Source organism: Streptomyces sp. NPDC052109 (assembly GCF_040680195.1).
In the GTDB taxonomy this organism is placed as follows: Bacteria; Actinomycetota; Actinomycetes; order Streptomycetales; family Streptomycetaceae; genus Streptomyces.
Window position 1 is genome coordinate 105,391 of sequence record NZ_JBFAWF010000012.1, and the last position, 57,671, is coordinate 163,061.

Consider the following 57,671-nt stretch of genomic DNA (forward strand, 5'->3'; position numbering starts at 1 on the left):
GTACGTGAACCTCGACACCGCGGCCGACGGCAATGACCTCGTGAGCCCGGGCACCACGGCCGACGACAAGGACCTCGTGAGCCCGGGCACCCCGGCCGCCGTCCCGGACCGTCTGAACCCGGGCACCACGGCCGACGACAAGGACCTCGTGAGCCCGGGCACCCCGGCCGCCGTCCCGGACCGTCTGAACCCGGGCACCACGGTCGGCGACGAGCGCCGTGTGAGTTTGAGCGCCCGGGCCGGCGTCAGGAACTGTCCGAGCCCAAGGGGGACCAACCGCGGCACCATGCCGACGATGCTCCCACGCCCGCCCCACTCCGACACCGTCACGACCCGCCGCACCCCGGCATGACACCCGGCCCTCGTCCCCGTGCCCTCACGGCACACGGGCACACCGCCGGCCGACGGTGTACCGACGTCCACGACTCCCCCGGTCCCTCTCGACCCCACCCAGGAGCACCGGCGGGCGCGACTGCTACAGCCCGTCCCCGGCCACCAGGCCCCCGAAAAGACCGCCGTGCCCACCACCGGCTGGCACGCCGACAGCCGACGCCCGGGACCGCCACCACGGCCTCCACGGACACGCCGGGCACCCCGTTTCGGCGCGACTGCCAGGACCGGCCCCGGCAACTGGAGTCCCGCGAACAACCAACCGCCCCCTCGCGTCCCGTAACGGCGCTGCGGGCCCCGTCAGTGCCCGTCCGGGTCCGCTCGGCTGAGCGTCGGCTTCGGACTCGGGCCGGCCGTCATCAGGTAGTCGGCCGCGGACGTGTCCGTGACCAGGCTCGTGACCAGCCCGGACCGCAGCACCGCGTCGATCGCGGCCGCCTTGCGCTGACCGCCGGCGATCGCCACGACCTCCGGGATACGGCGCAGCTGGTCGGCCTTGACCGTGATGCACCGCTCCCCCAGGTCCCGGCCGATCCTGCGCCCATCGGCGTCGAAGAGGTGCGCCGCCATCTCTGCGGCGACACCGAGCGACGCGTAGTGCGCCCGCTCCTCGTCGCTGAGCATGTCGTGCACGGTCGAGATGCCCGGCTCCCAGGAGCCGATGGAGACGCAGGCGACAGTGACCTTGTCGAAGTACTCGAAGGCCCGGGCGATCCCGGTCTGGCTGCGCAGCGCGGCCGCGGTGGCCGCGTCCGGCAACAGCATCGGCGCGTAGATGGGGTGGGCGTCGCCGCCCGACACCTGGGCGGCCCGGCGCACGGCCTCGACCGATCCGCGCTCCGAGGTCCCGGCGTCGTACACCCCCGTCAGCTGCACCACCGTGCAGGGCGGCAGCCGGTCGAGCGCCGCCGCCATGTGGATCGTGGACCGGCCCCAGGCCAGCCCGAGCACGTCCCCCTCGTTGACGAGCTCGCCGAGCAGGTCGGCGGCGACCTCGCCGAGGTTCTCGGGGTCGGGGGTCTCCTCGGCCTCGGCCGGGGACTCGACCACGACGGCGTGCCTCAGGCCGTAGCGGGCGCGGAGCGCGTCGGAACGCTCCGCGTCCAGCTCGGCCGGGACCCGGATCTCGATGCGTACGAGATCCCGTTCGAGAGCCGTTTCCAGGACCCGGGCCACCTTGAAGCGGCTGACGCCGAACTCCTCCGCGATCTGGATCTTGGACTTGCCCTCGAGGTAGAAGCGGCGGGCCATGGCCGCCGCCTGCACCAGCTCAGCGGGTCCCATCCGCATGGCTGACCGGCCCGCCGACATACCCGACACGGCGATCTCCTCACTGCTGTTCACACTCTGGATTCGCCGTTCATCCTTGCAGATTCGGCGCGGCTCATCCGCCCTGAAGGGCGCCCTTCACTTAACCGTTCACGTAGCTGTGGCTCAGTGGTCGCATGCCCACGAGGCCTTGGCGATGGCCGACTCCGCCTGCGTGCGCAGTGCGCGGACCGCCTCCTCCGGGTCCTTCGCCCCGTACACGGCCGAGCCTGCCACGAACACGTCCGCCCCCGCGTCCGCGCACTGCTCGATCGTCGACGCCGAGACGCCGCCGTCCACCTGGAGCCACAGCTGCAGGCCGTGCTTGCTGATCAGCTCCCGGGTGCGGCGGATCTTCGGCAGCATGATGTCGAGGAACGCCTGGCCGCCAAAGCCGGGCTCGACCGTCATGATCAGCAGCATGTCGAGTTCCGGGAGAAGGTCCTCGAACGGCTCGATCGGCGTCGCCGGCTTGAGCGCCATGGAGGCGCGGGCACCCTTGGCGCGGATCTCCCGGGCGAGCCGCACCGGAGCGGCGGCCGCCTCCACGTGGAAGGTGACGGAGGAGGCCCCCGCCTCGACGTACTGGGGCGCCCAGCGGTCGGGGTCCTCGATCATCAGGTGGCAGTCCAGCGGGGTGTCCGTCGCACGGGCCAGGGACTCCACGACCGGCACGCCGAGCGTGAGGTTCGGGACGAAGTGGTTGTCCATGACGTCGACATGGAGCCAGTCGGCGCCTTGGACCGCCTTGGCCTCCTCCGCGAGGCGGGCGAAGTCGGCGGACAGGATGCTGGGGTTGATCTGCACGGCCATGCCTAAAGACTGCCATGTCCGGAGCACTGATGTTCGCGCCGGTCCACAGCCGGGGCCGTTCATCGTACTTACATGGCCGCCTGTGGATAAGTCCGGGCGCGTTCGCGGCCTCAACCGGTACGGCGGACGAGCGCCAGATACATCGCGTCGGTGCCGTGCACATGCGGCCAGAGCTGCACGTCCGGTCCCTCGCCGAGCGCCGGGACGCCCGGCAGCAGCGGACGGGCGTCGATCAGCTCCGCCCCCGGGTGCTGCTTGAGGACGTCGGCGACGACCGCGCGGGTCTCCGCCAGGTGCGGCGAGCAGGTCGCGTAGCAGACGACCCCTCCGACGCGCACCGAGTCGAGCGCGGTGCGCAGCAGGGCGCGCTGGAGGGGCGCGAAGTTGTCCAGGTCCTCCGGCCGCCGCCGCCAGCGGGCCTCGGGGCGCCGGCGCAGCGCGCCGAGCCCGGTGCACGGCACGTCCATCAGCACCCGGTCGAAGGTGCCGGGCCGCCACGGCGGCCGGGTGCCGTCGGCGGCGATCACCTGGTACGGCCCCGGGTTGCCGTGCAGTGCCTTGCCGACCAGACCGGCCCGGTGCGGCTGCTTCTCGGAGGCGAGCAGCATCGCCCCGCGCTCGGCGGCGAGGGCGGCCAGCAGCGCGGCCTTGCCGCCGGGTCCCGCACACCCGTCCAGCCACATCGTGTCGGAGCCGTCGAGGGGCGCGTTCGCGAGCGCGAGGGCGACCAGCTGGCTGCCCTCGTCCTGCACTCCGGCCCGTCCCTCGCGCACGGCCTCCACCGCGCCCGGCTCGCCGCCCTCCGCGAGCCGCACGGCGTACGGCGACCAGCGTCCCGGCACGGCGGCGTCCTCGCGCAGCAGTTCCTCGGCGGTGGCCCGCCCCGGCCGCGCGACCAGCGTCACCTCGGGCCGTTCGTTGTCGGCCTCCAGCAGGTTCTCGATACCGGCGCGCCCGCCGCCGAGGGAGTCCCAGAGCGCGGAGACGACCCAGCGGGGATGCGAGTGCACGACGGCGAGGTGATCCTCCGGGTCCTCGTCGTACGGCGGCGCGACCTTCTCCAGCCACCCGTCGAGATCGTCCTGGGCCACCTTACGCAGCACGGCGTTGACGAACTTGGCGCGCCCGTCGCCGAGCACCACCCGGGCCAGCTCGACGGAGGCGGACACGGCGGCGTGCGTCGGGATCCGGGTGCCGAGCAACTGGTGCACACCGAGGCTCAGCACATCGAGCACCGGCGGGTCGACCTCGCGCAACGGCCGGTCGACACAGGCGGCGATCACCGCGTCGTACGTCCCCTGCCGGCGCAGGGTGCCGTAGACCAGTTCGGTGGCGAGGGCGGCGTCCCGCGCGTCGAAGTCGCCCTTCTCGCGGGCCTTGCGCAGCAGCGGAGGCAGTACGAGATTGGCGTACGCGTCCCGCTCGTCGACCGCGCGCAGCGCCTCGAAGGCCAGGATGCGGACGGGGTCCTTCTGCGGACGACGGTAGGGCTTGGCGGGCCTGCGCGGCCGCCGGGACTGCTCGCTCACGAAAAAGGTGCTCCGGATGTGAAGAAGAAGGTGCGGTGTCCAGCGTACGTCGGCACACCGCCGCCCCCGCCGCCCGGGGCTCAGCCGCCGAGCGTCTCGCCCTCGGCGATGCGCACGCCGCGGGCCCAGTCGGCCGCCCGCATCGGCTTCTTGCCCTGTGCCTGCACCCAGAGCAGCTCGACGGCGTACGAACCGGTGCCCACGTGCACGCTGTTCTTGCCGACGGCCATGTGTCCCGGTGGGAGGTCCGTGCGCGCGGGCGCGGGCGTGACCTGGATGAGCTTGAGCCGCTCGCCGCGGAAGGTGGTCCAGGCGCCGGGCGCAGGGGTACAGCCGCGCACGACCCGGTCGACGCGCAGCGCGGGCGCGGCCCAGTCGACCTGCGCGTCCTCGACGGTGATCTTCGGCGCGACGGTGATGCCCTCGGCCGGCTGCGGTACGGCCTTCAGCGTGCCGTCCTCGATGCCGTCCATGGTCGCGGCGAGCAGTCCGGCGCCGGCGAAGGCGAGCCGGGTGAGCAGGTCGCCGCTGGTGTCGGTGGGCCGGATCTCCTCGGTCACGGTGCCGTAGACGGGCCCCGAGTCCAGGCCCTCCTCGATGAGGAAGGTGGACGCGCCGGTGATCTCGTCGCCCGCCATGAGGGCGTGCTGCACCGGCGCCGCCCCGCGCCAGGCGGGCAGCAGCGAGAAGTGCAGGTTGACCCAGCCGTGGGCCGGAATGTCGAGGGCGACCCGAGGCAGCAGGGCGCCGTACGCGACGACCGGGCAGCAGTCGGGGGCGATCTCCGTCAGCCGCGCCAGGAACTCCGGGTCTCGCGGCTTGAGGGGCTTCAGCACCTCGATCCCGGCCTCCTCCGCCCGCTCGGCCACGGGCGACGCGACCAGCCGGCGCCCGCGGCCGGCCGGCGCGTCGGGCCGCGTGACGACGGCGGCCACCGCGTGCCTCCCGGAGGCGATCAGAGCGTCCAGAGCGGGAACGGCGACCTCGGGGGTACCGGCGAAGACAAGCTTCATGGGCGGGATCGGGCCTCTCGGACGGGGGTTGGACAGGCAGCGCACCAGTCTATGACCACCGAAGGAAGGACGACTCATGACCACGAACGCGCAGACGCCGACGGCGCCCCCGGCTTGGTCCGCTTCCCGGCCGACCGGAAACGGGTGGCGCGCGCATCGGAGGACAAAAGCAGCGCCCCACAGACGGCGCGCGCCCGGACGACCGGCGTAGGCATATGCCCGTACGCCCCCACCCCGTGACCAGCGAAGCGCACACGCGTTGGTCAAGAAAGAGTTGACCACATAGGGCCGCTTTCGCGGCCCAATTCCTTTCAACGCCGGTTCGAGAGGCTTGTTCATGGCCGACCACGCAACCCACGACGCCCAGGCCCGGGCCAGCCTGCACTTGCTGGTGCGGGACATCGAGCGGGTCCGCCGGCAGGTGGACGCGCTGCGCACGCTCACCGCCCAGTTGGGCAACGTCTACCGCCCGCGCCGCTCCGGCCCGTCCACGGGCTTCGTCGTCTACGGACGCGCTCCCGCCCCGACGGTGCGCCTCGCCCAGGAACTTCGGGACAGTGTCGAAACGCTGGTCACGGCCGCCGTGGACTTCGACCGCTCACTCGGCTTCTCGTGGGACGCGGTGGGCTCGGCGCTCGGGGTCACCAAGCAGGCGGTGCACCGCCGTTACGGCGCCCGTCGCGCCGCGGCCCAGGCGGCCGCCGAGGCCGAGCGGACCTCGGAACCGTCCGGAACCCGCACGCTCAACGCCGGCCTGCCGACGGTCCCCGCGGCCCGCTCGATGCCGACGCAGCCGACCGCGGGCAGCCAGTCCCTGCGCGACGACGCCCGCCCGACGGCCTTCCCCAGCCCACGCAACGGCTGAGCCACGGCCGGCACCTTGCCCTCCCGGACGGCCGGGAGGGCGGACACGCGCCTGGACGGACGAACGGCCACGCGGACAGCCGTCGGCGGCGAGCGCCGCCGGACTGTCGCGGCTCACAGCCGACTCGCAAACAGGTGGTGCGCGGGTGGGAGAACGTCACCCGATGTCCGGCGGATCGATCCGCACCCGCACCGCCTCCCCGCTGCCCCGTGCCATGCGAGCGGCCTGGGCGGTCTTCAGGGCCGTGGCCAGCGCGGCCCCACTGCCCGGCGGGACCCGGACCAGCGCCCGGTCCCAGTGCTCGCCCGGCGCGGGCGCGCCGGGCCTGCGCGGCCGGCCCGGCGGTGCGGGCGCCATCGGCACCGGCCCCAACACCTCGGCGTCCGGGGGCAGTTCGACCGAGGCCAGGAACTCGGCGACGACCTCGGGCGCCCCTGACACGGCCGCCATCCGCGACACCGGCGGAAAGCCCAGCTCGGACCGCTCGGCCAGTTCCCGCACCGCGTGCCCGACGGGGTCCCACCGCACCAGCGCCTGCACGGGCCGCAGGGTCGGCTCGGCCACCACGACCACCGTGCCCCCCTCGGGCTGCGGCCGGACCAGCGCTCCGGCAGCGATCCACCGGCGCAGCGCGTCCTCGCCGGCCCGCAGGTCGGGTCGGACGAGCATGGCCCAGCCGTCCAGCAGGAGGGCCGCCGCGTAGCCGCCCTCGGCGACCGGTTCGGCACCTGGTGTGCTGACGACGAGCGCGGGCGTGCCCGGCACGGTGTCCAGCACGTGTTCCCGCCCCGAGGTGCGCACCGGGACGGCGGGAAAGGCACGGCCCAGCTCCTCGGCCGTCCGCCGTGCCCCCACGACCTGGGCCCGCAGCCGGAAACCGCCGCACTCCGGGCAGTGCCACGCGCTCTCCTCACGCCCGCACCAGCCGCACCGCAGCACCCCCGCGTCCTGCCCCTGGAGCGGCCCCGAGCAGTGCCGGCACCGGGCGGGCGCCCGGCACTGCGCGCAGGCCATGCGGGGCGCGTAACCACGCCGGGGCACCTGCACCAGCACGGGTCCGTGCCGCAGGCCCTCACGGGCCGCCTGCCAGGCGAGGGTGGGCAGCCGGGCGGCGCGGGCGGCCTCGTCGCGCGCGAGGTCGTCGTCCCCCACCGTCCGTACCAGGGGGGCGGCCCGCCGTACCTGCTCGCGGCCGGCGACCAGCGGCCGGGCCCAACCGCTCTCCACGAGCTGGGCGGCCTCGACGGTGCAGGCGAATCCGCCGAGCAGGAAGGCGCACTTGTCCAGCGCGGCGCGCAGCAGCAGCACGTCGCGCGCGTGTGGCTGCGGGGCGTGCTGCTCGCTGTGGCTGTCGTCACCGTCGTCCCATATGGCGACCAGCCCGAGGTCCTGCACGGGCGCGAACATGGCCGCGCGTGTCCCGACCACGGCCCGTACGGCTCCGCGCCGCACCGCGAGCCACTGCGTGTACCGCTTCTCCGGCCCGGCGTCCGCGGTGAGCAGTGCGTGCCGCCCCGCACCGAGCAGCTGCGTGAGCGCGGAGTCGACCCGCGCGGCAGCCCGCCCGTCCGGTACGACGACGAGGGCGCCGCGTCCCGAGGCGAGCGTGGCGGCGACGGCGCGGGCCAGTTCCTCGCTCCACCGCGGGCCCGGCAGCGCGTTCCAGACCGCTCTCGGCGATCTGCCGGCGGCCAGCGCCTCGAGGAACGGCCCGCCGTGCTCGTACCGCCCCCAGGAGGCCGGCTCAGGGGCCTTCGGGGGCGGCAGCGGCGCGGGTGACGGCCGCTGCTCGGCGCGGGCGCTGCGCGGCGGCACGGCCAGCTGGAGCACATCGGCGAGGCTTCCGGCGTACCGGTCGGCCACGGCCCGGGCGAGGCCCAGCAGTTCCTCGCTCAGCACCGGCTCCGGCGACACGACCTGGGCCAGCGCGGCCAGCGGCCCGGAGTAGTCGGAATCGGCGCGGCGCTCGACGAGGAACCCGTCGATGAGCCCCCCGCCCTCCCGGCGTCCTTCCCGCACCCGGCCCCGCCCGGCCCCGAACCGCACCCGCACCCGCACCCCGGGCTGTGCCTGCGCGTCCAGTTCCTCGGGCACCGCGTAGTCGAAGTAGCGGTCGAGGTGCAGCACGCCCTTGTCGACCAGCACGCGTGCGACGGGCAGCTCCTTGGCGAGCGCGGCCCCCCGCCAGGTCCGGGGCTTGGCGCGGGGCGTCCTGGCCTTGCGCACGCTCTCCCGGATGAGCGCGAGCTGCTCCGGCGGCGCCCCTTCGGCCCCGCCGTCCCCTTCTTCCCGGGGCACTCCGTTCTCGCTGCTCACGCTTGCATTCTTACCAAACGGCACTGACAACCGACGTCCGCCCGAGATCCGGATCGGCAGCGGTACGGATTCAGCTTCACCGCACGCCTGCGAGGGCGCGCTCCACGAAGTAACCGCGGCCTTCGCACCGGGCGGCGTCGACGGCGCCAGGTTAGGTACCGCACGGCAGGGGCCGCCAGTCAATTCGGTAGCGCCGCGGGACGGCGGCCCCAGGCGCTGACCGAATCGGGCAGGTGAGGTCCGGGACCTGGCGCCGGACGGAGCACCCGTCGGAGATCCACGGGAGGGGGCAGCGGATCACCGGCGAGGGGACGGGAGCCGACGGACAGGCCGGATTCTGCTGTCCGCCAAGGCCTGCGAGGACGAGCCGCTGCGCCGCTTCCTGCCCGGCATCGAGCGCGGAAGCGTGGTCACGGGGACGGTGTCCTCGGCGCGCCCCTTCGGTGTCTTGTCCGGATCGACGGCGAGTCCGCGCACCGGCCTACGGCGGAACCGGCTTCACCCGCGTCCTGGAGCTGTCACACGGTCGCGCGTCGCTGATCCGGTGGAGGTGGTGCGGCCGGGGCAGCGGATCACCGGCGAGGTGCTGATCGCGGACGCCCGGCACGGCCAGGTCTCGCTCTCGCTCAAGGCCCTCCAGCAGGACCCCTGGGACCGTCTCGGCGCAGACCTGGGAGACGTCGTGCCGGGGGTGTGACCAAGCTCGTGCCCTTCGGCACCTGCGTCCGCGGCGCCGGATCCGGCCGGCCCCGGCCGACTGCCCCCGACACGCCGAGGCCCGGCCCCGCGGAAGGGGAACCGGGCCTCGACGAGAAGGGTGACCGGGGCTCAGAGGCCCACGGCGGCGCGCAGCGCGTCCACGCGGTCCGTGCGCTCCCAGGTGAAGTCGGGCAGCTCGCGGCCGAAGTGGCCGTAGGCGGCCGTCTGGGCGTAGATCGGCCGGAGCAGGTCGAGGTCACGGATGATCGCGGCCGGGCGGAGGTCGAAGACCTGGTCGATCGCCTTCTCGATCTTCTCCGTCTCGACCTTGTTGGTGCCGAAGGTCTCCACGAACAGACCGACCGGCTCGGCCTTGCCGATCGCGTAGGCGACCTGGACCTCGCAGCGGGAGGCCAGGCCTGCCGCGACCACGTTCTTGGCGACCCAGCGCATCGCGTACGCGGCCGAGCGGTCGACCTTGGACGGGTCCTTGCCGGAGAAGGCGCCGCCACCGTGGCGGGCCATGCCGCCGTAGGTGTCGATGATGATCTTGCGGCCGGTCAGGCCGGCGTCGCCCATCGGGCCACCGATCTCGAAGCGGCCGGTCGGGTTGACCAGCAGGCGGTAGCCCTCGGTCTCCAGCTTGATGCCCTCGTCCAGGAGCGCCTTCAGCTCCGGCTCCACGACGAACTCGCGGATGTCGGGCGCCAGCAGCGACTCCAGGTCGATGTCGGAGGCGTGCTGCGAGGACACGACCACCGTGTCGAGGCGGACGGCCTTGTCGCCGTCGTACTCGATGGTGACCTGCGTCTTGCCGTCGGGGCGCAGGTAGGGGATGGTGCCGTTCTTGCGGACCTCGGACAGCCGCTTGGACAGGCGGTGCGCCAGGAAGATCGGCAGCGGCATCAGGGTGGGCGTCTCGTCGGACGCGTAGCCGAACATCAGGCCCTGGTCACCGGCGCCCTGCCGGTCCAGCTCGTCTTCGTCGCCCTCGACGCGGGACTCGTACGCGGCGTCCACACCCTGCGCGATGTCCGGGGACTGAGCCCCGATCGACACCGACACGCCGCAGGAGGCGCCGTCGAAGCCCTTCTTGGAGGAGTCGTAACCGATCTCGAGGATCTTGTTGCGGACGAGGGTCGCGATGTCCGCGTAGGTCTTGGTCGTCACCTCGCCTGCCACATGCACCAGGCCGGTGGTGATCAGCGTCTCGACGGCGACCCGGGAGGTCGGGTCCTCGCGCAGAAGCGCGTCGAGAATGGTGTCGCTGATCTGGTCAGCGATCTTGTCGGGGTGACCCTCGGTCACGGACTCCGAGGTGAACAGGCGACGGGACACAACGCTCCCTGTGGTTGCAGCGGCTGCTGGCTGATCATTTGCGGCGACGCGCGGGGCTGCGCCCGGCGTCGACCGTGAACAGTTTATCGGTCGCGCTCGGCCGATGGGCCACCGTCTCGCCTCTCGGGAGCGCTGTGACCTGCGGCACGGGCATTCTGCACAATGCCGGGCGGCGTTGGCCAGAGCCGCCACACCCCATTTGACCGGTCCTCGAGGCCGCTTGATCGGTCCTCGAGGCCACCGTCAACCGCACCAGGGATCCACTCGAGGGCCGGCCCGGCGATCAGTCCAGCCGCCGTGCGACCAGGTCCCACACCGTGTCGGCGAGGGCTTCCTTGGGGCCGTGCGGTACGGGCGTCTCGCTGCCGTCGGCGCCCAGCACCACGGCCTCGTTCTCCTCGGAGCCGAACGTCTTGCGCTCCCCCACCTCATTGACCACGAGCAGGTCGCAACCCTTCCGGGCGAGCTTGGTACGGCCGTGGGCGAGGACGTCGTCGGTCTCGGCGGCGAAGCCGACGATCACCTGTCCCGGGCGGGCGCGCTCGGCCGAGATCTCCGCGAGGATGTCCGGATTGCGCACCAGGACGATCGGGTCGGGGTCCTGGCCGTCCTTCTTCTTGATCTTGCCGGAGGCGTAGACCGCCGGACGGAAGTCGGCGACGGCCGCGGCCATGACGACCGCGTCGGCGTCCGCCGCCGCCTTCAGGACGGCCTCGCGCAGCTGGACGGCCGTGCCGACCGGTACGACGTCCACGCCCGCCGGGTCGGGCAGTCCCGTATTGGCCGCGATCAGCGTGACCCGGGCGCCGCGGGCGGCGGCGGTGCGGGCGAGGGCGTAGCCCTGCTTGCCGGAGGAGCGGTTACCGAGGAAGCGGACCGGGTCGAGGGGCTCGCGGGTGCCGCCGGCGGAGACGACGACGTGCCGCCCCGCCAGGTCGGGCTCGGTGACGCCCCGGGCCAGCACCCGGCGGCAGACCTCGAAGATCTCCACCGGGTCGGGCAGCCGGCCCTTGCCGGTGTCGACGCCGGTGAGTCGGCCGACGGCGGGCTCGATGACGACGGCCCCCCGGCGGCGCAGCGTGGCCACGTTCTCCTGGGTGGCCGGGTGCTCCCACATCTCGGTGTGCATGGCCGGCGCGAAGACCACCGGGCAGCGGGCGGTCAGGAGTGTGTTGGTCAGCAGGTCGTCGGCGAGGCCGTGGGCGGCCTTGGCGAGCATGTCGGCCGTGGTGGGGGCGACGACCACCAGGTCGGCGTGCTGGCCGATGCGGACGTGCGGGACCTCGTGGACCTCGTCCCAGACCTCCGTGGAGACGGGGTTGCCGGACAGGGCGGACCAGGTGGCCGCGCCGACGAAGTGCAGCGCGGAGGCGGTGGGCACCACGCGGACGTCGTGGCCCGACTCCGTGAACCTTCTCAGCAGCTCACAGGCCTTGTAGGCGGCGATGCCGCCGCTGACCCCCAGAACGACCTTCGGCTTGTCCACCGTCTCTCCCCGGACTCGAAAACCTGGCACACCCATGAGACACCACAGGCCCGGCAGTCGGACTGCCGGGCCTGTGGATAAGTCAACCGCGATCTGAAAGTACTACTGCGCCGGGCCCTCGACGGCCTCGGAGGTCAGCAGGCCGGCGTTGATCTCACGCAGGGCGATCGACAGCGGCTTCTCGTGGACGTGGGTGTCGACGAGCGGACCGACGTACTCGAGCAGGCCCTCGCCGAGCTGCGAGTAGTACGCGTTGATCTGACGGGCGCGCTTGGCGGCGTAGATCACGAGGCTGTACTTCGAGTCGGTGGCCTCGAGCAACTCGTCGATCGGCGGGTTGATGATGCCCTCGGGCGCGGTGATGGAAGAGGACACGCTCTACCTTCCGATGGATGGAAAAGAACCAATCATCGTGATCAGAGTCACGATCACACAACGTCCACCAAGGCTAGCAGCTCACGCGCCACGTCCTCGACAGAGGTGTTGACCAAGGTCGTATCGAACTCCGGCTCGGCCGCCAGCTCGGTCCTGGCCGCCTCCAGGCGGCGCTCGATGACCTCGGGCGGCTCGGTCCCCCGGCCGGTGAGCCTGCGCACCAGCTCCTCCCAGGAGGGCGGAGCCAGGAACACCAGCCGGGCGTCGGACATCGACGCCCGGACCTGCCTGGCGCCCTGGAGATCGATCTCCAGCAGCACCGGCTCACCCTTCTCCAGCCGCTCCAGTACGGCCGCACGGGGCGTGCCGTAGCGGTTGCCGGCGAACTCGGCCCACTCCAGCAGTTCGCCGTTGGCGATCAGCTTGTCCATCTCGTCGTCGGTGACGAAGAAGTAGTGGACTCCGTGCTTCTCGCCGGGCCGCGGCTTGCGGGTGGTGGCCGACACCGAGAGCCAGACCTCGGGGTGTTCCTTGCGCATATGGGCGACGACCGTGCTCTTGCCGACCCCCGAGGGGCCGGAGAGCACGGTCAGCCGCGGACGTTCACTCATGCAGCGATTATTCCAGCAATCCCGGGGTGCCCGGGACTCCCGGTCCGGCTCCCCGTGCGCGGGGAGGTGGACTCAGGAACCGGTGCTGCCGAACTCACGCTCCAGGGAAGCGATCTGGTTGGAACCGAGACCGCGCACGCGGCGGCTCTCGGAGATGCCCAGACGCTCCATGATCTGCTTGGCGCGGACCTTGCCCACGCCCGGCAGGGACTCGAGCAGTGCGGAGACCTTCATCTTGCCGATGACGTCGTTCTCCTGACCCTGCTTGATGACCTCGTGCAGGGAGGCGCCGGAGTGCTTGAGTCGATTCTTGACCTCGGCCCGCTCCCGGCGAGCCGCGGCGGCCTTTTCGAGCGCGGCTGCGCGCTGTTCGGGGGTAAGGGGCGGAAGAGCCACGCCTACGTCACCTCGGATGTCGAATCTGTCGGATACGGACCGGTGAGGAACCTAGTCGCCCCACACCTGGGGAGCTACGAGCAACACGCTTCGCCCGTTCACTCTGCTCGGAGACTAGCGGTCAAGTCCGCCAGAGTCAGCGAGAACAGCGGAAAAGTCCTGGTCAGCCTCCGCCAGGTCGGACATTTCAGACATATTGCCCCGGATTTGAGGATGTATTCACACTCAAGTCGCCGCGCCACCGCGCAGCCGGGGCGCGCCCCGGCCGACTCAGGCACCCGCGACGGCGGCCCGGATCTCCCGCGCGAAGCGTTCCGCGGACGCGCGCAGCGCCCCGACGTCGGGACCGTGACGCAGGACACCCCGGCTGACGTTCGGCACCACATTGCGCAGCGCCGCACCGAACACCTTCGGAAGGTCGGCCGGCGTCGCGCCCTGCGCGCCGACCCCGGGCGCGAGGAGCGGGCCGTTGATGGCGAGGTCGTACGACGACAGATCGCCGACCGTGGCTCCGACGACGGCACCGAAGGAGCCCAGCGGCTCCTCCCCCGCGTTCTCGGCGGCCAGGTGGGCCAGCATGGTCGCGCCCACGGTGCGGCCGTCGGCCCGGACGGCGTGCTGGACCTCGGGGCCCTCCGGGTTGGAGGTCAGGGCCAGCACGAACAGGCCGGCGCCGCTCTCCCGGGCCAGCGCGACGGCCGGGCTGAGCGAGCCGTAGCCGAGATACGGCGAGACGGTCAGGGCGTCGGAGAACAGCGGGGCGTCCTTGTGCAGGAAGGCCTCGGCGTACCCGGCCATGGTCGAGCCGATGTCGCCGCGCTTGGCGTCCATCACGACGAGGGTGCCGGCCGCGCGCGCCTCCTGGACGATCGTCTCCAGGACGGCGACGCCGCGCGAGCCGAAGCGCTCGAAGAAGGCGCTCTGCGGCTTCATCACGGCGACCCGGTCGGCGACCGCCTCGACGACCGTCCGGCCGAACCGCTCCAGACCGGCCACGTCGTCGTTCAGGCCCCACTCGGCGAGCAGGGAGGCGTGCGGGTCGATGCCGACGCACAGCGGGCCACGCTCGTCCATCGCGCGGCGCAGGCGGGCGCCGAAGGGCTCGTACGAGGTCATGCGGGCTTCCTCACGTCGGCGCCGACCGCGTCGGCGAGGGTGGCGTACGGGCTGGTGCGCAGGCGGGCGGCGAGGCCCTTGTGGATCGCGCGGCACCAGAAGGGGCCCTCGTAGATGAAGGCGCTGTAGCCCTGGACCAGCGTGGCACCGGCCAGGATGCGCTGCCAGGCGTCCTCGGCGGTCTCGATGCCGCCCACGCCCACGAGCGTGATCCGGTCGCCCACACGCGCGTACAGGCGGCGCAGGACCTCGAGGGAGCGGGCCTTGAGCGGAGCGCCGGACAGGCCGCCGGTCTCCTTCACCAGCGAGGGTTCCGATGCCAAACCGAGGCCCTCGCGCGCGATGGTGGTGTTGGTCGCGATGATGCCGTCCAGGCCCAGCTCCACGGCGAGGTCGGCGACGGCGTCGATGTCCTCGTCGGCGAGGTCGGGCGCGATCTTCACCAGCAGCGGGACCCGCCGGTTCGCGACCGTACGGTCGGTGGCCTCGCGGACGGCGGTCAGCAGCGGGCGCAGCGCCTCGGTGGCCTGCAGATTGCGCAGGCCGGGCGTGTTCGGCGAGGAGACGTTGACGACCAGGTAGTCCGCGTACGGCGCGAGGCGCTCGGCCGACTTCACGTAGTCGCCGACGGCCTCCCCCTCCGGGACGACCTTCGTCTTGCCGATGTTGACGCCCACGACGGTCCTGAAGACCGGCTGACGGGTCGCGAGGCGGGCCGCCACGGCCAGCGAGCCGTCGTTGTTGAAACCCATGCGGTTGATCAGCGCGCGGTCCGCGACCAGGCGGAACAGCCGCTTCTTGGGGTTTCCGGGCTGCGGCTCGCCGGTGACCGTGCCGATCTCGATGTGGTCGAAGCCCAGCATCGACATGCCGTCGACGGCGACGGCGTTCTTGTCGAAGCCGGCGGCGAGCCCGAAGGGGCCGTGCATGCGCAGCCCGAAGGCCTCCGTGCGCAGCTCCTTGCGGCGGGGCGCGAGGGCGGCCGCGACGAAGGTGCGCAGCACGGGAATGCGGACGGCCAGGCGGATCCAGCGGAACGCCAGGTAGTGGGCCTTCTCGGGGTCCATGCGCCGGAAGACCAGATTGAAGAAGATCTTGTACATGGTGTCCTCACCAAGAGGGGGACACCGTTCCCGGTGTCCCCCTCAGGGCTGCTAGTCGCGGGCCGCGGTCAGGTGTTCCGCGTGTTCCTGGAGCGAGCGGACGCCCACGCCACCGTGGTTGAGGGCGTCGATGCCCTGGACCGCCGCGGCGAGCGCCTGGACCGTGGTCAGACACGGCACGGAGCGGGCCACCGCGGCCGTACGGATGTCGTAGCCGTCGAGGCGGCCGCCGGTGCCGTACGGGGTGTTGACGATGAGGTCCACCTCGCCGTCGTGGATCAGCTGGACGATCGTCTTCTCGCCGTTCGGGCCGGTGCCCTCGGACTGCTTGCGCACGACGGTGGCGTTGATGCCGTTGCGCTTGAGGACCTCGGCGGTGCCGGAGGTGGCGAGCAGCTCGAAGCCGTGGGCGACCAGCTCACGCGCGGGGAAGATCATCGACCGCTTGTCGCGGTTGGCGACCGAGATGAACGCGCGGCCCTTGGTGGGCAGCGGGCCGTAGGCACCCGCCTGCGACTTGGCGTACGCCGTGCCGAAGACGGAGTCGATGCCCATGACCTCGCCGGTGGAGCGCATCTCCGGGCCGAGCACGGTGTCGACGCCGCGGCCGTGGATGTCGCGGAAGCGCGACCACGGCATGACGGCCTCCTTGACGGAGATCGGCGCGTCCAGCGGCAGTTCGCCGCCGTCGCCGTTCCTCGGCAGCAGGCCCTCCGCGCGCAGCTCGGCGATGGTCGCGCCCAGCGAGATCCGGGCGGCGGCCTTGGCGAGCGGCACCGCGGTCGCCTTCGAGGTGAAGGGGACCGTGCGGGAGGCGCGCGGGTTGGCCTCCAGGACGTAGAGGATGTCGCCGGCCATCGCGAACTGGATGTTGATCAGGCCGCGGACCCCCACGCCGTCGGCGATGGCCTCGGTCGAGGCGCGCAGCCGCTTGATGTCGAAGCCTCCGAGGGTGATCGGGGGCAGGGCGCACGCCGAGTCGCCGGAGTGGATGCCGGCCTCCTCGATGTGCTCCATCACGCCGCCGAGGTACAGCTCCTCGCCGTCGTAGAGCGCGTCGACGTCGATCTCGATCGCGTCGTCCAGGAAGCGGTCGACGAGAACCGGCCGGGAGGGGCTGATCTCGGTCGACTCGGCGATGTAGGCGGCGAGGCGGGACTCGTCGTAGACGATCTCCATGCCGCGCCCGCCGAGGACGTACGACGGCCGGACCAGGACGGGGTAGCCGATCTCGTCGGCGATGGCCTTGGCCTCGTCGAAGGTGGTGGCCGTGCCGTGCTTCGGGGCCGGCAGGCCCGCCTCGGCGAGGACCCGCCCGAAGGCGCCGCGGTCCTCGGCCGCGTGGATGGCCTCGGGGGACGTGCCGACGATCGGCACGCCGTTGTCCTTCAGGGCCTGCGACAGGCCGAGCGGGGTCTGGCCGCCCAGCTGCACGATCACACCCGCGACCGGGCCGGCCTGCCGCTCGGCGTGGACGATCTCCAGCACGTCCTCCAGCGTCAGCGGCTCGAAGTACAGCCGGTCGGAGGTGTCGTAGTCGGTGGAGACGGTCTCCGGGTTGCAGTTGACCATCACGGTCTCGTAGCCCGCGTCGCTGAGCGCGAAGGAGGCGTGGACACAGGAGTAGTCGAACTCGATGCCCTGGCCGATGCGGTTGGGGCCGGAGCCGAGGATGATGACGGCCGGCTTCTCGCGCCGCGCGACCTCGGACTCCTCGTCGTAGGAGGAGTAGAAGTACGGCGTCTTCGCGGCGAACTCGGCGGCGCAGGTGTCCACCGTCTTGTAGACCGGGCGGATGCCGAGCGCGTGCCTGACCTCGCGGACGACGTCCTCGCGCAGGCCGCGGATCTCACCGATCTGCTGGTCGGAGAAGCCGTGCCGCTTGGCGTCGGCGAGCAGTTCGGCGGTCAGCTCGGGGGCCTCGGCCAGGTCGTCGGCGATCTCCTTGATCAGGAAGAGCTGGTCGACGAACCAGGGGTCGATCTTCGTGTACTCGAAGACCTCCTCGGGCGTGGCGCCCGCGCGGATGGCCTGCATGACGGTGTTGATGCGGCCGTCGGTGGGGCGCACGGCCTCGTGGAGCAGGGCTTCCCTGTCACCCGTCTCGCCGACGAAGGTGAACTGGCTGCCCTTCTTCTCCAGCGAGCGCAGCGCCTTCTGGAAGGCCTCGGGGAAGTTGCGGCCGATCGCCATGGCCTCGCCGACCGACTTCATCGTGGTGGTCAGCGTGGAGTCGGCCTGCGGGAACTTCTCGAAGGCGAAGCGCGGGGCCTTGACGACCACATAGTCGAGCGTGGGCTCGAAGGAGGCCGGGGTCTCCTGGGTGATGTCGTTCGGAATCTCGTCCAGGGTGTAGCCGACGGCCAGCTTGGCGGCGATCTTGGCGATCGGGAAGCCGGTGGCCTTGGAGGCGAGCGCCGAGGACCGTGACACACGCGGATTCATCTCGATGACGATCACGCGACCGTCCTCGGGGTTCACCGCGAACTGGATGTTGCAGCCCCCGGTGTCGACGCCGACCTCACGGATGACGGCGATGCCGATGTCGCGCAGGATCTGGTACTCGCGGTCGGTCAGCGTCATCGCCGGGGCGACGGTGATCGAGTCACCGGTGTGCACGCCCATCGGGTCGAAGTTCTCGATGGAGCAGACGACCACGACGTTGTCGTGCTTGTCGCGCATCAGCTCCAGCTCGTACTCCTTCCAGCCGAGGATGGACTCCTCCAGGAGCACCTCGGTGGTCGGAGACAGGGTGAGCCCCTGGCCGGCGATGCGGCGCAGCTCCTCCTCGTCGTGCGCGAAGCCGGAGCCGGCGCCGCCCATGGTGAAGGACGGGCGGACGACGACCGGGTAGCCGCCGAGCTGCTCGACGCCGTGGAGGACGTCGTCCATGGAGTGGCAGATGACCGAGCGGGCGGACTCGCCGTGGCCGATCTTGCGGCGGACCTCCTCCACGACGTCCTTGAACTGGTCGCGGTCCTCGCCCTTGTGGATCGCCTCGGGCTTGGCACCGATCAGCTCGACGCCGTACTTCTCCAGGACGCCGTTCTCGTGCAGCGAGATGGCGGTGTTGAGCGCCGTCTGGCCGCCCAGCGTGGGCAGCAGCGCGTCGGGGCGCTCCTTGGCGATGATCTTCTCGACGAACTCGGGAGTGATCGGCTCGACATACGTGGCGTCGGCGATCTCCGGGTCGGTCATGATCGTCGCGGGGTTGGAGTTGACGAGGACCACGCGAAGGCCCTCGGCCTTGAGCACACGGCACGCCTGCGTGCCGGAGTAGTCGAACTCGGCGGCCTGGCCGATGACGATCGGGCCGGAGCCGATGACCAGGACGGACTGGATATCGGTGCGCTTAGGCACGCTGGCCCTCCATCAGGGAAACGAAGCGGTCGAACAGGTAGGCGGCGTCGTGCGGGCCGGCTGCCGCTTCGGGGTGGTACTGGACGGAGAAGGCCGGCTGGTCGAGCAGCTGCAGCCCCTCCACGACGTCGTCGTTCAGGCAGACGTGCGAGACCTCGGCGCGGCCGAACTTGGTCTCGCTGACCTTGTCGAGCGGCGCGTCCACGGCGAATCCGTGGTTGTGCGCGGTGACCTCGACCTTGCCGGTCGTACGGTCCTGGACCGGCTGGTTGATGCCGCGGTGGCCGTACTTCAGCTTGTACGTGCCGAAGCCGAGGGCACGGCCCAGGATCTGGTTGCCGAAGCAGATGCCGAACAGCGGCGTCCTGCGCTCCAGGACGGCGGTCATGAGCGCGACCGGGCCGTCGGCGGTCGCCGGGTCGCCGGGGCCGTTGGAGAAGAACACCCCGTCCGGGTTGACGGCGTAGACGTCGTCGGCGGTGGCGGTGGCCGGCAGCACGTGCACCTCGATGCCGCGCTCGGCCATGCGGTGCGGGGTCATGCCCTTGATGCCGAGGTCGATGGCCGCCACGGTGAAGCGCTTGTCGCCGACCGCCGGGACGACGTACGCCTCCTTGGTCGCCACCTCCTCGTACAGGCTCGCGCCCTTCATGTGCGGCTGGGCCTGAACGCGCGTGAGCAGTTCGGACTCGGCGGCGACCGCCTCGCCGGAGAAGATGCCGGCGCGCATCGAGCCGCGCTCGCGCAGATGACGGGTGAGGGCCCGGGTGTCGATGCCGGAGATGCCGACCACGCCCTGGCGTTCCAGCTCGTCGTCCAGCGAGCGCTTGGCGCGCCAGTTGGACGGCACGCGCGCGGGGTCGCGCACCACGTAACCGGAGACCCAGATGCGGCCCGACTCGTCGTCCTCGTCGTTCCAGCCCGTGTTGCCGATCTGCGGGGCCGTCGCGACCACGATCTGGCGGTCGTAGGAGGGGTCGGTCAGGGTCTCCTGGTAGCCGGTCATACCGGTGGAGAACACGGCCTCGCCGAAGGTCTCCCCCACGGCCCCGTAGGCGCGGCCGCGGAAGATGCGGCCGTCCTCCAGGACGAGTACGGCGGGAACCTTGGCAGTTCCCCTGGTGGAGGTCGTCATCGTGCGCCTTCCGTGTCGTTGATCATCTGGTTCAGGGTGTCGACCCACTCGGTGTGCTCGGCCGCGTGGTCGGAGCGGAAGCCGGAGTCGATCAGCTTCTCGCCGAGCGCCCAGGTCACCACCAGCAGTCCGCCCTCGGTGAGGACCTTGCCGGCGATGCCCTTGTCCAGCCGGGCCCCGCGCAGCGCCGCGGTGGGGATGAAGAAGTCGCTCGCTCCCGGACGCTCGACCTCCAGCCCTTGGTCGGTCAGGGTGAGCTCGGCCCGGCTGCGGGTGCCCAGGCCGTGGGCCACGATGCGGTCCAGCCACTGCCCGGCGGTCGTGGAGCCGTGGTAGCGGCCGCTCAGCTCAAGTTTCGCCGGGCCGGTCACCTCCGGCGCGCTGGGCGGGGCGGGCAGGTCGCTCTGGAGGGTGCCGCGCCACTTCCAGCCCTCGCGCATCAGCCAGTAGACGAGCGCGATGAAGAGGACGAGTCCGACGAGCCAGCCGATGCGGGCCGGCCAGTCGGTGACGGCGGCCGACCGCTTGGCCTCGGCCAGCAGGATTACAGGTGTCACGTGAGCTTCCCGTCGACGAGCGTGGCCTTCCCCCGCAGCCACGTGTGCGTCACACGGCCCGGCAGCTCACGCCCCTCGTAGGGGGTGTTGCGGCTGCGCGAGGCGAAGCCCGCGGGGTCCACCTGGCCACGGTATTCCGTGTCGACGAGGGTGAGGTTGGCGGGCTCACCAGCCGAGACGGGACGGCCGTGTCCGGTGGCCTGTCCGATCTGCGCGGGCTTGAAGGACATGCGGTCGGCGACGCCGGCCCAGTCCAGCAGGCCCGTGTCGACCATGGTCTCCTGGACCACTGACAACGCGGTCTCCAGGCCGACCATGCCCATGGCGGCCGCGGCCCACTCGCAGTCCTTGTCCTCGTGCGGGTGCGGCGCGTGGTCGGTCGCGACGATGTCGATCGTGCCGTCCGCCAGGGCCTCGCGCAGGGCGTGCACGTCCCGCTCGGTGCGCAGGGGCGGGTTGACCTTGTAGACGGGGTTGTACGTGCGCACCAGCTCGTCGGTGAGGAGCAGGTGGTGCGGGGTGACCTCGGCGGTGACCTGGATGCCGCGGGACTTGGCCCAGCGGACGATCTCCACGGATCCGGCGGTCGACAGGTGGCAGATGTGGACGCGGGAGCCGACGTGCTCGGCGAGCAGCACGTCCCGCGCGATGATCGACTCCTCGGCGACGGCCGGCCAGCCGCACAGGCCCAGCTCGGCGGAGACGACGCCCTCGTTCATCTGGGCGCCCTCGGTGAGCCGCGGCTCCTGCGCGTGCTGGGCGACGACACCGCCGAAGGCCTTCACGTACTCCAGGGCGCGGCGCATGATCACCGCGTCGTCCACGCACTTGCCGTCGTCGGAGAAGACGGTGACCCCGGCGGCGGACTCGCGCATGGCGCCCAGCTCGGCGAGCTTCCGGCCCTCCAGACCGACGGTGACGGCACCGATGGGCTGCACGTCGCAGTACCCGTGCTCCTGGCCGAGCCGGTAGACCTGCTCGACGACACCGGCGGTGTCGGCGACCGGGAAGGTGTTGGCCATGGCGAAGACGGCGGTGTACCCGCCGGACGCCGCCGCGCGCGTGCCCGTCAGAACCGTCTCGGAGTCCTCGCGGCCCGGCTCGCGCAGGTGGGTGTGCAGGTCGACCAGGCCCGGCAGCAGCACCTTGCCGGCGGCCTCGACCACCTCGGCGCCCTCGGCGCTGAGACCGGTGCCCACCTCGGCGATGGCCGCGCCGTCGATCAGCACGTCCTGCGGCTCGCCGCCGAGCACCTTCGCACCACGGATCAGGATCTTGCTCATGGGTCTTACTTCTCCTCGGTGGTGCGGGCGTGGGTGACGGCGGGTTCGTTGCCGCCCAGCAGCAGGTACAGCACGGCCATCCGGATGGAGACGCCGTTGGCGACCTGCTCGACGGCGGTGCAGCGGTCGGAGTCGGCGACCTCGGCGGTGATCTCCATGCCGCGGACCATCGGGCCGGGGTGCATCACGATCGCGTGCTCGGGAAGCCTGGCCATGCGGTCGCCGTCGAGGCCGTAGCGGCGGGAGTACTCGCGCTCGGTGGGGAAGAAGGCGGCGTTCATCCGCTCACGCTGGACCCGGAGCATCATCACCGCGTCGGACTTGGGCAGCGTGCTGTCCAGGTCGTACGACACCTCACAGGGCCAGGTCTCGACGCCGACCGGCACCAGGGTCGGCGGGGCGACCAGGGTGACCTCGGCGCCGAGGGTGTGCAGCAGGTCGACGTTGGAGCGGGCGACCCGGCTGTGCAGGACGTCGCCGACGATGGTGACGCGCCTGCCGGCCAGGTCCTGGCCGAGACCGGCGTCCCGGCCGATCAGCCGGCGGCGCATGGTGAAGGCGTCCAGCAGGGCCTGGGTGGGGTGTTGGTGGGTGCCGTCGCCGGCGTTGATCACGGCCGCGTCGATCCAGCCGGAGTTCGCGAGCCGGTACGGGGCTCCGGAGGCGCCGTGCCGGATGACGACGGCGTCGACGCCCATGGCCTCCAGGGTCTGGGCGGTGTCCTTCAGGGACTCGCCCTTGGAGACGCTCGAACCCTTGGCGGAGAAGTTGATGACGTCGGCGGAGAGGCGCTTCTCGGCGGCCTCGAAAGAGATACGCGTGCGCGTGGAGTCCTCGAAGAAGAGGTTGACGATCGTGCGGCCGCGCAGGGTCGGCAGCTTCTTGATCGGCCGGTCGGCGACCCGGGCCATCTCCTCGGCGGTGTCGAGGATCAGGACGGCGTCGTCACGGGTGAGGTCGGCGGCCGAGATGAGATGACGCTGCATCTGTCAGGCTCCGTAAGGCAGTTCGGGAGGAGGTGGGCAAATCGGCGCATCTCTGGGCACGCCGAAGCGGCCGTACGCCGGATCTGCTACTGGTCGGTCTGCTTCACACCGAGCAGCACGGTGTCGCGACCGTCCTCCTCGGCGAGCTGGACCTTGACCGTCTCCCGCAGCGACGTGGGGAGGTTCTTGCCGACGTAGTCGGCTCGGATGGGAAGTTCGCGGTGGCCCCGGTCGACCAGGACCGCGAGCTGGACCGCGCGGGGGCGCCCGATGTCGTTCAGGGCGTCGAGGGCGGCGCGGATGGTGCGGCCCGAGAAGAGCACGTCGTCGACGAGGACGACCAGCTTGCCGTCGACGCCGTCACCGGGGATCTCGGTGCGGGCCAGCGCACGCGGCGGGTGCATGCGCAGGTCGTCGCGGTACATGGTGATGTCGAGCGAGCCGACCGGCACCTTGCGGTCGGTGATCTGAGCGAGCTTGACGGCCAGCCGCTGGGCCAGGAAGACACCCCGGGTGGGGATGCCGAGGAGCACCACGTCGTCGGCGCCCTTGGCGCGCTCGACGATCTCGTGGGCGATGCGGGTCAGCACCCGCGCGATGTCGGGGCCTTCGAGAACGGGCCGCGCATCGGTCGCCTGCGCAGTCGCGTGCGAGTCCTGCTTGTCCATACGAAACGGACCTCCTTCTCCGCCTCACGGGACGGACCTTAAAGGACGTCGGAATTGCGCCATCCACGGTAGCAGGTCCCGGGGACACCCCCGATCACCCCCTCGGCCCAGCCCGTCGGCACTACCACGGAAGAGTCGGTGTGGACCATTCGGCTTGACGCACGAGTGTCACGCTGCGTAACCTCACAGTGAGTTACCAGCCGCGCGGCGGGAACCCAGTCCGACCGCGTCGACAGTGTCCGGGGAGCTATATGTCCAGCGAATACGCCAAACAGCTCGGGGCCAAGCTCCGGGCCATCCGCACCCAGCAGGGCCTTTCCCTCCACGGTGTCGAGGAGAAGTCCCAGGGTCGCTGGAAGGCCGTGGTGGTGGGTTCGTACGAGCGTGGCGACCGTGCGGTGACCGTACAGCGGCTCGCCGAGCTGGCCGATTTCTATGGCGTTCCTGTCCAGGAACTGCTGCCGGGCACCACCCCGGGCGGCGCCGCCGAGCCGCCGCCGAAGCTGGTCCTGGACCTGGAGCGGCTGGCCACCGTGCCTGCGGAGAAGGCGGGTCCCCTCCAGCGCTACGCGGCGACCATCCAGTCCCAGCGCGGTGACTACAACGGCAAGGTGCTCTCCATCCGCCAGGACGACCTGCGCACTCTCGCCGTCATCTACGACCAGTCCCCCTCGGTGCTCACCGAGCAGCTGATCAGCTGGGGCGTCCTGGACGCGGACGCCCGGCGCGCGGTGGCCGCGCACGAAGAGGCCTGAGCCGCTCGACACCTGAGCAGAAACGTGCCGCCGGGGTGGCGGGAACCGTATGGTTCCGGCCGCCCCGGCGGCGTTTTCACGCTCATCGGAAGAACGCCGGAGGGCCCGCAGCACGAGCGTGCTGCGGGCCCTCCGGCGACGGCGTGTCGGGCTCCTACGCCTGGTCCCGGCGCAGGGACGGCTTGAGTTCCTTCAAGCGGCCCAGCAGGCCGTTGACGAACGAGGGCGACTCGTCGGTCGAGAACTCCTTCGCCAACTGCACCATCTCGTCCAGGACCACGGCGTCCGGGGTCTCGTCGACCCAGATCAGCTCGTAGGCACCCAGCCGCAGGATGTTGCGGTCCACGACCGGCATCCGGTCCAGCGTCCAGCCGACCGCGTACTGGGCGATCAGCTCGTCGATGCGCGTCGCGTGTCCCGCGTAGCCCTCCACGAGCTGCATCGTGTACTCGCTGACCGGAGGCTGCCGGGTGTCGGACCGGGAGAGCCGGATCCAGTCCGCGAGGACCGTCAGGACGTCGGCGCCTCGCTGGTCGCCCTCGAAGAGGATCTGGAAGGCGCGCTTGCGGGCCGTGTTGCGGGCAGCCACGGTTAGCTGTTCACCCGGCCGAGGTAGTCGCTCGTGCGGGTGTCGACCTTGATCTTCTCACCGGTGGTGATGAAGAGCGGGACCTGGATCTGGTGGCCGGTCTCCAGGGTGGCGGGCTTGGTGCCACCGGTGGAGCGGTCGCCCTGGACGCCCGGCTCGGTCTCGGCGATGACGAGCTCGACGGCGGCGGGCAGCTCGACGAAGAGAACCTCGCCCTCGTGCTGCGCGACGGTGGCGGTGAAGCCCTCGATCAGGAAGTTCGCGGCGTCGCCGACGGCCTTCCGGTCGATGTGCAGCTGGTCGTAGGTCTCCATGTCCATGAAGACGAAGTACTCGCCGTCCATGTACGAGAACTGCATGTCGCGCTTGTCGACAGTGGCGGTCTCGACCTTGACGCCGGCGTTGAAGGTCTTGTCGACCACCTTGCCGGACAGCACGTTCTTCAGCTTGGTGCGCACGAAGGCCGGGCCCTTGCCGGGCTTGACGTGCTGGAACTCGACGACGGACCAGAGCTGGCCGCCTTCGAGCTTGAGCACCATGCCGTTCTTGAGGTCGTTCGTGGAAGCCACGGTTGCGGAATCTCCTGGACTGACGTACGACCCCGGCGCACGCCACTGCCTAGAGGGCGAGCAGCTCCTTGGTCGTGATGGTGAGTAGCTCGGGTCCGCCGTCCGCCTCGGGGCGCACGACGAGCGTGTCATCGATCCGGACACCGCCCCGGCCCGGGAGGTGGACCCCCGGTTCGACGGTGACCGGCACGCAAGCGTCCAGTTTACCCATGGCCGCGGGCGCCAACTGCGGGTCCTCGTCGATTTCCAGTCCGACGCCGTGTCCGGTCAGCGGTGGGAGGGCCTCCGCATAGCCGGCCGAGTCCAGCACCTGGCGTGCTGCGCGGTCCACGTCGCTGTAGCCCGCGCCGGGCGCCAGGGACTCGCGTCCGGCGCGCTGAGCGGCGAAGACGAGATCGTACAGCTCGACCTGCCAGTCGGCGGGCGAGGTGCCGATGACGAAGGTCCGGCCGATCTCGCAGCGGTAGCCGCGGTAGGTGGCACCCAGGCACACCGTGAGGAAGTCGCCCTCCTCCACCCGACGGTCGGTGGGGCGGTGACCGCGGCGGCCGGAGTTCGGCCCGGTGGCGACGGACGTGGGGAAGGCGGGCCCGTCGGCGCCGTGGTCGACCAGTCGGCGCTCCAGCTCCAGCGCGAGGTGCCGTTCGGTGCGGCCCACGAGGATGGACTCCAGCAGCTCGCCGAGGGCCTGGTCGGCGATCTCGGCGCCGATGCGCAGGCAGGAGATCTCCTCCTCGTCCTTGACCACCCGGAGCTGCTCCACGGCCCCGCTGAGGTCGCCGAGCCGGAGACCGGGGGCGACGGAGGCGATCGCTCTGTGCCGGGCGACCGTGAGGTGGTGTTCCTCCACGGCCAGGGAGTCGGCGCCCTGGGCCAGCGCGAGCTCGGCGGCCGTGACCGCCGTCTCGCCGCCGGTGCCGTTCGGCGGGAGGACGTGCAGGCGCAGGTTCTCCTCCGGCCGGCCCTCGTAGGGGCGGTCCTCGGGCGGGCCGTTGCAGACGAGGAGGTCCTCGCGTTTGCCGAGCAGCAGCGCGGAGCCCTGGGGGGCTGCGGCGGCGAGGTAGCGCACGTTGGCTGGGCGGGTGACGAGCGCTGCCGCGGTGCCGGCCGCGGTGAAGTGGTCTCTCAGTCGGGATCGGCGGGTCGCGTACACCTCTGACATGAGACGAGCGTAGGAGTTTTGACCGGGATGTGCCGATTTTTAGAGGCCGAGTGGGGTTTGCAGGGGGTGACGGCCCTTGTTCGACCGGGTGCCCCGTTCACCAGCTCGGTGGGCTCGCTATGGCCCTGGCCAGGACCTCGTCCAGCACGCGGGCCGTGCTCGGGATGTCCAACTGTGAGTTGTCGATGATCGGGAGGCCCGAGCCGTACCAGCCCGCCATGCGGCCGTGGATGCGGGCCACCTCCTCGTCGGTGAGGCGGCGGTTGCCCGTGCGCTCGGCGTTGCGTTCCAGGACGATGTCCAGCCCCGGGAGGATGACGACCGGGAGCAGGCCGGGGCCTACGTGCCGCTTCCAGCCGCCGAGGCCGACGACCGGGCGGTCCGGGAAGACGGCGTCGTCCAGGATGCAGGAGATGCCGTTGGCGAGGAAGTTCCGGGCGGCGAAGCCGCAGGTGCGGCGGGCCAGGCGGTACTGGGCCTCGGAGTTGTCGTTCCAGCCGGACTGGGGGTCGGCGAAGCCCGAGCGTACCCATTCGCGGACGTCGTCCAGGCTGATGTGGGCGGTGGGCACCCGGCGGTGGTCCGCCCAGTACTTGGCGACGCTGGTCTTGCCCGCGCCGGCCGGGCCGATCAGCAGGACGGCCATGGTGGTGGCCGCCGGGTCGGGAACCGCGGCCGGAGCCGGGGGCGCGGTGGGCACGCCGACCGGGCCTCCGGGAGGCAGGGGGACGTGACCGGTGGTATCAGGGGCCGGCGGAGCGGCGGGCTGGGACGCGGGGGGCTGCGGGGACGTCGGCGGGACGGCGCCGGTCGGGGCCGGGAAGCCCGGCGGCGGCACGGGCGCCGGTCCCTGGGGGACTCCGGCGTGCGGGCCCGGCTGGTGTGCGGCCGACGCCCAGCCGGCGTGCGGCACCTGCCCCGGCTGGTGGGGCGGCGGCAGCGGAGACCCCACTGCGTGCTGCATCCGTTGCCACTCCGTCTCGTACAGGCCGTTCGTGCCGGCAGCGGGGGTGAACCCGGTGCCTACCGAACGGTACCGTCCCCCGCCGTCGTTTGGTGAAACGGCCGGGGACGGCCCGAAGTGCCCATTCCACGAAGGAAGTCGAAGCCAGGAATCGGACGGACGGAACAGCGGGGGATCTACTGCCCGACCTCGCCGTACGCGGCGAGCAGGACGGCCGGGTCCGGGCCCTCCAGGACGGTCGGCTTGGCGAGGCCGTCCAGGACGATGAAGCGCAGCAGGTCGCCGCGGGACTTCTTGTCGATCTTCATCGTCTCCAGCAGCTTGGGCCACTGGTCGTAGCGGTAGTGCAGCGGGAGGCCGACCGCTTCCAGGACCGTACGGTGGCGGTCCGCCGTCGCGTCGTCCAACCGGCCCGCGAGACGACCCAGTTCGGCGGCGAAGTGCATGCCGACCGCGACCGCGGCACCGTGCCGCCACTTGTAGCGCTCGTTCTTCTCGATGGCATGGCCGAGGGTGTGGCCGTAGTTGAGGATCTCGCGCAGACCGGACTCCTTCAGGTCCGAGGAGACGACCTCCGCCTTCACCCGGATCGAGCGCTCGATCAGCTCGGCCGTGTGCGGGCCCTCAGGGGTCCGGGCGCCCTCCGGATCGGACTCGATCAGGTCCAGGATCGCCGGGTCGGCGATGAAGCCGGCCTTGATGACCTCCGCGAGCCCGGAGACGTAGTCGTTGACCGGCAGGGAGTCCAGCGCTGCCAGGTCGCACAGCACGCCGGCCGGCGGGTGGAAGGCGCCGACGAGGTTCTTGCCCTCGGCGGTGTTGAGGCCGGTCTTGCCGCCGACCGCCGCGTCCACCATCGCGAGGACCGTGGTGGGGATGGCGATCCAGCGCACCCCGCGCAGCCAGGTCGCGGCCACGAAGCCGGCGAGGTCCGTGGTCGCGCCACCGCCCACGCCGACGACGACGTCGGACCGGGTGAAGTGGGACTGGCCGAGCGCCTTCCAGCAGTAGGCGGCGACCTCGGCGGTCTTGGCCTCCTCGGCGTTGGGCACCTGGATGGCGATCGCCTCGTAGCCCTGCCCGGCCAGGTCGGCGCGGAGGGCGTCACCGGTCTCGGCCAGCGCCTCGGGGTGGATCACCGCGACCCGCTTGGCCTTCGGGCCGATCAACCCGGCCAGCTCGCCGAGCAGTTGCCGGCCGACCAGTACCTCGTAGGGGTCGGTGCCCGCGGTGCCGGCGACCTGGATCCGGGTGACTGCCTCGCTCATGCTTCCTTCAACTCCAGTGCGTCCAGCGCTGCTCGGGTGACCTCTTCGGGGGTACGGCCGTCCGTGGGTACGACGGCCGTGGCGACCTCCTCGTACAGGTGCCTCCGCGCCTCCATCAGCTCGCGCCACTGCTTGCGCGGGTTGACCGCGAGCAGTGGCCGGGCCACGTTCAGGCCGGTGCGCTTGACGGCCTCCTCGACGTCCATCGAGAGGTAGACCACCCGGTGCCCGGCCAGCAGGGCGCGCGTGTCGGCGTCGAGGATGGCACCGCCGCCGAGCGCGAGGACGCCCTCGTGCTCGGCGAGCGCGGTGTGCACGGCCCGCTTCTCGATCGCGCGGAAGGCGGGCTCGCCCTCGTCGACGAAGATCTCGGCGATGGTACGGCCCTCGGTGGCGACGATGTCCTCATCGGTGTCCCGGTAGCCGAGGCCGAGGCGCTCGGCGAGCAGCCGGCCGACGGTGGACTTGCCGACGCCCATCGGGCCGACGAGTACGACCGCGGACACGGCGCTCACCGGATGTGGAGGTTGTCGAGGTACGACCGCACGTTGCGGCGGGTCTCGGCGACGCTGTCGCCGCCGAACTTCTCCGCCACCGCGTCCGCGAGCACCAGCGCCACCATGGCCTCGGCGACGATGCCCGCGGCCGGCACGGCGGAGACGTCGGAGCGCTGATGGTGGGCCTGGGTGGCCTCGCCGGTGGTGACGTCCACCGTCTTCAACGCGCGCGGCACGGTCGCGATCGGCTTCATCGCGGCCCGCACCCGCAGCAGCTCACCGGTGCTCAGGCCGCCCTCGGTGCCGCCGGCGCGGCCGGAGAGGCGCCGGATGCCCTCGGGCGTGCCGACGATCTCGTCGTGTGCCTGGGAGCCTGGCACACGGGCCAGCTCGAAGCCGTCGCCGATCTCGACGCCCTTGATCGCCTGGATGCCCATCAGGGCGCCGGCGAGACGGGCGTCCAGCTTGCGGTCCCAGTGGACGTGCGAGCCGAGGCCGACCGGAACGCCGTAGGCCAGCACCTCGACCACACCGCCGAGCGTGTCGCCGTCCTTGTGGGCCTGGTCGACCTCGGCGACCATCGCCTTCGAGGTGTCCGCGTCCAGGCAGCGCAGCGGGTCGGCGTCCAGCTTCTCGACGTCGGCGGGCGTGGGGTGCACGCCCTGCGGCGCCTTCACGGAGCACAGCTCGACGACGTGCGAGACGATCTCGATGCCCGTGGTCTCCTTCAGGTACGACCGCGCCACCGCGCCCAGCGCGACCCGCGCCGCCGTCTCCCGGGCGGAGGCGCGCTCGAGGACCGGGCGGGCCTCGTCGAAGCCGTACTTCTGCATGCCCGCCAGGTCGGCGTGGCCGGGACGCGGGCGGGTCAGCGGGGCGTTGCGGGCCAGACCGGCGAGGATCTCCGGATCCACCGGGTCGGCCGCCATCACCTGCTCCCACTTGGGCCACTCGGTGTTGCCCACCATGATCGCGACCGGCGAGCCGAGCGTCAGCCCGTGCCGGACACCACCCAGGAAGGTGACCTCGTCCCGCTCGAACTTCATGCGCGCACCGCGGCCATAGCCGAGCCGCCGCCGCGCGAGGTGGTCCGCCACCATCTCCGTGGTGATCGGCACGCCGGCGGGAAGCCCCTCCAGCGTCGCGACAAGTGCGGGACCGTGGGACTCCCCCGCGGTCAGCCAACGCAGCCTGCTCAACGGTGCTCCTCAGTGCTCGCGCCCGGTACTGCCCTGCGTACGCGTGTCCTCGCGTACGGCGACGGTGTGACCGGGTGCGCGACCCCGGTCCGTCACCTCCGATCCTCCCACGTCCGGGGCCGGAACCCGGCCGCAGGTCCAGCAGGCGGACGCGTCGGCGGGTGGTCAGCGGGCGGCGAGCGCCTTCTCACCGGCGTGGCGCATGGCCTCCAGCGGGGCCGGGGCCCGGCCCGTCATGCGCTCGACCTGGAGGACGGCCTGGTGGACGAGCAGGTCGAGGCCGCTGACCACGGCGCCACCGAACATGGACCAGCGGGCCGCCAACTCGGTGGGCCAGGGGTCGTAGAGCACGTCGAAGAGGGTGGCGGGGCGCTCGGGTACGGCGGCGGCCAGCGCGTCGGTCGTACCGGCCGGCGTGGTGGCGATCACCAGCGGGGCGCGCAGCGCCTGCCCGGCGTCCGCCCAGTCCGCCGTACGGACCTGCACGTCCAGCCGTTCGCCCCACTGGCGCATCTCGGCGGCGCGGGCCTCGCTGCGGACGTAGGCGACGACCTCGCCGGTGCAGACGCGGGCCAGGGCGGCGAGCGCGGAGGAGGCGGTGGCGCCGGCGCCGAGGATCGCGGCGGAGTCGACCTGTTCGATGCCGTGCTCGGCCAGGGCGGCCACGATGCCCGGGATGTCGGTGTTGTCGCCGAGTCGGCGGCCGTCCTCCGTGAAGACGACGGTGTTGACGGCGTCGACGGAGGCGGCCGTGTCGCTGATCTCGTCCAGCAGCGGGATGACCGCCCGCTTCAGCGGCATGGTCAGCGACAGCCCCGCCCACTCGGGCCCGAGCTTGTCGAGGAAGCCGGGCAGAGCGGCCTCGTCCACCTCGAAGCGGTCGTACGCCCACTCGGTGAGCCCGAGTTCTTCGTACGCGGCCCGGTGCAGCACCGGGGAGAGCGAGTGGGCGATGGGCTTACCGAGCACGGCGGCCCGGCGGGCTTCAGTTGCCCGAGCTGGCATTGAACTTTTCCTTGAGCTGCTTGAATTCTGCGTAGGTCCTGGCGAATTCGGTGTTGTTCTGCCCGTCGGTCGCCACGAAATAGATCCACCCGTCGTGAGTCGGATCCAGCGCCGCCTTCAGCGCGTCCTCGCCGGGGTTGCCGATCGGCCCGGGAGGAAGTCCCTTGTGGGTGTACGTGTTGTACGGATTCTGATTGCTGTTGATCTCCTTCTCGGAGATGTGGATGTTACTGGTGCCCTTGAGGTAGTTGTAGGTCGAGTCGAACTGCAGGAATTGGTTCGTCTCGGTGTTGGTGGGCTTCAGGCGGTTGTAGACCACCTCCGCCATCTTGCGGAAGTCGTCGTGCGTCTTGCCCTCGGCCTGGACCAGGCTCGCGACGGTGACGAGCTCGAAGGCACTCTTCATGCCCAGGGCCTGGGCCTTGGCCGTGAGGCCGTAGGCGTCGTACTTGGACTTCGCCTGGGCGACCATCTGCTTCAGGATGTTGTCCGGCTTCATTCCCTTGGCGGCCGGATAAGTACCCGGGAAGAGGAAGCCCTCCAGCGGGTCCCTGATGGAGCCGGCGTACTGCGTGTTCAGCGCCCAGGTCGGCAGGCCGAGGGTCTTGTATTCCTTCTCGGCGACCTTCTTGGCCGTACCGTCGGAGAGGTCGAGTTTCTTGTCGATCGCGTCGTACACACCCGTGTTGCGTTCGCCCGGTGTCACGACGACATAGCTCTGGCTCTTCGGGTCGAGCATCAATTTCACGGCGCTGGCGGCGGACATCTGCTTCTTCAGGACATACGCACCGGCCTGGATACCGCCGGCGCCGGGCAGGTCGTTCTGCGCGTGCACGAAGGCCTCGGCGCTCTTCACGACCCCGGCCTCCTTCAGGCGGTTGCCGATGTCCCAGCCGCCCGCGCCCTTGGGAATCTCGACCGTCACGGTCTGGTCGGTGCCGTCACCCGTGTAGTCGGGCGCCGGGGCGAAACGATTTTGGTAGTACCTGTAGCCGAAGTAGCCCGCCACGCCGACGCCGCCGCCGAAGACCAGGACGACGACCATGCAGGCACAGCCGTTGCGTCGCTTCTGCCCCTTCTTGCCGGGTTTCTTCCCCTTGCCGCGCCGGTCGCTGCGGCTCTGGAGCTCGTGCTCCTCGTCGTCGTCGTCATCGCCGCCGCCCGTGAAGAAGGGGTGCTCCTCCTCGGGCGCGGCCTCGGGCTGGGGTTCCGGCTCGGGGCGCCTGCGGCCGGGCGGCTGCGGCGGCGGGTAGGCGTCCTCGGTGCCGTAGAAGTCGGGCTGCTGCCCACCGTAGGCGTGGGGCTGCTGGCCGTACGGGTCACCGGGGTCGGTGGGGTAGGGCACGTGGCCCTGGCCGCCGACCGCGTCCCAGCCGCCGTAGTGCTGGTACGGCTGCTGGGGGTGGCCGTCGTACTGCTGGTTGCCCTGTTCGTCGTAGTACCGGTACTGCTCCTGACCGTACCCGGACTGCTGCTCCTGGCTCCAGTCGCCGTACTGCGGCTGCTGCGGGTAGCTCTGCTGCGGCTGGCCGCCGTAGGCAGGCTGCTGGCCCATGTGGGCCTGCTGCCCTTCCCATCCGCCGTCCCCGTACAACGGGTCCTGCGGATGCCACGGTTCGGGGCCTGGGCCCCGGCCATACTCAGTCATCGATCCCCTAGAGCCGCGAGGCCGACCGGTCACATCGCCGGTGGGCCCGCTTCCGTTCCGCCTCCTGTTGTGCGTCGGCTGTTCGAACACCGGCGCATCGCGCGGAACGTTACCGTATCGCGATCAGATGACCACTTCGACGCCCTCGCCGGGTGCTTTACCTGACACTCGTTCGGATTCGAGGGCCTGCTGCAGGATGATGACGGCTGCCGCCTGGTCGATGACCGCGCGCCCCTTCTTGGACTTCACGCCCGAGGCGCGCAGTCCCTGACTGGCCGTCACGGTCGTCATCCGCTCGTCCACCAGGCGCACCGGCACCGGCTTGACGCCCCTGGCCAGCTCCTGGGCGAAGGCCCGGACCTTGACGGCGGCCGGGCCCTCGCCCCCCTTGAGGGAGCGAGGGAGTCCGACGACGACCTCGATCGGTTCGTACTCCTCCACCAGTTGACGCAACCGGCGGTGGGCGGCGGGGATGTCCCGGCCGGGGACGGTCTCCACGGGGGTGGCGAGGATGCCGTCGGGGTCGCACGAGGCGACCCCGATCCGGGCGTCCCCGACGTCGATCGAGAGTCGACGTCCTCTGCGCATTTCCGACCGTTTCCTTACTCGGCTGTCACTTGGCGGTCTCGGCGACGAGGCGCTCGACGGCCTCGACGGCCTCGACGACGGCCGCCGGGTTCTGGCCGCCGCCCTGGGCGACGTCCGGCTTGCCGCCACCGCCGCCGCCGAGGGTCTTGGCGGCGGTGCGGACCAGGTCACCGGCCTTGAGACCGCGCTCGCGGGCGGCCTCGTTGGTGGCGATGACGGTCAGCGGCTTGCCGTTGTTGACCGTGAAGAGGGCCACGACCGCGGCCCGGCCACCCTGGATGCGGCCGCGCACGTCGAGGACAAGCCTGCGCAGGTCGTCCGGCGTCGTGCCGTCCGGGACCTGCCCGGTGACGACGGCCACACCGCGCACGTCCTTGGCGGACTCGGCGAGGCCGGCGGCGGCCTGCAGCACCTTCTCGGCGCGGAACTTCTCGATCTCCTTCTCGGCGTCCTTCAGCTTGCCGAGCATGGCCGAGACCTTCTCCGGCAGTTCCTCCGGACGGCCCTTGATCAGCTCTTGGAGCTGGGCGACGACCGTGTGCTCACGGGCGAGGAAGTTGTAGGCGTCGACACCGACGAGGGCCTCGATGCGGCGGACACCCGAGCCGATGGAGGACTCTCCGAGCAGCTTCACCAGGCCCAGCTGGGCGGTGTTGTGCACGTGCGTGCCGCCGCACAGCTCCTTGGAGAAGTCGCCGATGGTGACCACGCGGACGCGCTCGCCGTACTTCTCGCCGAACTCGGCGATGGCGCCCTGCTTCTTGGCGTCGTCGATGCCCATGATCTCGGCGTGGACGTCGAGGTCGCGGGCGAGCACCTCGTTGATCTTCTGCTCGACGTCGGTCATCACAGCCGTCGGAACGGCGGACGGGGAGCCGAAGTCGAAGCGGAAGCGGCCGGGCTGGTTCTCCGAACCGGCCTGGGCGGCCGTCGGGCCCAGGGCGTCGCGCAGCGCCTGGTGGGTCAGGTGGGTGGCCGAGTGCGCGCGGGCGATGGCCTTGCGGCGACGGACGTCGATCGAGGCGTGGGCCTTGGCGCCGACCGTCACCTCGCCGACCTGGACGACACCCTTGTGGACGTAGACACCCGGGACCGGCTTCTGGCAGTCGCGGATCTCGATGACGGCACCGGAGTCGACCTTGATCCGGCCGGTGTCGCCGATCTGGCCGCCGCCCTCGGCGTAGAACGGGGTGCGGTCCAGGACGACCTCGACCTCGTCGCCCTCGCCGGCGGCCGGGGAGGAGACGCCGTCGACCAGGATGCCGACGATCGTCGACTCGCCCTCCGTGTCGCTGTAGCCGATGAAGTCGGTCTCGCCGGCGGTGTCGGCGATCTCCCGGTAGGCGCCGGCGCCGGCGTGGCCGGTCTTCTTCGCCTGCGCGTCGGCCTTGGCGCGCTCCCGCTGCTCCTTCATCAGGCGGCGGAAGCCCTCCTCGTCCACGGAGAGGCCCTGCTCGGCGGCCATCTCCAGGGTGAGGTCGATCGGGAAGCCCCAGGTGTCGTGGAGCAGGAACGCCTTGTCGCCGGAGAGGGTCGTGCCGCCGGACTGCTTGGTCTCGGTGACGGCGGTGTCGAGGATGTTGGTGCCGGCCTTCAGCGTCTTGAGGAAGGCGTTCTCCTCGGCGACGGCGACCTTCTCGATGCGCTCGCGGTCGGTGATCAGCTCCGGGTACTGCTGGCCCATCATCCGGATCACGGTGTCGAGGAGGTCCTTGACGACCGGACCGGTGGCGCCGAGCAGACGCATGTTGCGGATGGCGCGGCGCATGATGCGGCGCAGCACATAGCCGCGGCCCTCGTTGCCGGGGGTGACGCCGTCGCCGATGAGCATCGTGGCCGTACGCATGTGGTCGGTGACCACGCGGAGGGAGACGTCCGAGGCGTGTGCGTCGCCGTAGCGGACGCCGGTGAGCTCGGTGGCCTTCTCGATGACGGCCATGGAGGTGTCGATCTCGTACATGTTCTGCACGCCCTGCAGAATCATGGCGAGCCGCTCCAGGCCGAGGCCCGTGTCGATGTTCTTGCTCGGCAGGTCCCCGAGGATCTCGAAGTTGTCCTTGCCGATGCCCTCGCCCCGCTCGTACTGCATGAAGACGAGGTTCCAGATCTCCACGTACCGCTCGTCGTTGACGGCGGGGCCGCCCTCGACGCCGAACTCGGGGCCGCGGTCGTAGTTGATCTCGGAGCAGGGGCCGCAGGGGCCGGGGACGCCCATGGACCAGAAGTTGTCCTTCATGCCCAGGCGCTGGATGCGCTCCTTGGGCACGCCGACGACCTCGTGCCAGATCTGCTCGGCCTCGTCGTCGTCCTGGTAGACGGTGATCCACAGGCGCTCGGGGTCGAGGCCGTAACCGCCCTTGTCCTGGGGGCCGGTGAGCAGCTCCCAGGCCAGCTTGATGGCGCCTTCCTTGAAGTAGTCGCCGAAGGAGAAGTTGCCGCACATCTGGAAGAACGTGCCGTGGCGTGTGGTCTTGCCGACCTCTTCGATGTCGGGCGTGCGCACGCACTTCTGCACGCTGGTGGCGCGCGGGAACGGCGGCTTGACCTCACCCAGGAAGTAGGGCTTGAAGGGCACCATGCCGGCGGGGACGAGGAGCAGAGTCGGGTCGTCCGCGATGAGCGACGCCGAAGGGACGACGGTGTGCCCGCGCTCCTCGAAGAAGCTCAGCCAGCGGCGGCGAATCTCGGCCGACTCCATCAGTGGTCCTCATTCCGGTTGTACGAGTGCATCGGGGCTTCGATGTACTTCGGGTTGCTGCGGTTGTTCTCGATGGCGGTGTACCGCCGCGGGGTCGGGAGTTCGGGGTTCTCGTGGATCCCCAGGGCCTCCTCCAGCTCGGCCTCCCGCTGGGCCATGTTGTCGCGGACGTCGAGCGCGAAGCCCACCGCGCGGTCCTTCAGCCGCTGACCGGTCTCCAGGGCCTTGTTGGCCGCGGTCGCGGCGAGGCTCTCGGGGGTCAGCTGCTTGAGCTTGCGGTTGACCTTGGTGGTGGCCCACACGCCGGCGGCGACACCTGTGGTGAACCAGAACGTACGGCGGAACATCGCTCGGTCTCAGTCCCTACTTCCCGCGGAGGTTTCGCTTGCGTCGTGCGGCGGGGACCGTGCGGCCCACGATCACGGTACGCCGGGGCGCCTTCGTGGGCACGTCCTCCTTGCGTCCGCCGAGCGCCCGGCGGACGCCGTAGCCGAAGGCCGCGACCTTGACCAGCGGGCCGCCGAAGGTGGAGGCGACCGTGCTCGACAGCGCGGAGGCGTTCGACGTGACCTCCTGGACGTCGGAGGCGATCGCGTCGACACGGTCGATCTGGGTCTGCGCGGACCGCACGGCCGCGGAGGCGTCGGCGAGCAGCGGGACGGCCTGGTCGGTCACGTCCGCCACGAGCTTGGTGGTCGCCTTGAGCGTCTGGGCCAGTCTCGCGAGGGCCACCGCGAGGAAGGAGACCAGGATCGCCCAGAAGACGGCCACCAGGATCCCGGCCACCTCTCCACCGGACACTGTGCGCACCCGCTCCCTGAAACGTGCCTCACCATCGAAAAAGTCGTGTCCGAGCCTATCGCGCCGGGACCGGCGCTCTGCACCGGATTACCGGGCGGCGGGGACGGAGTTGCGGGAAGCGATTGTACGCGTTGAACACGCTTCAGTACGCTCCGTGTCCCATGCGAGGTCCTCAGCGCCCAGATCCGTTCGCCGACGGCGATCCGCCCCTGGAACTGACCACGTTCGTCGGGCGCTCGGCCGAACTCGCCGAGCTGGCCGACGCGCTCGGCGGAGCGCGGCTGGTGACCGTGACCGGGGTCGGCGGGGTCGGCAAGTCCCGGCTGGCCGCGCGGATCGCCGTCGGCCGGGAGTCCGCCACCGGGCGGGCGGAGCTGTCCCCGGTGCGCGATCCGCAGTTCGTGGAGTACGCGGTGGCGGAGGCGCTGGGGCTCACCGACCACACCGCCCGGCTGCCTCGGGAGACGCTGCTGGAGCATCTCGCCGGCCGCCCTGCCCTGCTGGTGCTGGACGGGTTCGAGCATCTTGTGCAGGCCTGTGCCGAGCTGACCGCGGAGCTGCTGCGGAGGCTGCCGGAGCTGCGGGTGCTGGCGGTGGGCCGGCGGCCGCTGGGGCTGGCGGGTGAGCGGCTGTTCCCGCTGGCGCCGCTCGGCGAGGACGAGGCGGTGGAACTGTTCACGGACCGGGCCCGGGAGCAGGGGGTGCAGGTGTCCGACGGGCCCGCACTGCGCGAGCTGTGCCGCCGGCTGGAGGGGCTTCCGCTGGCGCTGGAGCTGGCCGCCGGGCGGTTGCGGGCGCTGTCCCCGGCGCAGCTGCTGGAGCGGCTGGACGACCGGTTCCGGCTGCTGGCCGGGAGCGGCCGGGACAGGGCCGGGCGCCCGGTTCCCGGCGGCCCTCCGGCCCGCCACCAGACGCTGCGCACGGCGATCGGCTGGAGCCACGAGCTGTGCACGCCCGCCGAGCGGCTGCTGTGGGCGCGGCTGTCGGTGTTCGCGCAGACCTTCGACCTGGAGGCGGCCGAGTACGTGTGCAGCGGGGACGGGCTGCCCGCCGAGGACGTCCTGGACGTGCTCTCGGAGCTGCTGGCCCAGTCGGTCGTCAGCCGCGAGGAGACTCCGGCCGGCCCCCGCTACCGGATGCTGGACACCGTCCGGGACTACGGCGCCGAATGGCTGGAGGGGACCGGGGACGCGGGCCGGCTGCGCAGGCGGCACCGGGACTGGTACCTGGGCCTGGCGACCTGGTGCGAGCTGGACTGGTTCTCGCCGAGGCAGGGCGAGGTGGCCACGCGGGTCGAGACGGAGCTGCCCAATCTGCGGGCGGCCCTGGAGTTCTGTCTGACGGAGCCGGCGGAGGCGCATCTCGGCCAGTATCTGGCGGGGACGCTGTGGTTCTGCTGGGTCGGGTGCGGACGGCTCGCGGAGGGCCGTCGCTGGCTGGCGCGCAGCGTGGAACTGGAGTCGGAGTACGAGCAGTCGCGGCTCAAGGCGCTGTGGGTGCTGGGCTATGTGGCGATCCTGCAGGGTGACACCGTGCCGGCGCTGACGGCGCTGCGGGAGTGCCGGGAACGGGCCGAGCGGGCCGCGGACCCCACGGCGGTGGCGTACGCGGAGCACCGCACCGGCTGTCTGGCCCTCGTCACCGACGACATGGCCCGCGCGGAAACGCTGCTGCGATCGGCTCTTGAGCGCTATCAGGAGATCGGCGAGCTCAACAGCAACGTGCTGATGGGCCAGGTGGAGCTGGCGATGGCACGGGCCTTCCAGGGGGACCTGACGGACGCGGTGCGGCTGTGCGAGGACGTGCGCCGGGTGTGCGAGGACCACGGGGAGCGCTGGGCCCGGTCGTACGCGCTGTACGTGCTGGCGTACGCGGCCTGGCAGGAGGGCGCCCAGGACACGGCGCGCGAGCTGCTCGTGGAGTGCCTGCGCAATGCCCACGCCTTCCACGACCTGCTCGGCTCGGTGCTGTCGTTGGAGCTGCTGGCGCTGGTGACGGCGTCGCAGGGCGAGCCGGCCGAGGCGGCGCTGCTGCAGGGCGCGGCGGGGCGGATGTGGCCGTCGGTGGGGCTGCCGCTGTTCGGCTCGGCGCACTACAACGTCCCGCACGAGCGCTGCGAGGTGCTCGCACGCCAGGCACTCGGTGACGCCCGCTACGAGGCGTGCGTGCGCGAGGGCGCCCGTCTGGACCGCGCGACGGCCGTGGCGCGCGCGCTCGGCCTTGACGGGGTACGACCGCTGAGCGCGCTGCCGTCTCCGCGCGGAGCGCCGGCATCCCCTGCCGGCGAGCCCCACCGCACCTCGGACGTGGACCCCACCGGGCGTACTGCCGACTCCCCACGCACCGGCGACGCGGATCGCTCGGGAGCCAGGCCTCCGCAGGGGTGGCGGGGGGCGCGCGGGTAGCGGTGCGGGGCGGACAGAGCCGGGGCGGGAGGGTCACCGGCCGCGGCAGTGGTGCGGATCGGAGGCCGCCCGGGCCCTGGACAGTGGGACGTGCGGGCCGATCGGTGGTGCGAGCAGCCGGACACGGGGGCCGCCGGGTCCGGCACGAGAGCGGGAGAGGCGGGCCCGGCGCGGGCAGCGGGACTTGTGGAGCAGGGGGCGTCGCGGGCAGCGGGACTCGTGAAGCCACCGTGGCGCGCTGACCGCGGGGCGGCCAGGCCACGGTCGCGCGCTGACCGCAGGACCCATGGGTGCCCGGTGGCAGCGCTGGCAGCAGTCCCCCACGGAGGCAGGCTCGGCGCACCGGCACCGGGGTGGCGCCGGAAAAAGCGAACCCGCCGCCCCGCTCGCCCCGAAGGGCGAGGAGGCGGCGGGCTGAGGGCTACGCCGGGGCTGGGGTCAGCGGGCGTAGTACTCGACGACGAGCTGCTCGTCGCAGATGACCGGAACTTCCTTGCGGTTCGGCTCGCGGTCCAGGCGGAACGCCAGGGCCTTGAGGTTCACCTGCAGGTAGCGCGGGGTCTCACCCTCGGGGGCGAAGCCACCCTCGCGGGCGATCTGGAAGAGCGTCTTGTCCTTGGAGCGGTCGCGGACCTGCACGACGTCGTCCGGACGGACACGGAAGGACGGCTTGTCGACCTTCTGGCCGTTGACCTGGATGTGGCCGTGGACGACCATCTGACGGGCCTGGTAGATGGTGCGGGCGAGGCCCGAACGCAGGACCAGGGCGTCGAGACGGCGCTCGAGCTCGACGATCAGGGCCTCACCGGTCTTGCCCTGAACCTTGGACGCGCGCTCGTAGGCGCGGACCAGCTGGCGCTCGGAGATGTCGTACTGCGCGCGCAGACGCTGCTTCTCCAGCAGACGGACCTTGTAGTCCGAGTTCTGCTTGCGGCCGCGGCCGTGCTCACCCGGCGGGTAGGGGCGGGCCTCGAAGTACTTGACGGCCTTCGGGGTCAGCGCGATGCCGAGGGCACGCGACTTCTTGACCTTGGGGCGGGACTGGTTCGCCACTGTCTCTTATCTCTTTCGTAGGTTCGGCTCGTCAGGGTTGAGGGAGGTCGCATCCGCAGCCGGGGAAACCCACCGGGTCCGCACGGGACCTGCCGGGCAGCCGCTCCCCTGGTCTGGGCACATACATGCAGCACGCGAGTGGCCCACCGACCGTCCCGGGACTCCGAGTGGTGGTGGGCTGCCCGCGACACCGTTCGACGGTGCGCGACGCTCCTGGAACTCCGCGTCCTCGCGGCCGTGGGGTTCCGGCTGGTTGTCCCGCTCTGACTGCACGGGACTCAGCACTTCGGGGCAGTCTACAGCGTGCTCAGGACCGCTTGCGACCGAGGCGTTTCCTGGTCCACTCGACCGCGTCCGCGTATCTGGCCTCCGTGCCGTGCCGCCCCGGGGTGTAGTACTCGCGGTCCTTCAGGGCGTCCGGCGCGTACTGCTGCTGGGCGATGCCCTCCGGCAGGTCGTGCGGATACACATACCCCTGGGCGTGACCGAGCTTGGCGGCTCCCTTGTAGTGACCGTCGCGCAGATGCGGCGGAACCGGGCCGGCCAGGCCCTTGCGTACGTCCTCCATGGCGGCGCCGATCGCGGTGGTCGCCGAGTTGGACTTGGGGGCGAGCGCCAGGGCGATGGTGGCGTGGCTGAGGGTGAGCGCGGCCTCGGGGAAGCCGATCATCGCGACGGCCTGGGCCGCGGCGACCGCGATGGGCAGGGCGTTGGGGTCGGCCAGGCCGATGTCCTCGCTCGCGGAGATCATCAGGCGGCGGGCGATGAAGCGGGGGTCCTCGCCGGCCTCGATCATGCGGGCCAGGTAGTGCAGGGCCGCGTCGACGTCGGAGCCCCTGATGGACTTGATGAGGGCGCTGGCGACGTCGTAGTGCTGGTCGCCGTCGCGGTCGTACTTCACCGCTGCCCGGTCCACCGTCTGCTCCAGCGTCTCCAGGCTGATCTCGCGATCGCCCTTGTCCAGGGCGGCTCCGGCGGCCGCCTCCAGGGCGGTCAGGGCGCGGCGGGCGTCGCCGCCGGCGATGCGCAGCAGGTGCTCCTCGGTGTCCTCGGGGAGGGAGACGGCGTCCTTCAGACCGCGCTCGTCGGTCAGGGCGCGCTTGAGCAGGCCCCGGATGTCGTCGTCGGTGAGGGACTCGAGGGTGAGCAGGAGGGAGCGGGAGAGCAGGGGGGAGATCACCGAGAAGTACGGGTTCTCGGTCGTGGCCGCGATCAGGGTCACCCAGCGGTTCTCCACCGCGGGGAGCAGGGAGTCCTGCTGGGCCTTGCTGAAGCGGTGGATCTCGTCCAGGAAGAGAACGGTCTCCTTGCCGTAGCCGCCGGTGGCGCGGCGGGCGCCGTCGATGACCGCGCGGACCTCCTTGACGCCCGCGGTGATCGCGGACAGCTCCACGAACCGCTTGTTCGTGGCCTTGGACACGACGTACGCGAGGGTGGTCTTGCCCGTGCCGGGCGGGCCCCAGAGGATCACCGAGGACGGTCCGGCCGGGCCCCCGGAGCCCTCGCCGACCAGCCGGCGCAGCGGGGAGCCGGGCTTGAGCAGATGCTGCTGGCCCACGACCTCGTCGAGGGTGCGCGGGCGCATCCGTACCGCCAGGGGGCTGGCTGCCGGGTCCGTCTCCTGGCGTTCTTCTGCTGCGGCGGTGAACAGGTCGGGTTCCACGTCCAAAACCCTAAATCACCGCACTGACAACGCGGCCGGGCCCGGGTCAGGCCCAGAGCTGGCTGCCCCACCGGGTCAGGATCAGCATGGCGATGACGCCGCAGTGGGTGACCGGGACGACCCAGGTGAACTCGGCGAGGAACCGCTTCAGCCAGCGCGGCGCGGGCAGGAAGTCGTTGCGGACGTTGAACGAGGTCACGTACCAGAACATGGTGATCGTGGCGACCCAGGCCAGCGAGCACCACAGGCACAGGGCGTTGATCCGGTACAGGGACTCGAACTGCAGCCAGGTGACGAAGCACACGCCGAAGAGCGTGCCGAAGTTGAACGTCAGCCAGTACCAGCGCGGGAAGCGGGCGCGCGTGAGCAGGCTCATGCCGACGCAGACGACGATGCCGTAGCAGACCAGGCCCAGCATCGGGTTCGGGAAGCCGAAGACCGCCGCCTGCTTGCTCTCCATGACGCTTCCGCAGGAGACCACCGGGTTCACGCTGCACCCCGGGGTGAAGGTCTTGCCCGCGACCTTGGCCTCGAGGATCTTGAACTTGTCGAGCGTGATGACCCAGGCGGCCAGCACTCCGGCAGCGCCGGTGATCACCAGCAGGATGGCGAAGGCCCGGCTGCCGCCCACCGTGCGCGGGGCCTCGGCGACACGCTCGGGACCCGACTCCGTGGAGACGTCGTTGACTGTCGTCTTGCTCATCACGCCGATTCCGTCACTTGAGAGTTGGACCATCTTCGGGCACGGCTCATTGTGCCGCACGCGCGGGTGTGTCCACCGTTCGAAGGACATAAGGACGTACGCACGGTGGTCACGGACCGTTCGGTTCCGGCCGATGCTCGAGGACATGACAGCACACGCGAACGAACTCGCGGTGGACGTCCGGGGGCTGCGCAAGCGGTACGGGGACGTGACCGCGGTGGACGGGCTCGATCTCGGCATCCGGCAGGGCGAGGTGTTCGGCCTGCTCGGACCCAACGGAGCCGGCAAGAGCACCACGGTGGAGATCCTTCAGGGCAACCGGTCACGGGACGGGGGCGAGGTGTCCGTCCTCGGCGCTGACCCGGCGACGGGCACGCGCGCGTGGAGGTCACGGGTGGGAATCGTCCGGCAGGACGAATCGGCGCCCGCGGAGTTGACGGTGCGCGAGACGGTGCGGCACTTCGCCCGTTACTACCCGCGTCCGCGCGACCCGGAGGAGGTCATCGGCCTGGTGGGCCTCGAAGCGAGGAAGAACAGCCGGATCAAGGCGCTCTCCGGAGGCCAGCGGCGCCGCCTCGACGTGGCGCTGGGGGTGATCGGCGATCCCGAGCTGCTGCTCCTGGACGAGCCGACCACCGGCTTCGACCCGGCCGCCCGACGGCAGTTCTGGGACCTGATCAGGCTGCTCGCCGACGAGGGCACGACGATCCTGCTCACCACGCACTACCTGGAGGAGGCCGAGACCCTCGCGGACCGGCTCGCCGTCGTCGCGAAGGGCCGGGTCGTCGCCGAAGGCGCGCCGGACGAGCTGCGCCGGCGCCACGGCGGTGAGGTCACCGTCTCCTGGACGGCGGCCGACGACTCCCCGCGCACGGAGCACACCGCCACACCGACGCGGATCGTCGCCGAGCTGACCCGCCGCTTCGACGGCGAGATACCCGGACTGACCGTGGCCCGCCCCACGCTGGAGGACGTCTACCTCCGGCTGACCGGCCAGGAGGCCCCGCGATGACCACGACCGCCGTACGGGCGACCGCCCACGGGTCCGCCGGGTCCATGCCCGGCGCCTGGTCGCTGGGGCTGCTGCGGGGCGGCCTGGAGATCAAGCAGTTCTTCCGGCTGCGCGAGCAGGTGGTGTTCACCTTCTCCTTCCCGGTGGTGTTCCTGTTCCTGTTCGCCTCGATCTTCCACGACGACGTCGGGCACACCGGGATCACCGCCTCCCAGTTGTACGTTCCCGCGATGATGGCCTCCGGGATCATGTCGACGAGCTTCCAGTCGCTCGGCATCTCCATCGCGGTGGAGCGGGACGAGAAGGTGCTGCGGCGGCTCAGGGGCACGCCGATGCCGCCCGCGGCCTACTTTCTCGGCAAGATCTGGCTGGTTCTGTTCACGGCCGTCCTGGAGACCGTGATCCTGCTGGCCGCCGGCATGGCGTTCTACGGCGTCCACCTGCCGTCGGACGCCGGGCGCTGGTTCGACTTCGCGTGGATCTTCGTGCTCGGTCTGACCGGGTGCGCGCTGCTCGGCATCGCCGTCAGCTCCGTGCCCCAGTCGGCGAAGAGCGCCGGCTCGGTCGTCGTCCTGCCGTTCCTGGTCCTCCAGTTCATCTCCGGGGTCTACATCGCCATCGGCACCATCCCCGGCTGGATGCTGGACATCGGCGCCCTGTTCCCGCTGAAGTGGCTGTCCCAGGGCCTGCGGGCCGTGTTCCTGCCCGACTCCGCGAAGGTCCTGGAGCAGGCGCACGCATGGGAGTTCGGGCGGATCGCGCTGGTGCTGGCCGCCTGGTGCGCCGGAGGATTGGCGCTGTGCCTGCTGACCTTCCGGTGGAAGAACCGGCGCGAGGGATGAGGGGCGACAGGGCCCGCGGAGCCCACGCCTGGGACCGTTCCTTCCTGCTCTGGGACGTGTACTTCGCGGTGGCCTGGGTGGCCACGCAGACCATGGTGCTGGGCGCCGAGCATCCGGTGTGGTGGGTCCGGGCCGTCGCGGCCGGGCTTCTCGTGCCGCTGGTGCCCTGGTACGTGGCAGTGGGGCGCCGTCTCCTCGGCGAGGACCCGCCGGACGAGCGTCGCGCCCGGTACTACCTGGCCGGGGCGACGGCCCTGTTCGTGCCGTCCGCGGTACTGGCCGGCGAGACTCGGCTCCTGGCCTTCGCGCTGATACCCCAGTGCTTCATGACCCTGCGCATGCGCGGTGCCTTGATCGCGGTGACCGTGATCAATGTGGTGCCGGTCGCGGGCTGGGCGCTGCTGTGGCGGCCGGGCGCCGAGGATCTGCTCGTCAACACGCTGTCCGCGCTGGTGACCCTGGTGTTCTCGGCGGTCGTCGGCGGATGGATCATCAGGATCATCGAGCAGAGCCTGGAACGGGCCGAGCTCATCGCCGAGTTGGACGCCAGCCGGCACGAGATCTCCCGGCTGTCCGCCGCCCACGGCGCGCTCGCCGAACGCGAGCGGCTCGCCCGGGAGATCCACGACACCCTCGCCCAGGGCTTCACCAGCCTGCTCATGCTCGTCCAGGCCGTGGACGCGGAACTCGACGCCGACCCCGCCAGGGCCCGCAGCCATCTGGCCCTCATGGAGGACACCGCCCGCCGCAACCTCGCCGAGGCTCGCGCGCTGGTGGCCGGCGGCGCACCCGCCGATCTGGCGGGCGCCAGTCTCCCGGACGCGCTGGAGCGCCTGGCCGCCCGGCACGAGGCGGTCCTCGCCGTCACCGGCCCGGTGCGCACGCTCCCGGCCGGCGTGGAGGTGGTGGCCCTGCGCGCCTGCCAGGAGGCCCTGACCAACACCCGTAAGCACGCCGGGAGTTCGACGACGCGGGTGGAGGTGTGTCTCGGCTACGCGGACGACACGCTGACCCTCTGCGTCCGCGACGACGGCTGCGGCTTCGACCCGAGGGCCGCGTCGAGCGGATACGGTCTGGCGGGGTTGCGCGCCCGTGCGGCCGAGGTGGGCGGCACGGCGTCCGTCCACAGCACACCCGGCGACGGTACGAGGGTGACCGTACGCCTGCCCGTGCCCGCCGCCGTCGTCAGTGAGGTGCCGTGATCCGCATCGTCCTGGCCGACGACCACCCCGTCGTAAGGGAGGGGCTGCGCGCCATGCTGAACGCCGAACCGGATCTGGAGGTGGTCGGCGACGCGGCCAGCGGACCGCAGGCGGAGGCCCTGGCGGCCGAACTGGGCCCGGACATCGTGCTGATGGACCTGCGTATGCCGGGCGGCTCGGGCGTGGACTCGATCGTGCGGATGACGGCGGCCGGGCTGCCGTGCCGGGTGATCGTCCTGACGACGTACGAGACCGACCGCGACATCCTGCGGGCCGTGGAGGCGGGCGCCGCGGGCTACCTGCTGAAGGACCTGCCCCGCCGCGAACTGGCCGACGCGGTGCGGGCGGCCGCGCGCGGCGAGACGGTGCTGGCCCCGTCGGTTGCGGCCCGCCTGGTGGACCAGCTCCGCGCCAGACCGGAACGCCCCCGGCTGTCGGAGCGGGAGACGGCCGTCCTGCGCCTGGTGGCCGAGGGCTGCACCAACGCGGAGATCGGTCGCAGGCTCTTCATCGGCGAGTCGACGGTGAAGACCCATCTGCTGCGGATCTTCGGCAAGTTGGGCGTGGACGACCGGACGGCGGCCGTGACCAGCGCGATGCGGTACGGGTTGCTGGAACAGTGAGAGGGCCGCCGGGAATGCCCGGCGGCCCTCCTGTCGTCCGGCTCAGCCGAGCCGGGACTCCATCTCCGCCACGATCTCGTTCATGCCGATCGCCGTCTGCTCGCCGGACTCCATGTCCTTGAGCTGGACGACGCCGTCGGCGAGGTCGCGCTCGCCGGCCACGATCGCGTACCGGGCGCCGCTGCGGTTGGCGTTCTTCATGGCGCCCTTCAGGCCCTTGCCGCCGTAGGAGAAGTCAGCCGCGATGCCGACCTTGCGCAACTCGGTCACCTTCGCGAACAGCACCCGGCGGGCCTCCTCGCCGAGGGGGACGGCGTACACCGACGTCGTGGACGGGATGTCGAGCTCCACGCCCTCCGCCTCCAGCGCGAGGACGGTGCGGTCGACGCCGAGCGCCCAGCCGACGGACGGCAGCGCGGGGCCGCCGATCATCTCCGACAGGCCGTCGTACCGGCCGCCGCCGCCCACGGCGGACTGCGAGCCCAGACCGTCGTGCACGAACTCGAAGGTGGTGCGGGTGTAGTAGTCCAGGCCGCGCACCAGCTTGGGGTCGTCCTCGAAGGAGACGCCCGCGGCGCTGATCAGCTCGCGGACCTCCTCGTGGTACGCCTTGCAGGCGTCGCAGAGGAAGTCGCGGAGGAGGGGCGCGCCCGTCAGCTGCTTCTGCACCGACTCGCGCTTGTCGTCGAGGACCCGCAGCGGGTTGATGTCGACGCGACGGCGGGTGTCCTCGTCCAGGTCCAGGCCGTGCAGGAAGTCCTGCAGCGCGATCCGGTACACCGGCCGGCACTCCTTGTCGCCCAGGCTGTTCAGCAGGATGCGGAAATCGCGCAGGCCCAGCGAGCGGTACGCCTGGTCGGCCAGGATGATCAGCTCGGCGTCCAGCGCCGGGTCCTCCGCGCCGATCGCCTCGGCGCCGACCTGGGAAAAGTGGCGGTAACGGCCCTTCTGGGGGCGCTCGTAGCGGTAGTACGAGCCGGAGTACCAGAGCTTGACCGGGAGGTTGCCCGACTTGTGCAGGTTGGCCTCGAGGGCCGCGCGCAGGACGGAGGCGGTTCCCTCGGGGCGCAGGGCGAGCTTGTCGCCGCCCTTGGTCTCGAAGGCGTACATCTCCTTGGTCACGATGTCGGTGGACTCGCCGACCCCGCGCGCGAACAGCTCGACGTTCTCGAAGCCCGGGGTCTCGATGTAGCCGTAACCGGAGTTGCGCAGCGGGGCGGCGATCGCCTCGCGGACGGCGAGGTACTTGGCGGAGTCCGGCGGGATGAGGTCGTAGGTGCCCTTGGGGGCCTGGAAGGTACTCACGAAAGGCTCTCTCGTCACATTCCTCGTCGGGGGGCCTCGGCGGCTCCCTGGCCGGCCGCCACCTGCCGCAGATAGGGGTTGGTGGCGCGCTCCTGGCCGATGGTCGTCTGGGGGCCGTGGCCGGACAGCACCACGGTGGAGTCGTCGAGCGGCAGGCACACGCGGGCCAGCGACTCGAGCATGTCCGCCATGGATCCGCCCGGCAGGTCGGTGCGTCCGATGGAGCCGGCGAACAGCAGATCCCCGGAGAAGAACACCGACGGGATGTCGGCGGTCTCGGGCATCCGGAAGGTCACCGACCCCTTGGTATGGCCCGGAGCGTGCGCGACGGAGAACTCGAGCCCGGCCAGGTCCAGGGCGGTGCCGTTCGTCAGCTCCCGGACGTCGTCCGGCTCCCCCACGGTCAGCTCGCCCATCAGCGGCATGCCGATGGACCGGCCGAGTGCCTTCTCGGGGTCGCTCATCATGTACCGGTCCTCGGGGTGGATCCAGGCCGGTACGTCGTGGGCGCCGCAGACCGGGACGACCGAGGCCACGTGGTCGATGTGGCCGTGGGTGAGGACGACGGCGACCGGCTTGAGCCGGTGCTTCTTCAGTGCTTCCTCGACGCCTTCGGCGGCCTGGTGGCCGGGGTCGATGATCACGCACTCCTCACCGGCGGCGGGGGCGACGAGATAACAGTTCGTCCCCCAGGCCCCGGCGGGGAACCCGGCAATGAGCACGATCGTCCTTCGTTGTGTCGATACGGGTGGCTACAACCTGTGGTCCAGAGCCTACCGGCGCTGCCGTTTCCTCAGCTAACCCATATACGGTACGGGGCTACACGCAACGGTCGGCTCACGAGGACGCACGCGTACCGGTCGACACACGACACGCATGAGGAGAGAACCCGGTGGTCAGCCAGGAGCAGCGGCGGCGTCAGCTCGCCCGGGAGAAGTTCTTGCGGCAGCAGCAGCGGCGCACCAGCGCGCGGCGCAAGGCACGCGTACGCAACTCCGTGATCGCGTCGGTACTGGGCGTGGTCGTGATCGGCAGCGTCGCGTTGTACACGACCGGGGTGCTGAAGAACGACGACAAGAAGACCAACACCGCCGCCGACGTCACACCCAGCGCCACGCCCCCCAGCAAGGCCCCGGACCCGTGCGCGAAGCCGGCGGCCGGCTCGGCGAAGAAGCTGAGCTGGAAGAAGGAGCCGGCGATGACCATCGACACGTCGGCGAAGTACACGATGAAGCTCGCCACGACGTGCGGTGACATCGACGTCGCGCTGAAGACGGCGGCTGCCCCGCACACCGTGAACTCGTTCAACTTCCTTGCGGCGCAGGGCTATTTCGACCACACCAAGTGCCACCGCCTGACCACGACCGGCATCTACGTGCTCCAGTGCGGCGATCCGCAGGGCACCGGCATGGGCGGGCCGGGCTACACGCTCCCGGACGAGAACCTGAAGGACAAGAGCCTGAAGGGCAACACGTACCCGGCGGGCACGGTGGCGATGGCCAACACCGGTCAGAAGCACACCGGCGGCAGCCAGTTCTTCCTGGTCTACAAGGACAGCCCGTTGCCGCCCAGCTACACACCGTTCGGCACGGTGTCGGACGCGGGCATGAAGGTGCTGCAGAAGATCGCCGCCGCCGGTGCCCAGTCGGCCGACCCGACCTCGGGCAACACCGCTCCCAACGCGACCGTGGTGATCAACAAGGCGACGGTGGCGAAGTCCTGACACCGTCCCGAAGCCCGAGGCGGCCAACTGCGGAATTTCGGTCGTGCTGGATGCGGACAGGCAACCCGCTGGTCGCCTATGTTGGCCGTGACGAAACTGTGGACGATGCCCGGGGGTGCTGAGGCCCCCCGCAGGCATCATGTGGAGGAGGCGCTGTGAGCAGCGACCCGTGGGGCCGCGTCGACGAGACGGGGACCGTGTACGTGCGTACGGCCGACGGCGAGCAGGTCGTCGGATCCTGGGCGGCCGGCTCCCCTGAGGAGGCGCTGGCCTACTTCGAGCGCAAGTACGAGGGCCTGGTTGTCGAGATCGGCCTCCTCGAGAAGCGAGTGCAGACGACCGACCTGTCGGCGAAGGACGCCCAGGCCGCGATCGGACACCTGCGCGAGCAGGTGGACGCGCACCACGCGGTGGGCGATCTGGGTGCGCTGCGGGCGCGGCTGGACAAGCTCGTGGAGACGGTCGAGGCACGCCGCGAGGAGCGCAAGCAGCAGCGGGCCAAGCAGTCGGACGAGGCCCGCAAGGCCAAGGAGGACCTGGTCACCGAGGCGGAGCGGCTGGCGCAGTCCGACCAGTGGCGGGCCGCCGGTGAGCGTCTGCGGGCGCTGGTGGACACCTGGAAGGGGCTGCCGCGTCTGGACCGCAAGTCCGACGACGAGCTGTGGCATCGGTTCTCGCACGCCCGGTCGGCGTTCTCCAAGCGGCGCAAGGCGCACTTCGCGCAGCTGGACGCGCAGCGCGAGGAGGCCCGCCGGACCAAGGAGCGGCTGGTCGCCGAGGCCGAGGCGCTGTCGGACTCGACGGACTGGGGCCCGACGGCGGCCCACTACCGCGAGCTGATGGCGCAGTGGAAGGCCGCTGGCCGCGCCCAGCGCGAGCACGAGGACGACCTGTGGAACCGCTTCCGCGGCGCCCAGGACGTGTTCTTCGCCGCCCGCAGCTCGGTGTTCGCCGAGCGGGACGCGGAGCAGTCGGAGAACCTGAAGCTGAAGGAGGAGCTGGCCGAGGAGGCCGAGAAGCTCCTGCCGATCGGCGATCTGAAGTCCGCGCGGGCCGCCTTCCGCTCGATCAACGAGCGCTGGGAGGCCGTCGGCCACGTCCCGCGGGACGCGCGCCCCAAGGTCGAGGGCCGGATGCACGCGGTCGAGCGGGCGATCCAGGAGGCCGAGGAGGCCGAGTGGCGCCGGACGAACCCGGAGGCACGCGCGCGTGCCGAGGGCCTGACCGGTCAGCTGCAGGCCGCCGTGGACAAGCTGAGGGCGCAGATCGACCAGGCCCGCGCCCAGGGCAACACCTCCAAGGCCGACAAGCTGGAGCGCGAGCTGGAGGGCCGCCAGGCGCTTCTGGACCAGGCCCTGAAGGGCCTGCAGGAGTTCGGCGGCTGATCCCTCCGGCACAGATGCGAAAGGCCCCGTACGGCGCGTACGGGGCCTTTCACATGTCCGCTTGCTTCACGGCCCGCTCACGACCGCGAGCGCCCCGATGTCACGCGGTAGACGTCGTAGACGCCCTCCACGCCCCGGACGGCCTTCAGGACGTGGCCGAGGTGCTTCGGGTCGCCCATCTCGAAGGTGAAGCGGGAGGTGGCGACCCGGTCGCGGGAGGTCTGGACGGCCGCGGAGAGGATGTTGACGTGCTGGTCGGAAAGGACGCGGGTGACGTCCGACAGCAGGCGCGAGCGGTCCAGGGCCTCGACCTGGATGGCGACCAGGAAGACCGAGGACTGGGTGGGAGCCCACTCGACGTCGAGGATCCGCTCCGGCTCGCGGGACAGTGACTCGACGTTGACGCAGTCGCTGCGGTGAACCGATACGCCGCTGCCGCGCGTGACGAACCCGATGATCGGGTCGCCGGGCACGGGCGTGCAGCAGCGGGCCAGCTTGACCCACACGTCCTCGACGCCCTTGACGACGACGCCCGGGTCGGCGCTGGAGCGGCGCTTGCGGCCGCGGGTGCGGGACGGCGGGACCGCCTCGTCGATCTCCTCGGTGGCCGCCTCCTCGCCGCCCAGGGCCTGGACGAGTTTCTGCACGATGTTCTGTGCGGAGACATGGCCCTCGCCGATCGCCGCGTACAGCGCGGAGATGTCCGAGTACCGCATCTCGTGCGCGAGCGTGACGAGGGAGTCGCCGGTGAGGATGCGCTGGATCGGCAGGTTCTGCTTGCGCATCGCCCGTACGATCGCGTCCTTGCCCTGCTCGATCGCCTCGTCCCGACGCTCCTTGGAGAACCAGGCCCTGATCTTGTTGCGCGCCCGCGGCGACTTGACGAAGCCCAGCCAGTCGCGGGAGGGGCCGGCGCCGGGCGCCTTGGAGGTGAAGACCTCCACCAAGTCGCCGTTGTCCAGGGTGGATTCGAGCGGCACGAGCCTGCCGTTGACCCGGGCCCCTATGGTGCGGTGGCCGACCTCGGTGTGCACGGCGTACGCGAAGTCGACCGGTGTGGCCCCGGCCGGCAGCGCTATGACGTCGCCCTTGGGGGTGAAGACGAAGACCTCGTTGCGGGACAGGTCGAAGCGCAGGGACTCCAGGAACTCGCCCGGGTCCTCGGTCTCCTTCTGCCAGTCCAGCAACTGCCGCAGCCACGCCATGTCGTTGATGGCGTCCTTGTCCTTGCCGGAGGCCTTGGGCACGTCCGTGCGCACCTTGGAGGCGCCGGCGACGGCCTCCTGCTTGTACTTCCAGTGCGCGGCGATGCCGTATTCGGCGCGGCGGTGCATGTCGAAGGTGCGGATCTGCAGTTCGACCGGCTTGCCGTTGGGCCCGATGACCGTGGTGTGCAGCGACTGGTACATGTTGAACTTGGGCATCGCGATGTAGTCCTTGAACCGGCCGGGGACCGGGTTCCATCGCGCGTGCACGGTGCCGAGGGCGGCGTAGCAGTCCCTGACCGTGTCGACAAGGACACGAATACCCACCAGGTCGTAGATCTCGGCGAAGTCGCGACCCCGCACGATCATCTTCTGGTAGACGCTGTAGTAGTGCTTCGGGCGCCCGGTGACGGTCGCCTTGATCCGGGCGGCGCGCAGGTCGGCCTGGACCTCGTCGGTCACTATGGCGAGGTACTCGTCCCGCTTGGGCGCCCGCTCGGCGACGAGCCGCACGATCTCGTCGTACATCTTGGGGTAGAGGATCGCGAACGCGAGGTCCTCCAGCTCCCACTTGATGGTGTTCATGCCCAGCCGGTGGGCGAGCGGCGCGTAGATCTCGAGGGTCTCGCGCGCCTTCTTCTCCTGCTTCTCGCGCTTGAGGTAGCGCATGGTGCGCATGTTGTGCAGGCGGTCGGCGAGCTTGATGACCAGGACGCGCGGGTCCTTGGCCATCGCCACGACCATCTTGCGCACGGTCTCGGCCTGCGCGGCCTCGCCGAACTTGACCTTGTCCAGCTTGGTGACGCCGTCCACCAGCAGGGCGACGGTGTCGCCGAAGTCGCGGCGCAGCTGGTCGAGGCCGTACTCGGTGTCCTCGACGGTGTCGTGCAGCAGGCCCGCCATGAGGGTGGCCGGGTCCATGCCCAGCTCGGCGAGGATGGTGGTGACGGCAAGCGGGTGCGTGATGTACGGATCACCGCTCTTGCGCTTCTGCCCGCGGTGCCAGCGCTCGGCGACCTGGTAGGCGCGCTCGATCTGGCGGAGCGTGGAGTTCTCGATCTTGGGGTCGTTGCTGCGCACTATCCGCAGCAGGGGCTCCAGGACCGGGTTGTACGGGTTCGCGCGCTGCACGCCGAGGCGGGCCAGGCGGGCGCGGACGCGGTTGGAGGAGCCGGTGCGGGCGGGCTGGACGGCGGGCTGACGCACGACGGGCGGCTGCACGGGACGCTCGGCCGGGGCAGGCTTGGGACGCGAGGCCTCGACAGCCTTCTCGACGGGCGCGGACTGGGCGTGCTCGATCGGCCCGCGGGTGTCGTTCTTCGCGTTGGACGCGTGCGGCGCGGGCTTGGCCGCGGGTGCCGAGGCGGGCTCGGGCTTGGCGGCGGTCAGTGGCTGGGCCTCGTCTGGCAAGAGGGCTCCTCGTGCGCGATCCGGGTCCCCCGGTCAGGCTCCGGAGACCCCATGGTAGCGATCCTGCGGCTGGTCATCGCCTTCAGGCGGAAGTGAGGACCGTCTACCTCTGCAACGCGGGAGGCTTCCGCCGGATTCCGGGAGGTGGAATCTGGGTGGTCGGGGGGCGTGCGCAGGGTGTCCCGCGCGTGGCCTCGGCTCCGCCTTCGGCCGGATGCGTCTTCCCGCCCGCACCACCTGTGCAGCGCTCGTCCCCGGGCGCGGGGGCCTGGTGCGGCGGCGCCTCCACCGCCGGCGGCCGGGAGGCGAGGGGGCGGGGCAAGACGGAGCGGGCCGGTGGGCCGGCGGAGCACGGCCCGCGGGCGCAGGTCGCGAGTGTCCCCCTGGGAAACACGAAGCGGCCTACGGCAGGGCCGAGGCCGCTTGTGCGTCGACGTACTCAGACCTGGAGCAGCGCCTCCAGCGGGGCCCCGTCCAGCGCCGGCTCCAGCCGGGTCCGGCCACCGAGGAAGCCCAGTTCCATCAGCACCGCCAGGCCGGAAACCTCCGCTCCGGCGCGCTCGATCAGCTGGATCGCCGCCTCGGCCGTACCGCCCGTGGCCAGGACGTCGTCCACGATCAGGATCCGGTCACCGGAAGCCAGATCCTCCGCGTGCACCTCGATCTCGGCCGTGCCGTACTCGAGGTCGTACGCCTGGCGCAGGGTCGCTCCCGGCAGCTTGCCCGCCTTGCGGACCGGGATGAAACCGAGGCCCGCGCGGACGGCCACCGGGGCGCCGAGGATGAAGCCCCGGGCCTCCAGCCCGACGATCTTCGTAGCGCCGGTGTTCGTGGCGATCTCGGCCAGCGCGTCGGTGAGCGCCGTGAAGGCGGCCGGGTCCGCCAGCAGCGGAGTGATGTCCTTGAACATCACCCCCGGCTCGGGGTAGTCCGCGACGTCACGGATGCGGCTGAGCAGCAGCTCCTGGATGTCGGTCATCGGCGCTTCCCGGAGGGTCGGCCGCGGCCCCGGTTGCGGGCCGCGGGCTGGTTGCGGGGACCCACGACGGCGGGGGCGGCATCCGCGGAGTCGTCGTCGACAGCGGCGTGGTCCCCGGCGAGGTCCTCCTCGACGGTGGCCTGGGCGCGCTTGGCCAGGACGCGCTTGGTGAGCGCCTTCATCGCCGGCTCGCGCTCCTTGAGGTCGGCGACGAGCGGCGTGGCGATGAAGATCGAGGAGTAGGCACCGGCCGCGAGGCCGACGAACAGCGAGAGCGAGATGTCGTTCAGCGTGCCCGCCCCGAGGAAGCCACCGCCGATGAACAGCAGACCCGCGACCGGCAGCAGGGCGACGACCGTGGTGTTGATGGAGCGGACCAGGGTGCCGTTGATCGACCGGTTGGCGATATCGCTGTACGTCCAGCGGTTCTGCCTGGTGATGTCCTTCGTCTGCTCCTTGAGGCTGTCGAAGACGACGACCGTGTCGTAGAGCGAGTAACCGAGGATCGTCAGCAGGCCGATGACCGTACCGGGCGTGACCTCGAAGCCGACGAGGGCGTAGATACCGGTCGTGATGGTGATGTCGTGGATCAGCGCGACCAGGGCCGCGACGGCCATGCGCCATTCGAAGGCGATGGCCAGGTAGATCACGACGAGCACCATGAAGATGCCGAGGCCCTCCCAGGCCTTGTTGGCGATCTGCTGGCCCCAGCTCGGGCCGACCAGGTCGGCGGCGAGCTTCTCGGGGTTGAGGTTCAGGTCCTTGGCCAGTTCCTGCTTGATCTTGTCGGACTGGCCGGTGTCGATGCCGGCGATCTGGATGCGCAGGCTGCCGTTGCCGAGCTTCTGCACGATCGCCTCGTGGCCGGAGGCGTCCTTGGCGAAGTTCTCCGCCTGGGTCACCGAGGTGCTCATGTGGGTCGGCGTGGTGAAGACCGCGCCGCCCTTGAACTCGATGCCCATGTTCAGCCCGCGCACCGCCAGGCCGACGATGGCCGTGATGGTGATCAGGATGGAGATGCCGTACCAGATCTTGCGCTTGCCGACGAAGTCGTACGAGATCTCGCCGCGGTGCAGTCGAGCGCCGATGTTGCCGAGTTTCGACATCGCTCAGGCCTCCTTCGGGTCGACAGGGCCGGCGGCAGGACCGGCGGGACGGCGGGTGCGGCGCAGCGGCGGCTTGGCACCGAGGCTCTGCGGGTCGAGCCCGGACCACTTGTGGCCGTTCGCGAAGAACTTGCGGCGGGCGAGGAGCGTCATGAGCGGCTTGGTGAACAGGAAGACGACGACCACGTCGAGCACGGTGGTCAGGCCCAGCGTGAACGCGAAGCCCTGGACCTTGCCGACGGTCACGATGAACAGGACGGCGGCGGCGAGGAACGACACGAAGTCGGAGACGAGGATGGTGCGCCGGGCGCGCGGCCAGGCCCGCTCGACGGCGGGGCGCAGCGAGCGGCCCTCGCGGATCTCGTCCCGGATGCGTTCGAAGTACACGATGAACGAGTCCGCGGTGATACCGATGGCGACGATGGCACCGCAGACGGCCGGCAGGTTCAGCGCGAAGCCGATGGCCGGGCCGAGCAGCGACATGATCACGTAGGTGAGGATCGCGGAGACCAGCAGCGAGGCCATGGCGACGACCGAGAGGCCGCGGTAGTAGGCGACCAGGTAGATCACGACCAGGGCGAGGCCGATCGCGCCGGCGAGCAGACCGGCGTGCAGCTGCTCACCACCGAGCGCCGCGGTGACGGTCGTGACGGACTGCTCCTGGAAGGACAGCGGCAGCGCGCCGTAGGACAGCATGTTGGCGAGGCTCTGGGCGTCCTGCTGGGTGAAGCTGCCGGAGATCTCCGCCTGGCCGCCGGTGATGGCCTGCTGCACGAACGGGCTGGAGACGACCTCGCCGTCGAGGACGATGCCGAACTCGTTCTGCGGGGACTGGTTCTTCGCCAGCTGGCCGGTGATGTCCGCGAACTTCTTGGAGCCGCTGGAGGTGAAGGTCATCTGGACCTGCCAGCCGGAGGCTCCCTGGGTGTCGAAGACGGCCTGCGCCTTCTTCACCTCGGTGCCGTCGACGGCGGCCGGGCCGAGCACGTACTTGTACCAGACCTTCCTGATCTGGCCGCAGGCCACCGTGGGGTCGCCGGGCTTGGAGGCGCCTCCCACCTTGGCGCGCTCGGCGGGCTTGGTGCAGTCCAGGGCGGCGTACTGGGCCTGGAGCTTGGCGGCGGCCGTGCCGGCGCTGGAGGAGGCCGAGGGGGTCGCCGACGGCTTGGAGCTGCCGGATGCGGAGGGGCTCGGCGACGGGGTGGAGCCGGCCTTCAGCGCGTCGGTGACGGCCCGGCCCTGGGAGGTCGCCGAGGCCGTCGGGGACGCGGTGGAGGACGAGGACGCCTTCTCCTTCGACGAGGAGCCGGCGGAGGGGCTCGCGCTCCCGCTCGGCTTCGGCGAGGAGCTGCCGCTGGGCGAGGCGCTCGGCGAGGGGCTCTGCGCGGCGCCGCCACTGGGCTCGCTGGCCAGGACGGGGCGGAAGTACAGCTTGGCGGTCGTGCCGACCTGCTGCTGGGCTTCCTTGGAGTTGGTGCCCTTGGGGATGTTGACGATGATGTTGTCGGTCCCCTGGGTCTGCACCTCCGCCTCGGAGACGCCGAGGCCGTTGACACGGCGGTTCATGATGTCGACCGCGGTGTCCATGTTGGCCTTGTTGATCGCGGACCCCTGGTCGGCCTTCGCCTTGAGCGTGATGCTCGTACCACCGGCGAGGTCGATGCCGAGACGCGGAGTCTTGTTCCCGGAAAGGAACATGCCTCCGGTGAGCGCCACGATGGCGATCAGGATGAGGGCCAGCGAGCGCCCTGGCTTGCTCTGGGCGCTCGCGCTCCGGCCCCTCTTAGGTGCTGCCACCTTCTCGTACTCCCTCTCGGGCCGCCCCACGCGGTCGGCGCGGTCGGCCATGACATGGTGTCGGGCTGTTCCGGGCGGGAAACAGACGCCCGGTGGTGCGCGGGGCGATCATGCCGCGCGACGCACCACCGGGGCGTGACTACTTCGCGTCGGAGTCGCCGTCGGTCT

Annotated in this window: 51 protein-coding genes and 1 pseudogene (1 of these 52 running past the window's edge); 11 read left to right on the forward strand and 41 right to left on the reverse strand. The window is 71.1% G+C overall.

All coding sequences use genetic code 11. The annotated features are described in order from the left end of the window. A pseudogene (locus tag AB0L59_RS24010) lies at positions 1–352 on the forward strand (hypothetical protein); the annotation flags it as partial. Between the two features lie 338 nt (positions 353–690). Here the strand turns inward: AB0L59_RS24010 and AB0L59_RS24015 are convergent. From AB0L59_RS24015 to fmt, 4 genes are all read right to left on the reverse strand, one after another. After that, positions 691–1,734: a sugar-binding domain-containing protein gene (locus AB0L59_RS24015; RefSeq protein WP_365587080.1), complete on the reverse strand. Its 1,044-nt coding sequence runs from the start codon at positions 1,732–1,734 to the stop codon at positions 691–693. A gap of 90 nt (positions 1,735–1,824) precedes the next feature. Next, entirely contained in the window at positions 1,825–2,511 is a 687-nt protein-coding gene (gene rpe, locus AB0L59_RS24020) for a ribulose-phosphate 3-epimerase (RefSeq protein WP_365587082.1), read from the reverse strand. Between the two features lie 110 nt (positions 2,512–2,621). Beyond that, positions 2,622–4,040, reverse strand: a complete 1,419-nt coding sequence (locus AB0L59_RS24025) for a transcription antitermination factor NusB (protein WP_365587085.1) — start codon at positions 4,038–4,040, stop codon at positions 2,622–2,624. An 80-nt stretch (positions 4,041–4,120) separates the two neighbouring features. After that, positions 4,121–5,053 carry a methionyl-tRNA formyltransferase gene (gene fmt, locus AB0L59_RS24030; RefSeq protein ID WP_365587087.1) on the reverse strand — a complete coding sequence of 311 codons (933 nt, stop codon included), beginning with the start codon at positions 5,051–5,053 and terminating at the stop codon, positions 4,121–4,123. Between the two features lie 337 nt (positions 5,054–5,390). Between fmt and AB0L59_RS24035 the strand changes: the two genes are divergently transcribed. Next, a complete protein-coding gene (locus AB0L59_RS24035) occupies positions 5,391–5,918 on the forward strand; it encodes a hypothetical protein (RefSeq protein WP_365587090.1) in 528 nt (175 codons plus the stop codon). 156 nt (positions 5,919–6,074) lie between these two features. On the opposite strand, the gene AB0L59_RS24040 is transcribed toward AB0L59_RS24035, so the two are convergent. Beyond that, entirely contained in the window at positions 6,075–8,234 is a 2,160-nt protein-coding gene (locus AB0L59_RS24040) for a primosomal protein N' (RefSeq protein ID WP_365587093.1), read from the reverse strand. 544 nt (positions 8,235–8,778) lie between these two features. Between AB0L59_RS24040 and AB0L59_RS24045 the strand changes: the two genes are divergently transcribed. Continuing rightward, positions 8,779–8,931, forward strand: coding sequence for a hypothetical protein (locus AB0L59_RS24045; RefSeq protein ID WP_365587095.1), 153 nt, complete (start codon positions 8,779–8,781; stop codon positions 8,929–8,931). A 131-nt stretch (positions 8,932–9,062) separates the two neighbouring features. Here AB0L59_RS24045 and metK read toward each other — a convergent pair whose 3' ends face one another. From metK to pyrR, 13 genes are all read right to left on the reverse strand, one after another. Further along, entirely contained in the window at positions 9,063–10,271 is a 1,209-nt protein-coding gene (gene metK / locus AB0L59_RS24050; RefSeq protein ID WP_365587098.1) for a methionine adenosyltransferase, read from the reverse strand. Positions 10,272–10,554: 283 nt separating this feature from the next. Then, positions 10,555–11,757: a bifunctional phosphopantothenoylcysteine decarboxylase/phosphopantothenate--cysteine ligase CoaBC gene (gene coaBC, locus AB0L59_RS24055; RefSeq protein WP_365587099.1), complete on the reverse strand. Its 1,203-nt coding sequence runs from the start codon at positions 11,755–11,757 to the stop codon at positions 10,555–10,557. A 102-nt stretch (positions 11,758–11,859) separates the two neighbouring features. Further along, complete coding sequence (gene rpoZ, locus AB0L59_RS24060) at positions 11,860–12,132, reverse strand: DNA-directed RNA polymerase subunit omega (RefSeq protein ID WP_003982715.1); 273 nt, start codon at positions 12,130–12,132, stop codon at positions 11,860–11,862. A gap of 53 nt (positions 12,133–12,185) precedes the next feature. Continuing rightward, positions 12,186–12,743 (reverse strand): guanylate kinase, encoded by a 558-nt coding sequence (gmk, locus tag AB0L59_RS24065; RefSeq protein WP_365587101.1) that lies wholly within the window; start codon positions 12,741–12,743, stop codon positions 12,186–12,188. Between the two features lie 72 nt (positions 12,744–12,815). Further along, on the reverse strand, positions 12,816–13,139 hold the full coding sequence (locus tag AB0L59_RS24070) for an integration host factor (RefSeq protein WP_003977346.1): 324 nt from the start codon (positions 13,137–13,139) through the stop codon (positions 12,816–12,818). A gap of 270 nt (positions 13,140–13,409) precedes the next feature. Next, on the reverse strand, positions 13,410–14,255 hold the full coding sequence (gene pyrF, locus AB0L59_RS24075) for an orotidine-5'-phosphate decarboxylase (RefSeq protein ID WP_365587104.1): 846 nt from the start codon (positions 14,253–14,255) through the stop codon (positions 13,410–13,412). Further along, positions 14,252–15,358, reverse strand: coding sequence for a quinone-dependent dihydroorotate dehydrogenase (locus tag AB0L59_RS24080; RefSeq protein ID WP_365587107.1), 1,107 nt, complete (start codon positions 15,356–15,358; stop codon positions 14,252–14,254). Before AB0L59_RS24080 ends, pyrF begins: the two co-directional genes overlap by 4 nt. 51 nt (positions 15,359–15,409) lie before the next feature. Beyond that, positions 15,410–18,718: a carbamoyl-phosphate synthase large subunit gene (gene carB, locus AB0L59_RS24085; RefSeq protein ID WP_365587110.1), complete on the reverse strand. Its 3,309-nt coding sequence runs from the start codon at positions 18,716–18,718 to the stop codon at positions 15,410–15,412. After that, a complete protein-coding gene (carA, locus tag AB0L59_RS24090; protein ID WP_365587112.1) occupies positions 18,711–19,853 on the reverse strand; it encodes a glutamine-hydrolyzing carbamoyl-phosphate synthase small subunit in 1,143 nt (380 codons plus the stop codon). Before carA ends, carB begins: the two co-directional genes overlap by 8 nt. Further along, positions 19,850–20,410 (reverse strand): hypothetical protein, encoded by a 561-nt coding sequence (locus tag AB0L59_RS24095; RefSeq protein ID WP_365587115.1) that lies wholly within the window; start codon positions 20,408–20,410, stop codon positions 19,850–19,852. Before AB0L59_RS24095 ends, carA begins: the two co-directional genes overlap by 4 nt. Beyond that, complete coding sequence (locus tag AB0L59_RS24100; protein ID WP_365587118.1) at positions 20,407–21,693, reverse strand: dihydroorotase; 1,287 nt, start codon at positions 21,691–21,693, stop codon at positions 20,407–20,409. Before AB0L59_RS24100 ends, AB0L59_RS24095 begins: the two co-directional genes overlap by 4 nt. Before the next feature lie 5 nt (positions 21,694–21,698). Next, entirely contained in the window at positions 21,699–22,679 is a 981-nt protein-coding gene (locus AB0L59_RS24105; RefSeq protein WP_365587120.1) for an aspartate carbamoyltransferase catalytic subunit, read from the reverse strand. 86 nt (positions 22,680–22,765) lie between these two features. Then, complete coding sequence (gene pyrR, locus AB0L59_RS24110) at positions 22,766–23,347, reverse strand: bifunctional pyr operon transcriptional regulator/uracil phosphoribosyltransferase PyrR (RefSeq protein ID WP_365587123.1); 582 nt, start codon at positions 23,345–23,347, stop codon at positions 22,766–22,768. A 251-nt stretch (positions 23,348–23,598) separates the two neighbouring features. On the opposite strand from pyrR, the gene bldD reads away from it, so the two are divergent. After that, on the forward strand, positions 23,599–24,102 hold the full coding sequence (gene bldD / locus AB0L59_RS24115) for a transcriptional regulator BldD (protein WP_019984640.1): 504 nt from the start codon (positions 23,599–23,601) through the stop codon (positions 24,100–24,102). Positions 24,103–24,256: 154 nt separating this feature from the next. On the opposite strand, the gene nusB is transcribed toward bldD, so the two are convergent. From nusB to AB0L59_RS24180, 13 genes are all read right to left on the reverse strand, one after another. After that, positions 24,257–24,691, reverse strand: coding sequence for a transcription antitermination factor NusB (nusB, locus tag AB0L59_RS24120; protein WP_365587126.1), 435 nt, complete (start codon positions 24,689–24,691; stop codon positions 24,257–24,259). Positions 24,692–24,693: 2 nt separating this feature from the next. Then, on the reverse strand, positions 24,694–25,260 hold the full coding sequence (gene efp / locus AB0L59_RS24125) for an elongation factor P (RefSeq protein ID WP_361250179.1): 567 nt from the start codon (positions 25,258–25,260) through the stop codon (positions 24,694–24,696). A gap of 49 nt (positions 25,261–25,309) precedes the next feature. Then, positions 25,310–26,422 (reverse strand): aminopeptidase P family protein, encoded by a 1,113-nt coding sequence (locus AB0L59_RS24130; RefSeq protein WP_365587129.1) that lies wholly within the window; start codon positions 26,420–26,422, stop codon positions 25,310–25,312. Between the two features lie 97 nt (positions 26,423–26,519). After that, on the reverse strand, positions 26,520–27,386 hold the full coding sequence (locus AB0L59_RS24135) for a Pro-rich N-terminal domain-containing protein (protein ID WP_365587132.1): 867 nt from the start codon (positions 27,384–27,386) through the stop codon (positions 26,520–26,522). Between the two features lie 176 nt (positions 27,387–27,562). Then, on the reverse strand, positions 27,563–28,654 hold the full coding sequence (aroB, locus tag AB0L59_RS24140; RefSeq protein WP_365587134.1) for a 3-dehydroquinate synthase: 1,092 nt from the start codon (positions 28,652–28,654) through the stop codon (positions 27,563–27,565). Continuing rightward, entirely contained in the window at positions 28,651–29,169 is a 519-nt protein-coding gene (locus AB0L59_RS24145; RefSeq protein ID WP_365587137.1) for a shikimate kinase, read from the reverse strand. The genes aroB and AB0L59_RS24145 overlap by 4 nt, the downstream gene beginning before the upstream one ends. Beyond that, positions 29,166–30,350 carry a chorismate synthase gene (aroC, locus tag AB0L59_RS24150; RefSeq protein WP_365587140.1) on the reverse strand — a complete coding sequence of 395 codons (1,185 nt, stop codon included), beginning with the start codon at positions 30,348–30,350 and terminating at the stop codon, positions 29,166–29,168. Before aroC ends, AB0L59_RS24145 begins: the two co-directional genes overlap by 4 nt. A 165-nt stretch (positions 30,351–30,515) precedes the next feature. Next, positions 30,516–31,355, reverse strand: coding sequence for a shikimate dehydrogenase (locus tag AB0L59_RS24155; RefSeq protein ID WP_365587142.1), 840 nt, complete (start codon positions 31,353–31,355; stop codon positions 30,516–30,518). Then, entirely contained in the window at positions 31,336–33,003 is a 1,668-nt protein-coding gene (mltG, locus tag AB0L59_RS24160; protein WP_365587145.1) for an endolytic transglycosylase MltG, read from the reverse strand. Before mltG ends, AB0L59_RS24155 begins: the two co-directional genes overlap by 20 nt. 123 nt (positions 33,004–33,126) lie before the next feature. Next, on the reverse strand, positions 33,127–33,591 hold the full coding sequence (gene ruvX / locus AB0L59_RS24165; RefSeq protein WP_365587148.1) for a Holliday junction resolvase RuvX: 465 nt from the start codon (positions 33,589–33,591) through the stop codon (positions 33,127–33,129). A 25-nt stretch (positions 33,592–33,616) separates the two neighbouring features. After that, entirely contained in the window at positions 33,617–36,289 is a 2,673-nt protein-coding gene (gene alaS / locus AB0L59_RS24170) for an alanine--tRNA ligase (RefSeq protein ID WP_365587151.1), read from the reverse strand. After that, positions 36,289–36,636: a hypothetical protein gene (locus tag AB0L59_RS24175; RefSeq protein ID WP_365587154.1), complete on the reverse strand. Its 348-nt coding sequence runs from the start codon at positions 36,634–36,636 to the stop codon at positions 36,289–36,291. Before AB0L59_RS24175 ends, alaS begins: the two co-directional genes overlap by 1 nt. A 16-nt stretch (positions 36,637–36,652) precedes the next feature. Next, positions 36,653–37,090 (reverse strand): DUF948 domain-containing protein, encoded by a 438-nt coding sequence (locus AB0L59_RS24180; protein WP_365587420.1) that lies wholly within the window; start codon positions 37,088–37,090, stop codon positions 36,653–36,655. Between the two features lie 161 nt (positions 37,091–37,251). On the opposite strand from AB0L59_RS24180, the gene AB0L59_RS24185 reads away from it, so the two are divergent. Continuing rightward, a complete protein-coding gene (locus AB0L59_RS24185) occupies positions 37,252–39,495 on the forward strand; it encodes a regulator (RefSeq protein ID WP_365587157.1) in 2,244 nt (747 codons plus the stop codon). A gap of 438 nt (positions 39,496–39,933) precedes the next feature. Here the strand turns inward: AB0L59_RS24185 and rpsD are convergent, their stop codons facing one another. The 3 genes from rpsD to AB0L59_RS24200 form a co-directional block, all read right to left on the reverse strand. After that, entirely contained in the window at positions 39,934–40,548 is a 615-nt protein-coding gene (gene rpsD, locus AB0L59_RS24190) for a 30S ribosomal protein S4 (protein ID WP_365587159.1), read from the reverse strand. 307 nt (positions 40,549–40,855) lie between these two features. Beyond that, positions 40,856–42,211 (reverse strand): replication-associated recombination protein A, encoded by a 1,356-nt coding sequence (locus tag AB0L59_RS24195; RefSeq protein WP_365587160.1) that lies wholly within the window; start codon positions 42,209–42,211, stop codon positions 40,856–40,858. Positions 42,212–42,257: 46 nt separating this feature from the next. Next, a complete protein-coding gene (locus AB0L59_RS24200; RefSeq protein WP_365587161.1) occupies positions 42,258–42,914 on the reverse strand; it encodes a vitamin K epoxide reductase family protein in 657 nt (218 codons plus the stop codon). A gap of 145 nt (positions 42,915–43,059) precedes the next feature. On the opposite strand from AB0L59_RS24200, the gene AB0L59_RS24205 reads away from it, so the two are divergent. Genes AB0L59_RS24205 through AB0L59_RS24220 form a run of 4 tightly spaced genes read left to right on the forward strand, consistent with a single transcriptional unit; the run spans position 43,060 to position 46,593 of the window. After that, positions 43,060–43,926, forward strand: a complete 867-nt coding sequence (locus AB0L59_RS24205; RefSeq protein ID WP_365587164.1) for an ABC transporter ATP-binding protein — start codon at positions 43,060–43,062, stop codon at positions 43,924–43,926. Then, positions 43,923–44,768 carry an ABC transporter permease gene (locus AB0L59_RS24210; protein WP_365587166.1) on the forward strand — a complete coding sequence of 282 codons (846 nt, stop codon included), beginning with the start codon at positions 43,923–43,925 and terminating at the stop codon, positions 44,766–44,768. The genes AB0L59_RS24205 and AB0L59_RS24210 overlap by 4 nt, the downstream gene beginning before the upstream one ends. Then, positions 44,765–45,970: a sensor histidine kinase gene (locus AB0L59_RS24215; RefSeq protein ID WP_365587168.1), complete on the forward strand. Its 1,206-nt coding sequence runs from the start codon at positions 44,765–44,767 to the stop codon at positions 45,968–45,970. Before AB0L59_RS24210 ends, AB0L59_RS24215 begins: the two co-directional genes overlap by 4 nt. Further along, entirely contained in the window at positions 45,967–46,593 is a 627-nt protein-coding gene (locus AB0L59_RS24220) for a response regulator transcription factor (protein ID WP_365587171.1), read from the forward strand. The genes AB0L59_RS24215 and AB0L59_RS24220 overlap by 4 nt, the downstream gene beginning before the upstream one ends. A 42-nt stretch (positions 46,594–46,635) precedes the next feature. Here the strand turns inward: AB0L59_RS24220 and hisS are convergent, their stop codons facing one another. Both hisS and AB0L59_RS24230 read right to left on the reverse strand, forming a co-directional pair. Continuing rightward, complete coding sequence (gene hisS, locus AB0L59_RS24225) at positions 46,636–47,898, reverse strand: histidine--tRNA ligase (RefSeq protein ID WP_365587173.1); 1,263 nt, start codon at positions 47,896–47,898, stop codon at positions 46,636–46,638. Positions 47,899–47,912: 14 nt separating this feature from the next. Beyond that, positions 47,913–48,620 (reverse strand): MBL fold metallo-hydrolase, encoded by a 708-nt coding sequence (locus AB0L59_RS24230; RefSeq protein ID WP_365587176.1) that lies wholly within the window; start codon positions 48,618–48,620, stop codon positions 47,913–47,915. Positions 48,621–48,790: 170 nt separating this feature from the next. On the opposite strand from AB0L59_RS24230, the gene AB0L59_RS24235 reads away from it, so the two are divergent. Continuing rightward, complete coding sequence (locus AB0L59_RS24235) at positions 48,791–49,621, forward strand: peptidylprolyl isomerase (protein ID WP_365587178.1); 831 nt, start codon at positions 48,791–48,793, stop codon at positions 49,619–49,621. A gap of 155 nt (positions 49,622–49,776) precedes the next feature. Next, the gene (locus AB0L59_RS24240) at positions 49,777–51,006 is read left to right on the forward strand and encodes a DUF349 domain-containing protein (RefSeq protein WP_365587180.1); all 1,230 of its coding nucleotides are present in this window, start codon (positions 49,777–49,779) and stop codon (positions 51,004–51,006) included. Positions 51,007–51,083: 77 nt separating this feature from the next. Here the strand turns inward: AB0L59_RS24240 and relA are convergent, their stop codons facing one another. The 5 genes from relA to yajC all read right to left on the reverse strand — a co-directional run. Beyond that, positions 51,084–53,621: a GTP pyrophosphokinase gene (gene relA / locus AB0L59_RS24245; protein WP_365587182.1), complete on the reverse strand. Its 2,538-nt coding sequence runs from the start codon at positions 53,619–53,621 to the stop codon at positions 51,084–51,086. Positions 53,622–54,060: 439 nt separating this feature from the next. Beyond that, positions 54,061–54,600 (reverse strand): adenine phosphoribosyltransferase, encoded by a 540-nt coding sequence (locus AB0L59_RS24250; protein ID WP_365587184.1) that lies wholly within the window; start codon positions 54,598–54,600, stop codon positions 54,061–54,063. Continuing rightward, complete coding sequence (gene secF / locus AB0L59_RS24255; RefSeq protein WP_365587186.1) at positions 54,597–55,706, reverse strand: protein translocase subunit SecF; 1,110 nt, start codon at positions 55,704–55,706, stop codon at positions 54,597–54,599. Before secF ends, AB0L59_RS24250 begins: the two co-directional genes overlap by 4 nt. Before the next feature lie 3 nt (positions 55,707–55,709). Continuing rightward, a complete protein-coding gene (gene secD / locus AB0L59_RS24260) occupies positions 55,710–57,503 on the reverse strand; it encodes a protein translocase subunit SecD (RefSeq protein ID WP_365587189.1) in 1,794 nt (597 codons plus the stop codon). 139 nt (positions 57,504–57,642) lie between these two features. Continuing rightward, positions 57,643–57,671 carry the final stretch of a preprotein translocase subunit YajC gene (yajC, locus tag AB0L59_RS24265; RefSeq protein WP_365587191.1) on the reverse strand. The gene runs 475 nt beyond the window's last position, so the window shows 29 of its 504 coding nt (coding positions 476–504); its start codon lies beyond the right edge, outside the window — the gene reads right to left on this strand; its stop codon occupies positions 57,643–57,645.

What these genes read in the sequence shown, in the direction of transcription:
- rpe (WP_365587082.1), bottom strand. Translation starts at nt 2,511, where the DNA reads ATGGCCGTGCAGATCAACCCCAGCATCCTGTCCGCCGACTTCGCCCGC.
- fmt (WP_365587087.1), bottom strand. Translation starts at nt 5,053, where the DNA reads ATGAAGCTTGTCTTCGCCGGTACCCCCGAGGTCGCCGTTCCCGCTCTG.
- AB0L59_RS24035 (WP_365587090.1), top strand. Translation starts at nt 5,391, where the DNA reads ATGGCCGACCACGCAACCCACGACGCCCAGGCCCGGGCCAGCCTGCAC.
- gmk (WP_365587101.1), bottom strand. Translation starts at nt 12,743, where the DNA reads ATGAGTGAACGTCCGCGGCTGACCGTGCTCTCCGGCCCCTCGGGGGTC.
- pyrF (WP_365587104.1), bottom strand. Translation starts at nt 14,255, where the DNA reads ATGACCTCGTACGAGCCCTTCGGCGCCCGCCTGCGCCGCGCGATGGAC.
- AB0L59_RS24080 (WP_365587107.1), bottom strand. Translation starts at nt 15,358, where the DNA reads ATGTACAAGATCTTCTTCAATCTGGTCTTCCGGCGCATGGACCCCGAG.
- carA (WP_365587112.1), bottom strand. Translation starts at nt 19,853, where the DNA reads ATGACGACCTCCACCAGGGGAACTGCCAAGGTTCCCGCCGTACTCGTC.
- AB0L59_RS24100 (WP_365587118.1), bottom strand. Translation starts at nt 21,693, where the DNA reads ATGAGCAAGATCCTGATCCGTGGTGCGAAGGTGCTCGGCGGCGAGCCG.
- AB0L59_RS24105 (WP_365587120.1), bottom strand. Translation starts at nt 22,679, where the DNA reads ATGCAGCGTCATCTCATCTCGGCCGCCGACCTCACCCGTGACGACGCC.
- pyrR (WP_365587123.1), bottom strand. Translation starts at nt 23,347, where the DNA reads ATGGACAAGCAGGACTCGCACGCGACTGCGCAGGCGACCGATGCGCGG.
- bldD (WP_019984640.1), top strand. Translation starts at nt 23,599, where the DNA reads ATGTCCAGCGAATACGCCAAACAGCTCGGGGCCAAGCTCCGGGCCATC.
- AB0L59_RS24130 (WP_365587129.1), bottom strand. Translation starts at nt 26,422, where the DNA reads ATGTCAGAGGTGTACGCGACCCGCCGATCCCGACTGAGAGACCACTTC.
- AB0L59_RS24135 (WP_365587132.1), bottom strand. Translation starts at nt 27,386, where the DNA reads ATGCAGCACGCAGTGGGGTCTCCGCTGCCGCCGCCCCACCAGCCGGGG.
- aroB (WP_365587134.1), bottom strand. Translation starts at nt 28,654, where the DNA reads ATGAGCGAGGCAGTCACCCGGATCCAGGTCGCCGGCACCGCGGGCACC.
- AB0L59_RS24155 (WP_365587142.1), bottom strand. Translation starts at nt 31,355, where the DNA reads ATGCCAGCTCGGGCAACTGAAGCCCGCCGGGCCGCCGTGCTCGGTAAG.
- mltG (WP_365587145.1), bottom strand. Translation starts at nt 33,003, where the DNA reads ATGACTGAGTATGGCCGGGGCCCAGGCCCCGAACCGTGGCATCCGCAG.
- ruvX (WP_365587148.1), bottom strand. Translation starts at nt 33,591, where the DNA reads ATGCGCAGAGGACGTCGACTCTCGATCGACGTCGGGGACGCCCGGATC.
- alaS (WP_365587151.1), bottom strand. Translation starts at nt 36,289, where the DNA reads ATGGAGTCGGCCGAGATTCGCCGCCGCTGGCTGAGCTTCTTCGAGGAG.
- AB0L59_RS24175 (WP_365587154.1), bottom strand. Translation starts at nt 36,636, where the DNA reads ATGTTCCGCCGTACGTTCTGGTTCACCACAGGTGTCGCCGCCGGCGTG.
- AB0L59_RS24185 (WP_365587157.1), top strand. Translation starts at nt 37,252, where the DNA reads ATGCGAGGTCCTCAGCGCCCAGATCCGTTCGCCGACGGCGATCCGCCC.
- AB0L59_RS24200 (WP_365587161.1), bottom strand. Translation starts at nt 42,914, where the DNA reads ATGAGCAAGACGACAGTCAACGACGTCTCCACGGAGTCGGGTCCCGAG.
- AB0L59_RS24205 (WP_365587164.1), top strand. Translation starts at nt 43,060, where the DNA reads ATGACAGCACACGCGAACGAACTCGCGGTGGACGTCCGGGGGCTGCGC.
- AB0L59_RS24210 (WP_365587166.1), top strand. Translation starts at nt 43,923, where the DNA reads ATGACCACGACCGCCGTACGGGCGACCGCCCACGGGTCCGCCGGGTCC.
- AB0L59_RS24215 (WP_365587168.1), top strand. Translation starts at nt 44,765, where the DNA reads ATGAGGGGCGACAGGGCCCGCGGAGCCCACGCCTGGGACCGTTCCTTC.
- AB0L59_RS24250 (WP_365587184.1), bottom strand. Translation starts at nt 54,600, where the DNA reads ATGACCGACATCCAGGAGCTGCTGCTCAGCCGCATCCGTGACGTCGCG.
- secF (WP_365587186.1), bottom strand. Translation starts at nt 55,706, where the DNA reads ATGTCGAAACTCGGCAACATCGGCGCTCGACTGCACCGCGGCGAGATC.